This window comes from Hymenobacter mucosus (assembly GCF_900188255.1).
In the GTDB taxonomy this organism is placed as follows: Bacteria; Bacteroidota; Bacteroidia; order Cytophagales; family Hymenobacteraceae; genus Hymenobacter; species Hymenobacter mucosus.
Genome location: NZ_FZNS01000001.1, coordinates 862,522 through 918,551 on the forward strand (window position 1 = coordinate 862,522; position 56,030 = coordinate 918,551).

Genomic DNA, 56,030 nt, shown 5'->3' on the forward strand with positions numbered 1-56,030 from the left:
CGAATCAGAGAGTTGCATGGCACGAAGGTACCCCATGCGCTGAACTTGTGGGCTACTTGCTTCTAGTGCATTAGCTACCCGGCGGCCACCTATACGCCCACAGGCTTCTACAAGCAACAAGCCCCTAGCGCCGTGGGGCACTAGGGGCTTGCATAACAGCAGATTACTCTAGAAAGAGGGGCGCTTCAGCAACCCTGTAGTACCCGTGCGTAGGTGTCGTTTACAGGCTGACTACTCCCGTCTGGCGAATATCCCGCGAAGAGCTTCCTACTAGCAGCTTAAACTTGCCGGGCTCTAGTACCCACTGCTTCTTGGCCTCATCGTAGTAGCGGAAAGCATCAGCAGGCAGGCTTAGAGTTACCGACTTAGATTCACCGGGCTTCAAAAATACCTTCTCAAAAGCCTTCAACTCCTTCTCGGGGCGTTTCACGCTGGCTTGCTCATCCTGCACGTAAAGCTGCACTACCTCGGCGCCGGCCGTTTTGCCGGTGTTACGCACGCTCAGTGTCACAGTAGCGCTCTGCTTGCCGGGCTTCACAGCTAGCTTGCTGTAGTCGAAGGTGGTGTAGCTCAGGCCGTGCCCAAAGGCGAACTGGGGTGCTACCTTATAGGTGTCGAAGTAGCGGTAGCCTACAAAAATGTCTTCCTTATAGGTTTGCTTCAGCTCGTTGCCAGGGGTGCTGGGGTACTCGCCCAGCTTATGAGCCGGCGAGTCTTCTAGCTTCACAGGGAAGGTCATGGGGAGCTTGCCCGAAGGATTTACATCACCAAACAGCACGTGGGCAATGGCATTGCCTCCTTCCATCCCGGGGTACCAGGCTTCCACCACGCCCTTGGTTTGCCCAATCCACGCCGACATATCAATGGGACCGCCGCCAATCAGTACCACTACCGTGTTGGGGTTGGCTTGCAGTACCGCTTTAATCAACTCATCCTGTCCAAAGGGCATTTTCATGTCGGGCTTGTCGAAGCCCTCCGCATCGTAGGCATTGTCGCTCCACTTGCTGTAGTCGTAGCCGTGGGTTGAGCCACCCACAATGATGGCGACGTCGGCGGCCTTGGCGGCAGCTACGGCTTGCGCAATCAGCTGCGGATCGGCCTTTTGGTCGCGGGCAATGGTATAGCCCGGGGCATACGTGATTTTGGCTGAGGAGCCTAATGCTTTTTGCAGGCCCTGCAACGGGGTAATTTCGTACTTGGCTTTGATTTGGGAGCTGCCCCCGCCCATGGCGTTTTCGCGGGTAGCATTGGCCCCAATGACAGCAAAGGTCTTGGTAGTCTTCTTGAGAGGTAGAATATTCCCTTCGTTTTTGAGCAGTACAATGCCTTCCTCGGCTACTTTCAGGGCCGTAGCTTGGTGCTCGGGGGTATTGTAGGCGCCGGGCTTGCGCTTGGCCCCATCGAGCATGTTGGTGGCGTACATCACGCGTAGAATACGCCGCACTTTATCGTCGAGCAGCGGCTCTAAGGATTTGTCCTTTTTCACAGCTTCCAGAGCGGCATTACCCAGGAAAAACCGGTCGTATAGGCTGGCCGTAGAGTTGGCCCCGCTGGCGGTTTGGTCTACGCTGCCGTACATCAACGACAAGTCGGTTCCCATTTCCAAATCGGTACCGTTGCGCATGGCTTTCTGGGTATCGTGCACCGACCCCCAATCACTCATTACTAGCCCCTTAAAGCCCCATTCTCCCTTCAGAATGTCGTTCATCAGGTAGGCATTTTCGGTGGCATAGGTACCCCGAAACTTGTTATAGGAACCCATGAGCGTGTTGACGCCGGCTTCCTGCACGGCAGCCTTAAAGCCCGGCAGGTACAGCTCGCGCAGGGCCCGCTCGCTCATGTCCACGTCAATGTCGTTGCGGTGCGCTTCCTGGTTGTTGGCGGCGAAGTGCTTCACGCAGGCCGACACACCCTGGTCTTGCACGCCCTTGATGTAGCCTACTACCATTTTGGAAATGAGGAAGGGGTCTTCGCTCAGGTACTCGAAATTGCGCCCGTTTAGGGGTGTGCGGATAATGTTGATGCCTGGGCCCAGAATTATGTCTTTGCCCCGGAAGGCGGCTTCACTACCCAGCACCGAGCCGAATGCGTAACCGAGCGCGGGGTTCCAGGTAGAAGCCAGGGTATTGCCAGTGGGCAGATAAGTGCCCGCATCGTTGGCGTTCTTTACCCCCTTCCAGTCGCGGCCCTGCTCGGCGCGCACACCGTGGGGTCCATCCGACGTCATCAGCTCCGGGATGCCAAGGCGCTTGATTCCGCCCGCCGCAAAGGCTGAGTTAGCGTGAATCATGGCAATCTTTTCCTCTACCGTCAGCTTTTTCAGCAGCCCATCTATTTTAGCTTCGTTAGCGAGCAGCCGCTGCTGGCGGTTGCTGGTTGCGCTGGCCATGGTGGCAGCAGTAGTTTTAGTGCTGGTTGATTTTGTTTGGGCCTGCACCACGGGACTAGTAGCACAGAACAGGGCCGCTAATAGTACGGCCCGGGAGCAAGGTGGAAAGTAGGACATAGAACGGCGAAAAACGCGAATAAATGAAATGTGGGCCAGGAAAAGAACAGGGAACGTAGCGGAATAAGTAACTAGCTTACGCCTTCAGCAGGAGGTAGCAACTAGGTCCAGCGTAGTCAAAGGTATCGGCCTACGCGAGCAAAAGCCAGTCAAAAACCCTTAGTAGCAGCCCTGCACGGCTGGCTTTGGGCATTGCTGAACACTTACTACACACGCATTCCTAGAGCAGCAAGCTAATCGGCACCCTTTCCGCCGGAGCTGCGGCTGATAAAAAACAACGACATTTTAGCGGTAACTTCTCCCCTTCCAATGAAAACGCAAGGGAAGCAGCCGAAAAATTACCAGACCAGCCGTCAGGGCAATGGTATAAGCTGTAAAGAGAGGAAGCAGTTCTAGCGGAGGACGCTGCCCTACACGCCGGAAACATAAGGCAGCCAGTGCGCCCTGCACTACTAGGTGCAGGCCCCAAACTCCTAGCGCTACTGGAACAGAAACAACCACGGCCAGCACCGCCAGTACTACGTAAAACGACCCGTAGAGCGCCAGGCATGCCTGGAGCCATCCAGGTAACTGCTCTACTCCCCGCATCCACCGCCGCCGCTGGTGCAGGAGCCCACCCCAGGTATACATGGGCTCCGACTCCGCTAAGATTTCGGGACGGAACAGGTTGCGCGATGAGTAGCCCCTCAGAAGTACAGCCTTGAATAGCTCGAAATCTTCAGTTACGGAGAACGGCAAGGCCTCGTAGCCGCCCGTAGCTTGGTAGGCCGCGCGCGTCACCAGCATGTTGTTGCCCATGGCCGTTACGGGCCGTCCCAAGTCCGTCACTATTTGCACTAGGCCCAACGCCAGCAACCAATCGAGCCCCTGTAGCCGGTGGAACAGGCGAGGCCCGCGCACCAGCGTTAGCCCCGTGACGATACCTACCCCCGGCTGGGCGTGGGCTAGCAGCCCCTGCAGCCACGTAGCTGGCACGGCAATATCGGCATCGGTGATAAAAAAGTACGCAGTGGTAGCTGCCCGGGCAAGGTGGGCTAGTACATTGGCTTTTCCCTGGGCGCCTCCTAGCACCACCGTGATGGGTACTACCCGGAAAGAACCGCCGTAGCCGGCCATAGCTGCCTGGGCCACGGCGGCGGTATTATCGGTAGAGCCATCATCGCCAAGGAGAACTTCGACTAGCTCTGGGGGGTATTGTAAGGCCCGGATAGCACGGAGGCAGCGCGCAATGGCAGTGGCTTCGTTGCGAGCCGCAATTAGAATGCTGACCCGCGGCAAGGGCTGCGGCACGAGGGCTGGCTGGCTACCTGGCTGGCGGGCAAAAAGCCATACGGCAACAGCTAGCAGCCCAAACCATCCCAGGAAGTACACCCACAACAGGCCTACCATATTCCTTTATAATGAGGCGAAGCCGTAACCCAACTCGGCAAAATGTGCTAAGTAGCGCGGCAGCACATAGCGCAGGTTGCGGCTGGCCTTCAGGCTGTCATGAAACACTACAATGGAGCCCGGCCGCGACAATCGGATAGCGGTAGCCAAGCACTCCTCCGGGGCAAACTGCTGGTCATAGTCGCAGGTGAGCATATCCCACATGATAATTTGGTGAGTGCGGTGCAGCTCACGCGCTAAGGGCCGGGTGATGCGGCCGTAGGGCGGGCGCAATAGAGGACGGGCCTCCGGCTGCAGAGCATCTAGCAACTCCTGGCACTGGGCCACATCCTGCAGGTAATGGGCGTGCGAGGTACTCCAACCACTAAGGTGATGGAAGGTATGGTTGGCTAGGCGGTGCCCCTGCGCCACAACCAAGCCCGCCACCTCCGGATGGCGGCGCAAGTTGTCGCCCACGCAAAAGAACGTGCCTTTAGCATTGTATTGGGCCAACTGCTCCACAACAAAGGGCGTCTCTTCGGGGATGGGGCCATCATCGAAGGTGAGGTACAGGGTTGGTGGAGTGGTAGCGGGCATCTTCCAGCAGCAGTCCGGAAACAGCCGCTGAACCAGGCCTGGCATTCGGTGTAGATGCATGAGAGTACGTTGTGCCACGTGAAAGGTACCCGTTGGGCTACTGCGCCTGGTCCAGCAACCCGAGCCCATTGAGTGCTGCAAGCTACGGCTTAGCCCACACTTGCTTCAATTTCCTGCCACAGGCGCCGGGCACTGTCAGCCCACGAGAAGCGCTGCACGTTGCGCAGCCCCCGCTCCACTAGCTCGGCCCGGTAGGCATCTGAGGCATAGACCTCGCCGAGGCCAGTGGCAATAGAATCTACCGAAAAGGGGTCTACCAGCCGGGCGCCATCACCGGCTACTTCGGGCATGGAGCTGCAGTTGGATGTGATGACGGGTGACGCGCAGGCTTGGGCTTCAATAATAGGAATGCCAAAGCCCTCGAAGTACGGCACGTAGCAGGTGGCTAAAGCCGCGGCATACAGGTCTACCAGTTCGGCGTCCGTCACGCGGCCCGTCAGGTGCACGTCGTGGCGGTGGCGCATGTGCTGGTACACATCGAAGATAGGACCCGCCTTCCAAGCGGTACGGCCCACAACCAATAGTTTTGCGGTAGCGCCGGTAGCCGCTTTAAACTGGTCGAAGGCTCGCAGCAGGTTCACGAGGTTCTTGCGCGGCTGCAGGGCACCCACGAAGAGAAAGTACGGCTTGCCAGCGCTAAACCGGTCGCGCGTTTTCTGCTGCACCTCCGCAGGCTGAGGCTGGAAGTGCGTACCCACGGCATTATACACAACACTTATCTTATCGGCGGCTACTCCGTAGGTATGGATAATATCCTGTCGAGTAGCTTCCGAAACGGCCACTATTCGCCGGGAAGCAGTGGCGAAGCGGGGCGTGAAGTACTGGTAGTAGCGCAGCACTAGGCGGTCCACGTCCTGCGGAAAGTGCTCGAAGGCTAAATCGTGGAGGACCGTTACGCGGGGTACACTAGTGCGCAGCGTCGTGAACCCATCGGGACTCAGAAATACGGTGGGGCGGTGGCGGCGCAGCCACCGGGCGACGGCCCCTTCAAACCACGCGAGCCATAACAAAGGATGGCGGGCCGGCGGCGCCAGCACGTGAGGCACCACATTGGGGCCCAGCAAGTAGCGCTCATCAAAGGCTCGGTCAAAGAGGAAATGAAACGTGTGCTCCGGATGCTGCTGCACTAGGTAGCGGAGCGTTTCGTAAGTGAAACGCCCAATTCCTTCCAGCTTGTCGCCGGGCAGCAGAAAACGGACGTTGACGGCTATTTCCAAGGCGGTGTTAGGGCAATAGGGTCCGAACTAGAAGTTGGCATACCGTAGAGGCAGCCTACTGTTTTACGAAAACGAAATTGTCAGAGTCGTGGCCGTGCTGAATCAGATACGCATCCAGATCGGCACAGGGCTGAAGCGTGCCATTTTCTTGCAGCGTGTGGGCATGGTAGCCCAGTTCCCGCAGCAGGGTCACGGCTTTCTGATGCTCCGTGTTGTGGCGCTTCGGCTCCAGATACTCCATCACTACGTACGGAGCGAGGCGGCGCAAGCTAGCGGCGGCTCCCCCAATCACTTTCAACTCAGCTCCTTCCACGTCAATCTTAATTACGTGCGGGGCAAGCCCTGAGTCGGCGAGAATATCGTCAACCCGCACGGCGGGCACATCAATGCGGGTGGGCTTAAACTCTTCAAACCACTTCTCTCCCGCAAACTGAGTGACGTCCATGGAGTTGAACTCATTGTAGAGCACCGGGAACTCGTAAAACGAAATCGACTCCTGCCGGTCGGACACGGCGCTGTGCACTGCCCGAATGTTGGGTAGGCGCTTCACATTCTCGGCCAGCACCGCGTAGGTACTGCGCGAGGCCTCGTAGGCTACTACCCTACCCGAAGCGCCAACTAACTGAGAGGCCAGCAGGGAAAAGTAGCCAAAGTGCCCGCCCACGTCCAGGAAGTCGTCGCCGGGTTGCAGGGTATTGATGAGGAAGCGGGCGAGGCGGATTTCGGAGCTGTGCGACTTACCGCCGGTGAGGTAAATATCGGTACCCGCGGGGAGTACTACCTGCATGGGAATGCCGAAGAACGTGGCTACTTGCTTCACAACTCCTTTTTTATGACGGGCATACACCAGCCGCCGGAATCCAATGGCGTACAGGTACTTCGCCGGAGCGTGCCATAGCCGATGCCATTTGGAGGCCGCAGCCAGCGCCTCTACTTTATCAAGCTGCGTCAATAGAGAATTCATGCGGAAAGAAAGGGACGTAATAGCGGGCCCAGCACTGCCAGCAGCAGCCGGGCGGCTAAATATCGGCTTTTATATTTCTGTGGGGCGTTTGCGCAACTGTTTTAATTCGGCCGGGCGCACCACGCCCAAGCCCAACACTAAGCCTACAAAGAGCACCCCAGCGGCAGTAGTCTCTAGCAGCCAGGGCAGTTGCAGATAGGACTGCATGGCGTACCACGCCGTGCATAAAACACCTAGCAATGCTACCAGCCGCCCAAGCGTAACCCACGGCACCGGCACCTGCAAGCGGCGCTGCACCAGCCCTACATAGCACACCGAAACCACCGCGGCGCAAATTAGGGTGTTCCAGGAAGCGGCCACGGCCCCGAAGCGCGGAAGTAGTACTACGTTCAGCCCTATGTTGAGAGCCACACTACAAGCTACTAGTCGGCTCACGGTGCTCACTACGGCCGTGGTGTTTAGTAAGGTAGCGTAGAGCGCAAAGAAGGAATGAACCAACACATTGATGAACAGAATCTTCAAGCACCACGTCATGCGGGCTATTTCATGGGATGAGCTATGCTGAAACTGCCAAAACAGCACCTCGCCCCGAAACAGCACAAAGGCCCCAATAAACAACATGGGTACCGTGACGATGCGCTGCCCAAACCAAAGTAGTTTCTGCTGCTCCTGCGGCTGGTCTATGGCCGCCGAGAAGCGGGCGAAAAACAAGGGTAGCACCGTCCAGATATACATCATTACGGCGTCTACCCAGCGGTAGGCGCCGGCGTAGTAGCCTGCTTCCGTGGGTGAGGCCAGGCGCTCGAGCATAATCATGTCCACGCGCTCATTCACCCCGTAGAGCAGAGTAATAACAGCAAACGGAGCTGCCGCGCGCAGCATTTGCCACGCCGAGCTGCCTTGCCACTGCAACCGCACAGAACCAAAAAAGCGTCGCATCAGCCCGTACGAGAGGACCACCGCAAACACCGTAGCCAGCAACCGCACGCCCACGTAGCGCTCTAGCGAAAGGCCCAGGGGCAGTAACCCTAATACTAACCCTACCAGCAGAAACTTCTCGAACACCGATAGCACCGCATCGGTGTTGAAGTGTTGGTGAGCTTGCAGGGTGCCGCGCAGAAACTGCCCGTACTGGGTAAGTAGTAGTCCGCCACCCACGGCCGCTAGCAGCCCCAGTTCGGCACCCCGGTACCCAATAACCCAGCCCCCCACCAGCAGGAGCCCAAGGGCTAGGGCGGTCAGCAGGCTTCGCAGAGATAAGATGGCGGGAAAGTGCGTCTGAAGAAAAGTGGACTCGCCTGCTAGGCGCTTGATGCTGTAATGGGTAAGGCCCAGATCGGAAATAGTAGCCACCACTACGGCCAGGGCCGAAAGGGCCGTGAACAGCCCAAATGCTGCGTGCCCCAGGCGGTCCTGCACGATGTTTTCGAGGATAACCCAGCCCGGCTTCACCAGCAGGTTGAGCAGTACCACTAGACTAATATTTCCAAAAAAGCGTTTGATAAGACTTTGGGATTAAGCGCGAAAAACTTCTTCCATCTGCTTTTAGCACCCTTCTTATCTTCTGGCTGAGCTAATAGGAGAAGCGCGAAGCTACGCAAAAATGCCTCCCTACCCCCGCACCACTAACACGCTGTGGTGGTCATTTTCCTCTATATTTGCCCGTCTCCGAGGTCTGCTCCATTCACGTAGCGGGCCGGTGGCATTACTCGTGTATGTCCGAACGTTCGTACTCATTGCTCGGCCTGTGGCCTATTATCAACCGTTGGAAGTCTTTAGTTGGAGCAGCGTTAGCGTTAGCGTTGGTAGTAAGCTTGATAGTTGCGCTCCTGCTACCCAACATCTATACTTCAACGGCAGTATTCTTCCCTACCAACCCACAAAGCAGTGACCCCGACCGCATTGTGGAAGGCGGCAAGCTGGACTTAGGTGGTCGCACAGAAGACTTGGATCGCGTCATCACCATTGGTCAGTCGCAGCCCGTGGCGGAATTAATTATTAAGCGCTTTGATCTGCATCGGCACTACGACACCGGCCAGCCCGGCGACGACGCAGCCGATGACAAAGCACTGCGGGAGTTTAGTTCTAACTTGAGCATCGTGCACAATGAGCGCGAGGCTATTGAGCTTACTTTCCAAGACTATGATAAGCAACTGGCGGCACGTATTGCCAATGACTTAGTGCAGATCATTGACTCGGTGAACCAGCAACTGACCTTAGAGAACCGCCGCAACGTGCTGGGCCTCTACCGCACCCGCTACGAGTTTTTGAACACAGAATATGAACGCTCCCGCCGCCAGTTGGTGCAGGCCCGTCGTCGTTACGGTATCTATGGCCTGGAGCAACAGTCGCGTTACTTGGCCCGGGAAATCATCAAGGTGGAAAGTCAGCTGAATCAGGCACAAGCTGGTGGCCCTGGCAACGTGGCTGGCCTGCGCCGGGCACTGCGAGGTCTTACGCAAGCAGATGGTGGCAACGTCATCAATCTGGAAAACTATGTTCGTGGTACTGACTCGCTCGCCATGTTTACGGCTCGTCTTACCGATCTTCAGGAGCGCCTGGTGAAAGCCCGGGGCGAATACGAAACGGCCGACGTAACCCTCAAGGGTAAGCTATCATCGTTGTACGTGGTGCAGAAAGCCTACCCTGCTACCAAGAAAAGCAAGCCCGTGCGCTGGCTGATAGTAGTAGGGTCGGTAGCCCTGACGTTTGCCTTGTCCATTGTAGTAATTACGCTGCTGGAATTGCTGCGTCGCACCCGGCGGATGTCCTCAGCCTCGGGACTGTGAACGAACTACTGAGTCGCCTCCGGCCCCGGGACGCTTTCCAGCGCCTATTCATTGGTTTTGTACTGATGCTCGTGGGCGGGGGCGCCGTGGCGGCGCTGTTGGAAACGCCATTGGCTTTGGTGCCAGCGGTATTGGTAGTTGGGGCACTGATAGTGTTCATCGAGTGGCGCCTGATTTACTACCTGCTCTTTCTAACGCTAGCCTTCTCGCGGGAAATTGGCGTTGGGGGCGGCTTAAGCCTAGATGTACCTTCCGAGCCCCTCATGCTGGTGCTTACCGTGTGCGTATTGGGCACGCTGGTGCTGCAACGCGGTGTGCTACGTAGCCGCGAGATGCTGCACCCCATCATTGTGCTGCTTGCCTTGCTGCTGCTATGGTCGGTGGTGTCCTCGTTCTTTTCCGTAGATAGCACAAAGTCCATCAAATACATCTTGGCTAAGATATGGTACTTGGTGCCGTTTATCTTAGGCACCCTACTGCTGGTACGCCGGACAAGTGAGGTGTGGCGCGTGGCGGCGCTGTATGTGGTGGGCACGTGTATTACCGTGGTTATTATTGTAGCTCGGCACGCTGCTACGGGCTTCAGCTTCGATACCATTAACTCGGCCGTGCAGCCCATTTACCGCAACCACGTAACCTACGCTACGGTACTGGCTCTGCTTCTTCCCTACACGCTCTACGGTGCCCGCCGCAGCAAAGGGATGGTGCGCTTGGCTTGGCATGTTGCATCGGGCCTACTGCTATTCGGGCTGCTAACGTCCTTCACGCGGGCCTCTATCCTATCGTTGCCGGTAGCAGGCTTGTTTTACTGGATTGTGCGCCTGCGTCAAACGCGCTTGCTATTGGTAGGCGTCGCGGTAAGTGTACTGGCGGGCGCCGGGTACTTCCTGCACGAAAACAATTATATGCTCTACGCCCCCGACTTCGAGAAAACCGTGTTCAACGGCGAAGACTTCGAGAAGCACTTGGAGGCAACCTATAAGTTGCAGGACATGTCGGGCATGGAGCGAGTGTACCGCTGGGTAGCGGCCAGCCGCATGGCCGCCGATAAGCCAATAGTAGGTAGTGGCCCCAGTACATTTTATCCCGAGTACAAGCGCTACACTGTGCGCAGCTTCCGCACTTACGTGAGCGGCAACCCCGAAAAGTCAACCACGCACAACTACTTTCTGCTGCTGCTAGCCGAGCAGGGCTTCCCGGGCATGCTGCTATTTATGGTTTTGCTAGGCTCAGTTATCATTATCATTGAGAGTCTCTACCACCGCACCTCTCCCAAAACGCAGTTACGCTATGTGGTGCTGGCGGCCAGTATGAGCTTTATCATCATTGTATTTCACCTCCTGCTAAACGAATTGGTGGAAGTTGATAAGATTGGCTCCTTCTTCTTCGTGAATCTCGCGCTGCTAATTCGAATGAGCACCTGGATACGCGAAGGAGAACCGACCACCTAAGCGTACACCTGGGCCGTAAATGACTAGGTAGGTTGCGTAGCTTGGTGATGATACTCGGCGGCTGTCTTCGCTATTTGCATCAAGTGGCGCTCGGCGTGTTTGGCTAGGAAGTATACGTACTCGTACACATCCAGCTTCCCGAGTTCATTCACCGACATAGTAGTGCGGTAGAACACGCCTTCTCCATTAGGCAGCCGCGCCAATACCTGCTCACACTGTTTACGTTGCTGGTGCAGTTGAGTCTGCACCTCCGCACTAGGCTTGGTCCCGGTGGGCTCCATGTGGTTGGGTCGCATCCATGGAAAATACTGGTGCAGGCCTACCTCATCAAGCTTCGTTTGCTTGAACGAGTAGGTAGCTAGTTCCTCCTGCAAGTGTAAGCCCCCCGCATTCCTGAGTGCTTTTGCTGCTCCTTTCTCAATCAGCACGAGTAAGAAATGATTTGTCAGGGCGGTGTGCTCCAGGATTTCATCAATCGTCCAGCCGCCGCTGGCGGGCCGGAAGTGGCATACCTCGGCGGGGGCCTGAAACCACGCATCTAGCTGCGCAAACACCTGTTGCACCGCCATCTGAATGCGGCTGATATGTGTCTGGATGACGGTTGGCATGCTCGCTTATAAGAGCAAAAAAAAGCGGGACTACTGGTTGACTACCGAACAGATTGTTCGGTAGCCAACCAGTAGTCCCGCTTTTAACAACTTATTTAAACCGGCAGCTAAGGATGGTTACGTCGTCGGCGAACCGGCTGCCATTGAGGTTGTAGGCTTCAATTTCGCGGAGCAACTCTTTGTGCATGGTTGCTAGCGGAGCATAGCGGTTGTGGTTCACCACGCGCAGAACGCCCTCTTCCCCGAACTCTTCCTGGTCAGCATCAAATACCTCGGTGAGGCCGTCGGTGTAGGTAAAGAGCAAGGTGCGGGGCGGCACCTCAATTTCGCCTACCTTCAACATAGGTAGCTCATCCATCACGCCCAGCATAATGGTACCTTCCTTCAACAATACTACGGGGCCGTAGTCAGGCACCAGCAGCGGGTCGTTGTGGCCGGCATTCACGTACTGCAAGCGGCGGGTTGCGCGGTCATAAAGTCCAAAGAACACTGTAATGAACTTGTCGCCACCAGCATTGCGGAAGATGAGGTTGTTGAGTTCCTGCACTACCGTTGCTAAGTCGGCCTGCTGACGCAGCAAGGTGCGTAGGCCTGCCTGGAAGTTCGACATCAGCAGGGAAGCGGCCACCCCTTTGCCCGACACATCGGCAACGCAGAACAGGAAACGGTTATCATCGAGACTTACTACGTCGTAATAGTCGCCTCCTACGGCCGTGTGGGGTACGTAGCTGGCATGTACGGCCACGGCGGCATCGTTGGGCAGCTTGCGCGGGAAAAGCATGGTTTGCACCTCCTGCGCAATTTCAATTTCCTTGCGCATGGCCGCGGCGGCTACTCGCTGCCGCGCAAGGCGCCGGTTTTCAATGGCCCCGATGAGAATATAGGCCAGGGTTTGCAAGAACTTGGTGGCTTCCTCGTTGGCGTAGTCCTCATTCACGTTGCCAATAAACACGTAAGCTAAGACCTCTCCGTTCTGCACCACTGGAATAATCGTCTCAAGCAGTTGCCATTCCTTACTCAGATCAAAGTCGGCAATGGGCCCTGGCTGAGCCGTGCACTGCTCCAGCACCGCGTCGGGCAACGTCAGCTTTCGGAAATCGGGCAGCCCAGCGCCGAACGACACCATGCACTGCCACAGCCCCTCTTCTTTCACGTAGAGCACCAGCCGCCGGATGTTGAGCTGACCCAGCAACGTGAACTGGAAAATCTTATACAGTGCGCCTTCCGTCGGATCCTGGTTGATGGCCTGGGTGATTTCCAGCAGGGCTCCCAACTCACGTTCTTTTAGAAAAAGGCGTTTTTCGGGAGTAATAGCGCGAGGAGTAGACATATAAAGTAAGGTTGTGAAAGAGTAAGGAAAGGAAGCAGTGTAGGAAGTAGGATTGCTGTAGATGTACAGCGCGACCTGCTTGCTCCGCTACTTCGCTACTACCCCACGGGCGTTTTGGGGTCATAGGCATCACGCAGGCCGTTGCCGAGCAGGTTGAAGCTCAGCACCAACAGGCTAATAGCCAGGCCGGGCATGAGCGTAAGCCACAAGCCAGCCTCGGTGCCCAGCAGTTGGAAGCCTTCGTTTACCATCAGCCCCCACGAAGGAGCCGGTGGCTGCACACCCAGACCCAAGAAGCTCAGGCCTGCTTCCAGCAAGATAGCCGCCGCAAAATTACTTGTTGCCAATACAATCAGCGGGCCGGTCATATTGGGCAGCAAGTGGCGCCAGATTAAGCGGCTCTGGGTCAACCCTAGTACGCGGCCTGCTTCGACGAAGGTTGCCGAACGCAGGCTAAGCATTTGCCCGCGCACTACCCTGGCCACGTCTACCCACATCGTCAGGCCCACGGCCACGAAGGATGTCCAGACCCCCTTGCTGTCGAGAGCCAAGGAAATAGCAATGACCAGCATAATGCCCGGGATGCTCCAAACTACCGTCATTACCCCTAGCAATAGGCTATCAACCCAGCCACCTACGTAACCAGCCACTGCTCCAATAGCCATGCCGAGGGCCAGAGAAATCAGCACGGCAACCAAGCCAATGCCCAAGCTCACGCGCGTGCCCAGCAACAGCCGGCTCAGCTCGTCGCGGCCGGCTTTGTCGGTGCCCAGCCAATAGGTGCGCTCCGTGTAGCGCAGGCCCTGCGAAGTTGCCGGCCGGCTGCCTACCCAATCGCGCAGGACCAACCGTTGCTCGGCAAGAGGACGAGTACCCGGTGCCGACCACGGCCGAACCACCACCGAATCGACAGGCCCTGGTACTACACGAGCACTAGTTATGGGTAGTTCTTCGGGAGCATCCTGGCCTCGCCACCAGGTAGTGAAGATGTTGCCAGCTGGTTGGGCCGAATCGGCTTGGCCGCGCTGTAAGAAGCGCACGTGTAAGCCCGGAGGTTGCTTTTGCAGCTGCGCAAATCCGTGGTTGGCGCTCGGCGAGTCATCGGGCAAAACCCAGTAGCCCAGGAGTGCTACTAGGGTACAGAGCAAAATAAAGCCGAGCCCCAGCATGGCCGGCTTATTTTGAAGCAGGCGCCGGCGAACGTAGTACCCGGGCGGCCGGGCAACCGATGCGGGGGCCTCCACGGCCGGGGCGGGAGCAGCGGCTACGGCCACAGTTAGCGAGTATTATGCTGGAGGAGGCCTTCCTTGGAAGCCAGAAAAAAACAGTCGCGCACGATAGCGCCGAAGGAGCTTTCCTCGAAAGCCAGTTCCGTATCAGGGTCGGGCCAGTAGCTACGCACCAAGCCCTGCTCTAGCAAACTGCGCAGATGGCGCTCTAACTCGGGCGGGGTAAGACCCGTTTTGCGCGCTAAATCGGGGAAGGAGGTGACGAAGTACAGTTCGTCAAGAATGTCAAATTCAGGGTCAGTCACAGAAGGCAGGAAGGATGCTGTATTGAGCAAAGGTAACGTTGCCGGCTGGTTTTCGCGCGCCAGCACGGTGGGATTACTGGCAGTAAGCAACTGCTGAGACAGGGACACTACTGGCAATATACAGCCTGCAGAGATACCGTTTTGCCGGTACTAGTTGTGTTAGAGACGGGGGCATTATCATCAATGTACAGCAGGATCTGACGAATTTCTTCGTCCGTGAGTTGAAAGCTGGGCATCTGCTGCTTTTGGTACTGGTTGAAAATCCTAACGGCGTACTCGTCGCCGCTGGCTACAAGCTTGGAGGAATTCTTAACCCACGCTACCACCCATTTCTCCGGGCGGCGCCGACTAATGCCCGCAAGGGCCGGCCCAACCACTACCTCATCAGCGGCGTGGCACTGGGCGCAATTGCTTTTAAATAGAGCATCGCCCGCCGCTATTTCCGGGTTTGTAATGCCCTGGGCGCTGGCAGCAGAGTCTGCTAGTGCTACGGGAGATGGCGACGTGCTTACGGCACCCGCATCCTCCGTGAGCGGTACTTCCAACACGCCCATCATAGTTAGTAGCAGCATCCCAATAGTACACACCAGTAGGGCCAGGCTGGCCGGGAAAATTATTTCTAACCACGTCCTATTCATAGCTGTTTTTTCTACAATGCGACACCTACTTTCGGCGGATAAGTACGGCGCCAACTGCTAGAAATTCAACTACCCTAGCGGCTTTATTTTACGCTTCGTCCCTTCCACTCGTAGCCGCCGCGCAAACCCAGCAGGCCGGTAGCTACGGCATAGGGAGCGTAGGCGAGCTGAAGCACGGGCACCCAGGCCAGCCAGCCCGGCCGCCCCAAAAACCGTAGCACGGGCCGCAGTAGTAGCACATCGGCGGCTAGCTTGAGCGCCCACGCCAGCGGAGCGAGCCAACTGTATTGCGCACCCGCCAACCAGAGGGCAGCTCCTACCGGAAAGGTAAGGTTGGCGAGCAGCACCAGCACTGCCAGCCGCTGGGGGGCGGCCGCCTGGTAGTGGCGCCACTTGCTGGCCCAGCGCACCCGCTGCCACAGCAACTGACGGAGCGTAGGCTGTGCTGCCGTGCTGACGATAGCGCGCGCGTCGCGCAGAAACCGAATGCCCGTGGGGTACACCTTGTGCAGCTTGTGCAGGAGGAACTCATCGTCGCCGCTGGGTATAGCCTCGTTGCCGCGGAAGCCCTCCACGGCGTAGAAGGCAACGCGGGCATACGCCAGATTAGCCCCGTTGCACATGGTAGGTTGGCTTACACCCACCGATGCGGCCCCTACGCCTACCAAGCCCGCCAACTCCAGGCCTTGCAAGGTAGCTAGCCACCCACTGCCCGTCAGCAGCACTGGGCCGCTTATAAACTGTGTATCTGGATGCTGCTCCAACAGCTCGGCGTAGGCTCGTACCCATCCTACGGGCACGCGGCAGTCTGCATCGGTCAATAAGACCCACGGGGCGCGAGCGACCCGCACGGCAGCCTCTACGGCGGCTTTTTTGCCGGTGCGCCCCCCACCCGATTCGGCGGCCAACTGTAGCAAGCGAAGAGGGAAAGGTACCCGCCGAGTGGCTTCCCGCACAATGGCGGCAGTGGCATCCGTAGAATGGTCGTCCACCACTATCACCTCAAAGCCTCCGGCTATTGCTTGCTGTTGGCCGATGTCGTGGAGTAGCTGCGGAAGCGTAGCAGCCTCATTACGAGCGGCTACCAGAATAGAGAAGGCAAGAGCTTGCTTATCTTTTGGGAGGCTGGGCGTAGCCGCGTGGGGTATCTCCTTAGTGGCGGGCTGGTTCTCATTTGCCCCAGTTTCTACCGTCGGCTGCCCGCCGGCCACGTAGGCAGAGTGCAGCCAGGCGTGCCGTAAGCGTAACATATGGCTCAGGTACACGGCCGCTACGACCACCTGCCCGGCTAGCAAGGTATTCAGCGCCCAATTGCTCATGAGGCCAGGCGTTTAGTACGCTTGCGAAACACCCGCAGCCGCAGCACAAAGGCCAGACCAGTGGCGCTGGGTAGCGCAATATTGAGCACCCACAGGCTCAGGCTGGCGCTTAGCACGGGCAATACGGGCTCACCTAGTAACCCGAACAGGTGCGTAGCCGACAGCTCCCGCACGCCCACGTCAGCCAGTGCATTCAAAGAGGGCACCAGCGACTTAAGCAGGAAAGTACTGGCTATTGCCGCCGCACCCGGCCCCACAGACGCCCGCGACCCATAGGCCCACAGCAGCAAGCCAAACTGGGTACAGAACACTGCGTAGCGCAGGCCCGAGAGCAGCAGGACGGCGTGCAGCGCCCGCGCCGGATAGGTAGGCATGATGGTTAGAAACCGACGAAACCGGCGCAATGGGCGCACTGCCGTAACGGCGGCCACTAGAATGCGGGAGCGGTACAAAGGCAGCAGCACCCCCGCATGGATAAGCAAAGTGGCTACTACTAGCCCAAGCGCGGTGGCGGGGTAGCCGCGCAAGTAAAACCGCAGCAGAAAGTATAGCAGCCCCATCGTACCAGCTAGCACTGTCACTACCAATTGGCAGTAGCGCCCCAGAAACACGGCCCCCAGCGCATCAAGCCGGCGGCTTTTCAATTCAATAATACGGCCGGCATAGTCGCCTACCCGATTGGGCGTTACGAAGCCCAAGGTCAGGCCAACTAACACGGCCCGGAAGCTGCGCGCAAACGATACGGGTTCCAAGTGGCGGGCTAGGCGCCACCACTTCCAGGCCTCAACCCCCCAATTGACGGGCACCAGGGCCAGGGCGAGCAGTACAGGCCCGCGCCCTTCCCCACTTAGCGTACGCGCCAGCAGCCCACGCCAAGCGGCAGCCGTGTCGGCGTCTTGAAACACGGAGTGCCACAGCAGCCCCAGCGTAAGCAGCGTCACGACTAGCTTGCCTCCCACAACGAGCCAGCGCCGACGGTGGGTAGCACGTTCCGGCTTTTGGGCGTAGTTTTGTAGAAGGTGGTCGGGCAAGACGAGGATGTGCTAGGCTGGAATACAGGCGGCAAGTTACCGCCGGAAAGTCAACGGCGCACCTGCTCCCTACTCCCACCACTCCGTACGCGCATGATTCTGCCCCTGGCCTCTACCGATTTACTTCCCAAAGTCATCATGGGTGTCGACCCTGGCACCCAGATTATGGGGTACGCCGTGATTGAGGTGCAAGGCCAGAAAGTGCGCGTGCTCCGCTACGACGTCATCGATATGAAGAAGCTGGGCACCAACCATGCCCTCAAGCTTAAGCGTATTTATGAGCGTATGACGGAGCTGATTGAGGAATTTTTGCCCGACGAGCTAGCCATTGAAGCACCGTTTTTTGGGGTGAACGTGCAAAGCATGCTCAAGCTAGGCCGGGCCCAGGGGGTAGCCATTGCGGCGTGCCTTTCCCGCCAGATTCCCTACGTAGAGTACGCTCCTACCAAGGTAAAACAGGCCGTAACGGGGTCGGGCAACGCGACCAAAGAGCAGGTGGCGCACATGCTTCGGCAGACGCTGGAACTACCGCCCATTGAGGAAGCACCTAAGTTTCTGGACGCTACCGATGCCCTGGCCGTGGCAATGTGCCACCACTACCAGAAGGGCAACAACGCGAAAGCCGGCGGCAAAAGCTGGGGCAAGTTCTTAGCCGACAACCCCGGCAAGTTGGCCGCTCCAGTAGCTGGTAAGAAAGCTACGGCCGTTAAAAAGAAGCCTGCCGCCTAGCCCTACACGCCCAGCGGAACCCGGTTCCGCTGGGCGTAGTTAGCGCACGTAACAAGTGGCGCGGCCATCCATTCCCCGTATCTTTGTTTTGTCATGCCTAGTCCCGACCGTATTTCCCAGACCCTTACCAGCCACGAGCTTCGCCAGACGCCCGTGCGGCGCGCTGTACTGCAAGTGCTGTTGGATTCTTCCTACGCACTGTCCGGCCACGAAATCGAGGAGCGAATCGGTGCCGACACTGATCGGATTACGCTGTATCGGACGCTCAAAACCTTCGAGGACAGTGGCCTAATTCACCGTGTAGTTGACACCAGCGACATTGTGCGCTACGCCTCCTGCTCTATAGAGTGCAGCGCGCACGAGCACTTCGACAACCATGTGCACTTCAAATGCACCAATTGTCATCACATCTACTGCCTTAATCAGGTAGCCATTCCGGCCGTGACGCTGCCCGCTAAGTTCGAGGCTAAAACCCGCGACTATCTGCTGGCAGGAGTGTGCCGAGAATGCACGCCGTAATACCAGTATTTTCTGCTTTTCTTGAAGCCAACCTTCCACTACACCATTGGGAGGTTGGCTTTTTTATTTTACCCCAGTTGTGCAGCTAATAACTGAAAACTATATTTTATCAATTATGAAACATTGATGCATTTACAAACAGTTATTTATGCAACAATATTGCATAATCAAGAACAAGGGCTTAGCACCCGATAAAAGGACATTTACCTATTCACAATCTGTCACTTTCCGTCTGGCCAGCAATTTTTTAGCCGCTCTACCACAATTATAGATAGCATTATGCAAAGTACACCTTCACCGTTTTCATTCGTTTATATGCGCTATCTACTTCTTGTTTGCTTACTAGTAGCAGCGGCCTTGCCAGCCTGGGCGCAAGACAACGTAGTGGGACGCTGGGCGCTGGAACTCATTTCCTATGAAGCCCGACACACCCTACCCGACTCCTTGGTTGAGAAGCTGTACCACAGCCCAGCCGGCGAAACCAACAATGCCATCAGGAACGGCACCCTCACCGTTCAGGTAGAATACCGAGCCGATGGCACGTACAACTACTCTATGCAACGCCGCCTGGAGGCCCAGCCTTACTACACGGAGCACGGCCGCTACTCCGTGCAAAACGGCGTGCTGCGTAGCTATGCCACCGCGCAGGATGCCGCGGCGGCCGACGCCCAAACCATCATCCGATTGAACCGCAAACTACTAGAGGTTGAGTTTCCAATCTGGGCGCCGGAGCTACACGTGTTTGAGCAGTTACGGTACCGCCGCCTGCCCTAGTCCCTCCTTCGCAAGCCATTGCCCGGCCGCACTGCTTCCTGCATAACAACCCGTGAGCGGGTACCCAATAAAGAGACAGGTAGTGGTGCGTGGCAGCCGAAGACCTACACCTCAATTTCGCCGCGCAGGTACGTAACGGCGTGGCCGCTCATCAGCACCCGGTCGCCGCTCAATTCACACCATAAGTCGCCCCCACGGGCCGATACCTGGCGGGCATGCAAAACGGTTTTGCCGAGCCGCTCGGCCCAGTAGGGTACCAGGGTGGTATGAGCCGACCCCGTAACGGGATCTTCGGGCACGCCCACGCGGGGCCCAAAGAAGCGCGATACAAAGTCGACGCCATCGGGGCCGGGCGCAGTAGCAATAACGGCCCGGTAGTCTACTTTGGCTAAGTGGCTCATATCTGGGTGCAGGGCCCGCACTTCCGCTTCCGTGGCAAAGAGGCACACCAAATCGGGCCCAGCCAGAATGGCAAGTGGGGTAGCGCGCAGGCCATCGAGCAAGCCCTCCGGGTGGTTGTGGATAGGATGCGGAGGCCGGGCCGGGAAGTCGAGGGTGAGGCGGCCCTCCGTGCCTTGGCTTACGCGCAATGGGCCGCTTTTAGAATGAAACACAATTTCCGGCCCTTGGAAGCTGAGGTGATGGTAGAGCACGTGAGCAGACGCCAGCGTGGCGTGCCCACAAAGCTCTACTTCCACAGCGGGCGTAAACCATCTGATTTCGTACTCGGCGCCCTGAAGAGGCACAAAAAAGGCCGTTTCAGCTAGATTATTTTCGGCGGCAATGGCCTGCATGGTTTCGGCAGGTAGCCAGCTTTCAAGCGGGCACACGGCGGCAGGATTACCGGCAAATGGCCGGTTGGAGAAAGCATCGACCTGGTAAATGGGCTGGGACATGGGCAGAAGAGAAAAGCAACCAGAGTTGAAAGTGGTACAGCGAAGCTAGATATTGCTTGGGATATTTTGCGCGCAATAGGCCAGATACCCCCATTATCAATACTTATCTCATTACCTAAGCCAGCCCTATTCGCTACTTGCGGCGGGCAGAAAGCAGGGCCCTCAAGTATTTCTTAGCTCCCACGCAACGCCTACCCGGGTCCGGCGGTCATGGGGGCATAACGCTAGCGTACGACATCCTGATTATATCTATTGCAGCTGCCTATGGCTGATTCTCTCGACGCGATTCTGGATGGCTGCCGCCGGGGTCGGCCGTCGGCCCAGCGCGCGCTATACGACCACCTAGCGTACCGACTGATGGGGGTGTGCCTGCGCTACTGCCCTAGTCGGGTAGAGGCCGAAGACGCACTGCAACTCACCTTCGTGAAAATATTTACCCGCCTTGACCAATTCCGTGGTCAGGGACCTTTTGAAGCATGGGCGCGGCGCATTGCCGTGACTACCTCTCTCAACCTGTGGCACCAGCACCAGCAGCGCGGCCATCAGGTAGATACTGATGAGGCTCACGACTTACACCAAACCGATGGCACTCCCTTCGACCAGCTTTCCGCAACCGACTTGGTGCGCCTGATTAATACTCTGCCAACGGGCTACCGCACAGTGCTCAACCTCTACGCCGTCGAAGGCTATACGCACGCCGAAATCGGGAAGCTCCTGGGTATTTCGGAGGGCACCAGCAAGTCGCAGCTCTCGCGGGCACGCCGCCTTTTGGAGGAACGGCTGCACGCGCAAGCCAATATTTCTCCCTACCATGACTGAACGCGAATCGGAACAATTCTACGACGACCTGCGGCGCAAGCTGGAGGACTACGGCAGTGCGCCGCCCGAATCGGTGTGGGCCGGCATTCGGGAGCAGGTGCCTGTGCGTCGCCGCCGTTGGGGGCGGGGCGCGGTGCTTGCGGTGTTGGTTGTATTGATAGCCACCGTTGCGTACGTCGCTATTGGCCCTTCTTTCTGGCGTACGGGCTCCCTTACCCCAGTCTCGACTACTAAACCCACAAGCGTTACTTCCCGCCAGCCTGTTGCTACTGGGGCACCTACTGCGGGTACCGCCCCAAATTCAGCATCGCCCGCGACAACAATTTCTCCCAACGGTAGCAGGACTACTGCACCCGATGCAACAGTAGGTATGGGTATTGCTTCCGCCTCCCAACGCCCCCCGCTGAAACTAGCTACTACACCAGAAGTTTCCTCTTCTCATGAAGGGAAGATGGGTACCCTAGCGGGGCAGCCTGCCCCTACCCTACCCAAAGTAGACACAACCTCTACATCGGGCACGAAGGGCCGCTATGTTGCCGCAGTCGGTAAACCTGCTGGTAAGCTGACCCCGCACGAAACAGCCCGAACAACTCCGCTAGTAGCTTCCCAGGGAGCTGCCCGCCAGCGGCGCCGCACCAAGGCTTTACTAGCTGTTAGCCATCCTGAGCGTGGGGAAACTCGCCCGAGTGGTCGGCAGCATGCAGCACCGCAGCCCACCCTGCCTTCTCTTACTGCTACCATCAATTCTCACTCGGCGGCTACCTTATCTACCTCAGCAGCTCAGCCGGAAGCACGCAGTGTGCTATCTGTTACTAGGCCTAGTAGCCACTACCGGCTGGGGTTAGCGAGAGCCTCCGTAAGCGCACCGGGTAGCCAGGAGCGGCTAGCCTTGTTGCTGGTGCGGCTGCAAGTACCGCAGGTATCAGCTCCGCAGTTGGCGTATGCCGTTGCGACCGAAAGAAAGGCGCAGCAGCTTCCCAAGCAGAACTGGAGCGTGCAGTTGCTAGCTGGCCCTACCCTATCGTATCGAACCTTAGGCAGTGGCGCCCAGCAAGTGGAAGAGCTAGAGCGGCCTGCCGCGGGCTTCGGGGGCCAACTCAGCCTGACGCGGGCCATTACTCCGCGCTTTTCCGTAAGCGGCGGCCTGGGCTACGCCAGGTTTGCCTCACGCCTGCACCTGCGTATTCAGAAGCCCGCTAGCTTGACGGCAGCAGCTAGCTCCCGCACCGTAGACTTCCGCAACTACTTCCGCTTGTTTACTCTGCCCTTAGAAGCCCAGTACCAGGTAGGCAGCACCCACCGCTGGCGTTATGGGGTGCAGGCGGGGGCAGTGCCCGCGCTTCTCTTTAGTGCCCGCACTACTGAGGGTACGGCCTGCAATTGCCAACAGCAACAGTGGCAGCCCAACGACAGCACGGGCCTTGGCCGCCTCAATCTGACGTTTACGGCGGGAGCCTCGGTAAGCTACCAAGCCATGCCGGGAGTATGGCTGATGCTTCGGCCCCAAGCACAGTACTTCTTTACTTCTATTACTGACCCCGCCTACGGCCGGGCGCCGCGGCGTCCTTGGAGCGTAGGTATCCAGGGGGGCATCTCTGTTGAGCTTCCTTTTAAACGATAACCTACTTATTAACCCAACGCTTTTATGAAACGCATCCTCACTTACGCCCTATTCTTAGCTTTTCCTCTGTTCAGCAACTGCCAGAAGGAAGCTGATGCTATTGTGTGTGAAGACCCTGCTTCTCCAGTGGCCAATAGCATCAGCGCGGTATTGCAGGAGCACCGCGTGCCTACCCAGAAATTTACCGTGCAGCCCAGGGTGACTACTATCTTAACCACGGCCAAGGGCGCCACTATTTACGTTCCCAGCGGACTACAGCGCGTAGATGGCACCGCTCTTTCGAATAACAGTATTCAGGTAGAAGTGCAGGAAGTGACCACGCGGAGTGAAATGGTCTTCATGCAGCTACCCACTGTCTCCTATGGGCGGGCGCTAGAATCGGGGGGCATGTTTAATATCCGCTTTTCTCAGGATGGCCAACCCCTACAGTTAGCCGCGGGCACCAAGCTGAATCTAGTGACTGTGAAGCCGGGCGCAACCAGCTCATCGGCCAACATGGAGCTGTTTACGGCCCTCCCCGATAGTGCCGTGCGCCAGCAAGTAGGTGGATGGGCTCTGGCACCCACCACCGGTCAGCCAGATACCAGCCGGCTTGTTACCCAAACTACTCCCGCCGGCAACACCCAGTATTTTGTTTCGCTGAACAGCTACCTATACAACACCAACCGTACTAGTCTTAACTGGATTAACTGTGACCGATTTATTGGAATGGCTACCACCAACGTGGAGGTAGAAGTGCATGCAACCGATATAACCCTCGACAATACGCAGGTAATGCTAGTGCTAAACACGTTCAACGGTATGCTCTACGCCTTTCGCAGTTTCTCTAATTCCTCGACGTTTTTTTCTAACGCTATACCCTTGGGCAGCACCGTTACGGCAGTAGTCTTACGGCGAGAAAACAACCAGCTGTACTTCGGCAAGCAAACTGCCAACGTGGGTCCCAGCCATACCTTCAGGCCCACCTTACGCCCCGTGACGGAAGCCGAACTGGTAGCGGAGATTCAGGCGCTGTAGTGCCTCACACAATGGAGCGTCGTGGAGAGGCATGAGGCCTTACACGACGCCCGTTGTTTTTGTTCTCCCGTGGGGCTTCGCCTTGCTAGATGCGAACTACGTATAGGCAGTTTTCCTCCGTACTATGCTTGCGCCTACTTCTGCTCCGCTTATTCTCACTCTCAGCCTCGATGAAGCCGCGCAGGCTCACTTTGATGCCCTGCGCCAGCGCTACTTCCCGCCGGAGCGGAATTATCTGCGCGCCCACGTAACCTTATTTCATCACTTGCCTGGCTCAGAGGCGTCTGCCATTGCAGACCACCTCACGCACGTAACGACTACTACCCCGCAGTTGCCTCTTCAGGTAACGGGCCTGCGCTTTCTGGGCCGGGGCGTGGCCTACGACCTGCACAACCCCGAGCTACCTCGCTTGCACCAGCAATTGCAAGCCGCCTGGACTGGCTCGCTTACCCCCCAGGACCAGCAGAAGCTTAAGCCTCACATCACCGTACAAAACAAGGTAGACCCGGCCGAGGCCCGCGCCCTCCACCAAAAACTTACCGAAGAGTTTGCGCCCTTCCAGGCCACAGGAACGGGCCTCACGCTGTGGGCCTACAAAGGCGGGCCTTGGGAAAAGCTCCACCAGTTCCCCTTCGGGGCGTAGTCCGCCGTGAAAGTAGCGCTGCAACCACGACGCGCATATGGGCGTCGTAGTCAGCAAGCTTCATCTTGCCAGGGGCTGATGCTGAATTTTAGGTTGCCTACTACCTGCAAAAAGTGCAGTTCATTGAATCCCTAGGCGTAGCGAGGTACTTCCAGCTGGTCGCGCAGCGTGGCCCACATGCCCACCTCGGGTACTTGGCGGGCTGCTGGTTCCGTACCGGCGCCCCCGCCGCCACCAATTGAAAGAAGTAACCCACAATTTGGAAACCCGCCGCCTAGGCCGGCTTAATGTATCGGGCTCGCTCAACAGCAGTGGGGTTTGTATTGTCGATAACGCAGCGCATTTGGGTATCTAGGCACAGGGCCAGCAAGTGCCGCTCCCGGTTGCGCACGGGCGAGTGGAAGAACTGCTGCTGATAGAAAGCAGACTTGCCGGTGGCCTGAATTCGGGCGAAAACAATGAGCTGCAGATGTTCCCGGTCGCTTATTTCTTGCGCGCAGTAATGGTATGCGTTAGGGCTTTGAACTGGGTGAGAGCAGCTTCATACTCTTGGCGGGCTAAGCCCTGCATGGCTACCGCCGTATTGCCGATGATGGTGACTTGCTGGTAGAGAAGCACCCGCTGCCCCTGCATTTGGCCGAAACCTTCTGTTTCGTAGGTCAGCAAGTCGTTCACCTTGGCAGATGACATTTTGCGAGGCGTGAAGCCCGTGAAGCCGAACCGATCTAGCCCACGCAGCAGCTCGTTGCTGATGGAAGCGGCCGTAAGGGAGGGGTTGTAGGGCAAGGGTGTAACGGTGAGCAAAGGCTCCATACCGTAGTCGTCCTTGCGCTGGCCACCGGGGGCATACACGTAGAGGTTGCCGCTCGCTTTGGCAAAGGCCAGGCTCGACTTTTTCTCGTCGAAGGCAAATACGGCGCGCGCAAATGGGTCAGAAGCCAGATTTTTCTGGTAGGCGGCCGTCAGGAGTGCCTCCCGGACGGCCGTGCCCGTGGCCGCATCGGCGGCGGGGTAAATCCCTACTAGCTGCACGGCAAACGTGGAGTCGCCAAACATAAGCTGGGCCGACTCCTGCGTGGGAGTGGTTTGCACACGGGCCAGGCGGGCGGGGTAGCCCTGCACCGTCAGCTCCTGGTAGTCTAGCACCTTCGTGCCGCGAGCTTCAAACCGAGCCTTGCTAAAGGAGGCCGCGTTTTTGTAGTAGTTGCCGCCCACCAAGTCAAATACCTGAATGGCAGCATCGCCCTTGCGCACTCCCGTCAGCCCGGGGGCAGGATTAAATCCGGCGGGTGGCACCAGCACCACGTGGGTGCCCGGAATAAGACGAGGAAGAGCTTGTTGGGCCCGAACGGTGGTAGCACCCCACAGCAAAGCCCCCGGAAGCAGCAAGAAAAACGAAACGCGCATTGTACTCATAGCAAACCAGTGATGCTATCCAGCCCCAAAAGGTTGTCAGCAGGGCGCAAGGTAGGCAGGAATGCGAGGCAAATGCGCAACAACTCCCGTGGGGGACCCTACCTAGTATACCTGTTCCCTGGCATCCTTCGCAAAGGAATGCAGCAAGCTAGCCAACTCATCATCGCACCCCATGGTGCGGGTTAGCAGCTCACCCGACGTTTGGGTGTTCAAGTAGCCAGCCACCTGGGTAAGCGCTACCGGCCCAGTGGCAGCAAAACCCATGGCCCAGGAGGCAAAATACCGCCGCGGGATAGGACCATCGGCCAGCTTTTGCACATAGGCGTGGCGCGAGTCCTGCTCTATTACTTCGTACAAGGACCGTACTGTGGCTTCCTCCCCCTCAATAACTTGCAGAAATTGTCCTTCACTATACAACAGCAGCCCGGTTATACCGCAATGGCGGTTTTTAGTTCGGGCTTGCTCTAGCATTATACGCAAATCCTCCTCCGACAAATTAATACTCTCAATACTCTGATAAATAATATGATACATAAACTAAATAAGATGAACTAAGTACGTTAGCGAAGGCAAAAATGGTATTTCACGTGGCGAGTATAAATTCTTTCCGTGGGAATCCATTGTCCTATTTTGCAAACCATCGTACGTTGCAGCTGTCCGGTCTTGCGAAGCAACAACCGGGTTTGCTTACCACGTGTTTTTTATCACTCATGCCAACCCATGCGCACTCTTCTGCTAGTTGATATTCAATATGATTTTCTGCCGGGTGGCTCGCTAGCCGTAGCCGGTGGCAACGAGGTTATACCGTTGGTGAACCATTTGCAGCCGCAGTTTGAGCTGGTAGTAGCTACGCAAGACTGGCACCCGGCTGGCCATAAAAGCTTCGCGAGCCAGCACCCAGGCCATCATGCCTTCGACCAGATTGACTTGCACGGCTTGCCCCAAACCCTGTGGCCTGACCACTGCGTGCAGGGTACCCGAGGTGCCGAGTTTTCGTCTGACCTCGACCAAAACCGGATTGAGGCCATTTTTCGCAAAGGCACTACGCCCGAAATAGACTCCTACAGCGGATTCTTCGACAATGGGCACCGGAAAGCTACTGGGCTGGCGGACTACCTACGCGGGCGCGGCGTAACGCAGGTATACCTAGCTGGCTTAGCCGCCGATTTTTGCGTGTACTTTTCCGCCAAGGATGCCCTAGAGCAGCAATTTGAGGTTTTCTTTCTGGAAGACGCTACCCGCGCTATTTCGGCAGAAGGCTACCAGCAAGCGCGCGCCGACTTACGCAGTCGCGGCGGCAAAGTACTTACCAGCACAGAGCTAGGGTAGCGTAATTTGCTTCTGCAGATGGCTAGTGGCTTGTCGGCTGGGAGGCCACAAAATCTTCTAGCAATTGCAGCAGTTCAGGGCTGGTGTTGTGGGCACGAGGCAGCAGAAAGTGCCGCCGTTGTGGGTTGATGTAGCCCACTAGAGGCGCAAAATCTTGGGGGCTAACGGAGGCAAATCCCATGCTCCAGTCGGGAAAGGAGCGCCGGGCAACTGGCCCTGCCATGAGGGTTTCTACCTGAGTATGGCGGGGATCCTGCTGGATGACTTCGTAGATAGTTCGCACCGCCGTTTCTTCTCCCTCCAGCACCTGAATAATGCGCTGCTGGCTGTACAACAGGAGGCCCGAAATGCGTTGGGCTTCGTTCTTGGAGCGAGCCTGTTCGAGCAGCGCAGCCAGCTGGGCTTCACTTAGCTGCTGAGTTGCTACGCTGGTATAGGTAATCTGATACAAGCTCATCATCTAACCCGTGTTACGTGGAAATAATACGCTAGGTTGGTGTGCCAGCATCAAGCTCAACAGCCCATTTGCTCGGTTTCGTTCAACCTTTGCGTACCGTTCGGGGTACATCTGGCTGAATCCTCTACTGCCTGCGCCTGACCTTACCGCATGGACCATTTTCCTGACCTTACCGACCACCTACGCTTTCTTCTGCAAACGGCAGGCATCATTGCCGCTAGCTTATTTGGGGGCTGGCTAGTGAAAGTCATCATTTTTGCCTTACTCAATGCCTACAACCGGCGCGAACAGACCCTGCTCACCCAGTCCGTTGCGCGCCACTTGAACAGCCCGAGTGCTTGGTTTTTTCCCGTCTTGGCGCTGTCGTTCATGCTCCCGCTTACGCCCCTGGAGGACCGCCCCTTCGAGGTAGTGCGGCGCCTGGTAGAAACCGCCCTGATTGCCACCTTTGCCTGGGGCCTCGTGAAGACGGTAGACGTAGCCCAGGACCTAGTGGAAGAGCACTACCGCCTCGACCAGGATGATAATTTTCGGGTGCGGAAGCTGTTCACGCAGCTGCAATTTGTCAAGAAGCTGGCCGTTACGCTCATCATCTTTGTGGCTACTGCCTTGGTTCTGATGAGCTTTGCTACGGTTCGCAAAATTGGTACTGGCTTGCTCACTTCGGCCGGTATTGCCAGCGTAATTATTGGCTTCGCGGCTCAACGCTCCCTCAGCAACTTGCTGGCGGGCTTTCAGATTGCCTTTACTCAACCCATTCGGCTGGATGACGTGCTGGTGGTAGAGGGCGAATGGGGACGGGTTGAGGAAATTACTTTCACGTATGTAGTACTGCGCATTTGGGATGAGCGTCGACTGGTACTCCCGCTCAATTACTTCATAGAGAAGCCCTTTCAGAACTGGACGCGCTCTACATCTCAACTGCTAGGCACCGTGTTTTTGTACACCGATTATACCATCCCTGTTGATGCCGTGCGGGCGGAGCTTCAGCGCGTGGTAGCAAGCCACCCGCTTTGGGACCGGCGCGTGTGCTTGCTACAGGTTACTGATTCCAAGGAACGTACCTTGGAGCTACGCTGCCTGATGAGTGCTGCCAACTCCAGCCAAGCTTTCGATTTGCGCTGCGCCGTGCGCGAGCAGTTGATCAAGTTCATTCAGCAGCAGCACCCTACTAGCTTGCCCAAAACCCGCTCCGTAGTGGAACCCACCGACCAACCCTTCACCCTGGACCCTACCGTGGATATGGCTGGATAAGAAGCTGTAGTAGCTAGCATTTAAAAAGCGAGGGAATGGCGAAGGCGCAAGTGCCTTCGCCATTCCCTCGCTTTTTTCTACCCTGAGGAGGGTATTGCACTTACCGGTTGTTCATGGCCGCAACGCGGGCGTCAATCTGCTCCCGGGAAGCACGGCGAATTTCTTCGGAGGTGCCGTAGCCTACCTCCTGCTCGCCGGCGGCCAGGCGCGCCATTACGGAGTCGGCAAAGTCGTTTACGGGCACTCCCCACGTGTGGAGGCCAGCGCCGCCCAGGTCGGTATTCACTGCGGGGGGCACTATTTCCAGCACCTGAATGGGAGTAGCGGCCAGCTGATGACGCAGGGAAATAGTGAAGGAATGCAATGCAGCCTTCGTGGCGCTATAAATGGGAGCCAGCGCCATGGGCGCAAACGCCAAACCCGACGTGACATTGATAATTGCGGGGTTTGGTTGCTCCCGCAGATGCGGAATAAACAACGTAGCTAAATGAATGGGCGCCTCCACGTTGATGAGCAGTTCTTGGCGGCGCACTTCCCAGGCCTCGTCGTCGGCAAGCTGAATGCGGCGCTGCACCCCAGCGTTGTTTACCAGCACATTTAAGCGAGGGAAAGCCTGCTGCACCCACTCAAGTAGCGCCACGCGCTCGGCTGCCACCGCCACGTCGCACACCCGGGTGTGCAGGCCGGGTAGGTGCTGCTGGGCTTCCAGAAGTTTGTCTTCCCGACGGCCACACACGATGACGGTGCTTCCGGCCCGCTGAAACCGCTCGGCTAGCGCCAGCCCAATACCGGACGCCCCGCCCGTAATCAATACCGTGTTTTCTGCCAGATTCATAGGATGAGGGGATAGTAGATGAAGTTTCAGCACGTAGTAACTCCCCACGCGCCCATTTGGTTAGCTGTGCGGCTTGGCCGGCGCAGCTACGGCCGATAGCACCTGCTAGCAGATACTATCTTACGTCCGCCTACTTAGGGTAGCCTACTGGCAAAACTTCCTGGTACTATGGTAGCTAGCATGGAACCGAGGCAAGCCGCCCCATTGTTGGTACGTGCTGCCTGCGCGGGCCGACATCACAGGGCCGTGGTTTCTACCATAGAAATGACATAGCGCAGGCCGTATATTGCGCAAAACAAGCTGTTATAATCCTCACGTACGCATTTCTTACACGAAGTCGGCGGCTAATTTTTTTTGGGTTCCCTACCGAAACAGAAGCCACCTTTTCCAACTTTCACCGTACTTCGTTAGTCCTTTTCCTGATTACGCATGAGTACGACCGAACCTGCTGCTGGCCTTTCCGCTGATGTTGTGCTGATTGGCGCCGGCATTATGAGTGCGACACTGGGCATGATGCTCAAGGAGTTGCAACCCGACCTCACCATTGCCATTTTCGAACGTCTCGATGTGGCCGCCGCCGAAAGCTCCGATGCCTGGAATAATGCAGGCACGGGCCATTCCGCCTTCTGCGAGCTAAATTATACGCCTGAAAAGCCCGACGGCAGCATTGACACTAGCAAGGCCATCAAGATTGCCGAGCAGTTCGAGCAGTCAAAGCAGTTCTGGTCGTTTCTGGCGGAGAAATACGAAGTGAAGGAGCTTAGCCGCTTCATCAATCATATTCCGCACCTGAGCTTTGTGTGGGGCGATAAGAACGTAAACTTTCTGCGCAAGCGTCACGCTGCCCTCACCCAATCGCCCTTGTTCAAGGGCATGGAGTACACCGAAGACCGGGACCAGATGGAGCAGTGGATGCCCTTGGTAATGGATGGGCGCGACCCCAACCAACCCGTGGCCGCTACCCGCATGGATCTGGGCACCGACGTAAACTTCGGCTCCCTAACGCGCGGCATGTTTACGCTGCTGCAGGAAAAGCCCGGCGTATCGTTCTACTTCCACCACGACGTAGAGAAGATCAGCCGCAAGGAAGACAGCCGGTGGCGTCTTAAGGCAAAAGACCTGTCTACTGGTGCGGCGGTAAAAATCCGTGCGCCCTTCGTATTCATTGGCGCCGGAGGGGGTTCGTTACCTCTCCTAATTAAGTCAGGCATTCCAGAGGGCCAGGGTTTTGGCGGCTTCCCGGTGAGTGGACAGTGGCTGAAGTGTGTGAATCCCGAGGTAATTGCGCGTCACCACGCTAAGGTGTACGGCAAAGCCGCGGTGGGCTCTCCGCCCATGTCGGTGCCTCACCTCGACACGCGCGTTATCAATGGCAAGCAGGAATTGCTGTTTGGTCCGTATGCGGGCTTCAGCACCAAGTTCCTGAAGCAGGGCTCCTACCTGGATCTGCCCCTGTCGGTGAAGCTGAGCAACATGCGCCCCATGATTATTGCGGGCCTAAAGAATATTCCCCTCACGAAGTACCTTATCAACCAGGTGCGCCAGTCGCCGCAAGACCGGCTGGAGGCCTTGCGCGAGTATCTACCAGAAGCACGCGCCGAGGACTGGCAGCTGGAAATTGCAGGTCAGCGGGTGCAGGTTATCAAGAAGGATGAAAAGCAAGGCGGGGTGCTGGAATTTGGTACCGAGGTAGTAGCCGCCGCCGATGGCTCTATTGCCGCGCTGCTAGGTGCTTCGCCCGGTGCGTCCACGGCTGTGAGCATTATGGTTGGGCTGGTGCAGCGCTGCTTCCCAGCTCAGGCTGCTACGCCCGAGTGGCAAGCCAAGATGCGCGAGATGATACCTTCCTTTGGGCTAGATTTGAATGCCAATCCGCAAATGGTAGCGGAGCTTCGCAGCCGCACCAGTGCGGTGCTGGGTCTCAAAGAAGCTTCACCGGCTGCTTAGTTGGATTTCAGAACAAGGTGATAACGCAAAAGCCCCTAGTAATACTAGGGGCTTTTGCCTTGTTGATACTAACCTAGTTTGTAGTCAGCCGGGCTCTACTAGGTCCAGTACAGCAGCGGAGCGTTGGGAAAGCGCTGCTGCCACTCATGGTAAAAGAACTCTTTCAGCTGACGCATATCCGTGGGCTGGTACACGTACTTAGTTCCCCCGAACTTATTCCGCTTCACGGCGCGGGTAGCTTCCTCCAAGTCCAGGGAGGTATTGGGATACCACTGCAGCAAGACGTCCTTAGAGCCGGGCGTAAAGCGGTGGGTAATGCACTCAGCCGTCAGGTCGCAGGGGAAGTCGAGGGTAGCGTGCAGCCTGTCCAGCAACGACCGATACTCCTGCTCCCAGTTAGGAATGGGCATAATAGGCGCCAGCACCACCCCCACCGGGTAGCCGCCCCCACCCTGCTCCCGCGGCAACGCCATCTGGCGCAATGCCTGCAAACGAGCCTCCACGGACGCCGTACCACCTTCTAGCTTGCGCACGGCCGGTTCGGCATTCAGGCTGAAACGGGCACGGGTGTGCCCATTGTGCGGCACCGCCAGCAGCGAGTCAACATGGTCGTACTTGCTCACGAAGCGCAACCGGGCACCTTCGCGCTGCCCGTAGTAGCGAATACACTCCGCCAAGCTGCCCGTCAGGTGCTCAATGCCGAGTACATCGGTGTAGCAGCTTACCTCAAAACTCGTGACGCGGCCCGGCTGCTCGTACGTGGCCGTGTTCTGCAACAGCTGAGGCAGATTGGCAAACACCTTTACCACCGGCGGCCCCGCCAAGCTACCCGCCAAGTAACAGTACTGGCAGTGGGCCGGGCAGCCCTCAGCTAAGTTCATTTGCCAGTCGGCGGAGGGTGGAGTGGGCTGCAAGCGTAAGGCGCTAGGCGGAGCGCACACCACGGCCAGGGTGCTTTTGGCCCGGCGGTATGTCTCACGCGGGTCTTCACCACGCACGCCGGTTAGACGGTTGCTTTTCAGCAGTTCTACTTCCAGCCCGTGGCGGGTAACGCGCTCCAGGATTTGCTGTCCGAAAGGCTGGTTTAGGGCATCGGGCGTGAATACTACGCGCTTCGGCAGCCACACTTTGGCGCTGTGCTGACGCACTTCGGGGGTTGGGGCAAGAATATCGAGCGAGGGAAACAGCTGGGTTTGGGTCATAGCTAGTTATAACACTACAGCCCCCAGGATAGCTCCCGTAAAACCCATAAAACACGAGAATGTAGCAGTTTATTCTCTCTGATTATGAGCAACATACTAATAATTCAAAAGAATTTTTCACTACTTGACTCGGCAGTTCACAATCAGTTCTTTCGGGGCAAGAATACTTCGGCCAGCATGCAGCGCACACTCCCCCCGCCAATAGTTTCAATGGTAGGAATAGCCAGCGGAACCAGCTCGCAGTAGCGGGCCAAGATTGCACACTGCTGGGGCGTCAGCGCATCGTACGCACGCTGCGACAGCGCCAACAGCTCCGGCCCATCACCGGCGGGCTGCAGCGTAAGCATATTGCCCGCAAAGCAAGCCGCTTGGGCCAGCGTAATGGCCACTAGCTCGTGCCCAGTGCTAGCCAGAGAAGCCGTTATGGTAGCGCGCTCTTGCGCATCAGGAATGCTTTCCAGGCATATCACGGCGAAATGCGTCCCAATGCACATCATTACGTTGGTGTGGTAGATGGCCTGCCCGTGGGTATCCTCGGCGTGGAAGGTGACTGCCTGAAAACCAAGGCGAGCCGTTACTTGCAGCAGCAGCTCCGCGTCAGTGCGCACCGACAAGCACGCGTAGGCAATCCGATGTTCATGGTCGAAGATGATACTACCCGTACCCTCCAGAAAGCGGCCCTGAGTTTCGTACGCCGATACATCGTGTACCTGGCGAATATGAAACTGCGCGCCCAGTGCAGCTACAATATCCGAGCGACGCTCGGGGCGGCGGTTGGGAGCACACATGGGGTAGAGCAGCGCAGTGCCATCCGCGTGCAGGGTCAGCCAGTTGTTGGGAAACACGGCGTCGGGCTTTGGAGGCTCGGGCGTGTCCTCGAACACGAGGACCTGCACCCCCTTGCTCCGTAGCGTCAACACGACTCCGTCAAACTCGGCCGCCACCTGGCTTTGCAGGTCCTCCATGCTCAACCCGCTCACCAATTGCTGAAAAGAGTTAGAGGATGCCGTTTCGACGTTGAAGCCGAAGCGGGCGGGACGAACTACAAAAACGGTACTGGCAGATTGCATAGAGTAGGGTGGATAGAGACTGATAGGTAGGCAAGAAAACACGCCAACAGCAGAGCAGATGGAAGAAATTTTAGCGCACAATCATCCTGGCGAATGATAGCAACGGGTCCTTCCGTTTTCTCTCTTGTGCTACCCCCCTGCTGGCGCAGAACCAGCCCAGGCAACAACGGCAAATAAGGGGTCGGATACTCCAGCGGGTTGGGGGCTACGGTCGAGGAGTTGGATGGCGTGCCAGCCCCCGGCGGCTTCCAAAAAGCGTTGCACCAGCGCTAGGTGGCCGCGGCTGTCCAGGGCATGCCAGACGGCAATAGCCTTGCTCGGGAAGCACCGGTTGGAAAAGGTAATAACCAAGGGCGCCCCAGGCTTCAGCACCCGGCTTAGCTCGCGCAGTACCGCTACGGGCTGAGTCAGGTAGTCGATAGAAACGCAAATAGCGGCGCCCGCAAACTCGGCGTCGGCAAATGGCAAGGTGGGCCGCTGATTGAGGTCCTGCACTACGTAGCTCGTCAGCCGAGGATTAGCACGCAGCTCCGCGTCGTTCATGCCCAGGCCTACCACCCGATGGTAGGCCACTTCCGCCGGCAGGTGGCTAATCCAGCTGCTCATCAGGTCTAGCAGAGTGCTACCTGCCGGAAAGTACTCCCGGTATAGCTGCGTAACGGCCTCAATGGCGGCATCGTCTATGTGCGTGACGAAGCGCGGAAAGTGGTAGAAGTTTGCGTCCGGAGTTTCGTCTTGGCGGCGGAAGGCACCGGCAGGAAAGTCGGAGGTGGTGTCTTGGTTCATTGGGCGGGGCAGGGAATAGTGGCGCTTACTTCCCTATACGAGCAGTGGCGAGAGGCGGGCACGCCAGCACGCAACGCAGCTACTTGCCTGTGGGTAGCACTCCAAGAATGGTGGCTGGGCGGGCTCATCTTCCGTCTTTTAACGACGGTTGCCGGCTTCAAACCTCCGCGCGAGTTGACGCCAGCTTCCCGGTCAGCTTCTGATAAGCAAGGAGTAGTATACAGCCGTGTTCTGCTCGCGGGCGGGTATTATACAGTAGAAATTCCCGTTATCTTGGGGCCTCACGCTACTCCTAATTGTATCGCTAATTTTTGTGTCAGTTATGCGTCTTTCTGCCCTACTCCTGCCCGTACTGGTGGCTACTGCCCAACTTGCCCAAGCGCAGCAGGCCAGCCCCGAGCAGTCCGGCGCGGCCGGCCAATCCAACCTGGATGCCTTGGCTACCGGTGCTCCGGCCCCGCTGTATTTAGGCCGCAACGATGGCGTAGTGGGAAACCCTTACGTGGATGCACGCTGGCTGCCCGGGCAGCTGACTACCAAGAATAACACGCCCCTGGCAGTGGTACCGCTCAAGTATGACGTATTCAACCACCGCATTCTGATGCGCAAACACGGCACTACTGACTCGCTACAGCTCGATGACCGGTACGTGACCAGTTTTACCTTGCAGGTGCCGGCGGCGAGTGGCATGCCTGCCCGGCAGCGGACCTTTCGGCGGTTCACGGAAGCACCTCTCCCGAATCAGAGCAGCGACTTTGTGGAAGTATTACACACCGGGCGCTATGAGCTGCTAAAGCACTACGTTATGCACGTGCGCAAAGCCCCGGCCCACACGGGCTACGGCGTGGAAAGCAAGGGTGCCGAACTGGAGGACAAAAGTGAATACTTTCTGCGGCGGCCCAACGCTCAACTTGTTCCCGTTAAGCTAACCAGTAAGAGCATACTAGCAGCGGCCCCGGATTTGGCTAGCGCGCTTAAAAGTGCCTCGCCCAAAACCGAGCTAGAATGGACCAACGCCCTGCAGCTTGCCGACCCTCGCTAAATTCTCCCGGCTGATTTGCCGACCACTATGCTAGGCAGCAGAAGTGGTCATGGCGCCCCATCGGGACGGGTGTTTTAGTGGCTGCCAGCAAGGGCTTCTTTCCGGCCTGTTCCAGTTTCGCGCAACAGCAGCCCCGCCAGGAGAGCCAAGCTGGTAGTACCAACCCAGAAGAAGCCACCGGTGTGAAAGTGAGCAACTGGGTCGGTGGCGCTTCCGAGGGTTTGCCCGTACAACCGCGCAAACAGAGGGCCGAGTACGGCCGTCACGCCAAAGGTGAGAAAGTTCATAGCTCCGGTGGCACTACCTTTCACGTGGTCAGGATTGGCTTCTTTGATGATGGAATACGGAATCATGGCCGCTCCGGAAGCCACGCCAAAGAGGAAAAGACTGACGTACAGGGGCATGACATTGGGCAAGTACAGCTCCTGTAAGCCCATGAGAATCATGCCAGCGGCCCCGGCAAACAGGACTGGCTTGCGGCGGCCCAACCGGTCGGCAGCCCACCCTAGCAGCGGGCAGCCAACTACCCAACCCAGGGGCACCATGGAGCACGCCCATGCCGCTGCCTCGAAGCTCATTTTCTGATCTTGCTGCAAGGACGCTACGCCCCAGTTCATGGCGAAGATGGTAGTAGGAGCAAACAGCAGACCCGCAATCAGACCGCACAGGTAAGACTGTGAATTGCTAAATACAATCTTATAGGGCTGCAGCAGCCCCGTGCTGGGCGCTACTGGCTGGGCTTGGGTGGGCGCATCATTTGGCGTGACGAAATACAAGGCCAGCCCCGTAGCAAGGTTGGCCAGGCCCATCACTAACCAGTAGGTGCGAACATCGAAGCCTCCGTGAATTAGCGGACCCGCCAGTGACTGGCCCAGGGCGCCCCCCAGCATGCCCAAGCACTGCGTAGCGCCAATGGCCGTAGCCAAAGACCGAGCCTGAAACCCGCGCGAGGCCAAGTACACCGAGCCGGTGAAGGCAACTGCCGAGCCCGCTCCTTGTAGCAAGCGCCCACTATTGCCGGCTACCGTGCCGGGCACCGCAAACAGCAAACACCCCAGAGCCACAATTGCCACCCCCGTTGGTAAGGCGTATTTGGCTCCCGTCCGGTCTAGGGCAATGCCGGCTACCAGCCCCGCCAAGGAATACGTGTAGTAATACGTACCGAGAATAGTGCCTACCTCCACATTGCTAACCCCAAACACGCCAGCCAGCTCCGATATCATCACCGCTGGCCCCGAGCGCACAGCGTACTCCAGAAAATAGAAAATCAGGGAAAACACCCAGGCTATAATGTAGGGCTTGGTGGAGCGGTGGCTTCTAGTTACGTCCATGCAGTAAGGTTAGCTAGTATCTGGGTGCAGCACCAGGAGCACTGGCACCCACGCAGCCCGGCGAGGAGCGGCGTAAAGATTGATGTATGGATAGTTACCCGGGCGGCAACCCGATTGTTTTGCTAGTTCTGGTGTGGCACCCACTCAATCGGAACCTTGGGTGGGTATGGCCCTCACCACAGCAACGCTGTAAAACACCTCTATACAGACTGACTTTCCCTACCGATTTCTCCCCCCTCTAGCTTGACTACTAAGCTCGACGGCACAACTACCAAGGGGCTATTGCGGTATTACTAGCGGCCCGCAGGCACGCTACTCTTTCTCTAATACGGAAGCGGCCTGCTCAACCGCCAGTATCATTCGCCTGCCTTCACTGTCTTTGCATATGCCTGATCAATCTTCTTCTGCTGCGCCCGCTACCGTTGTGCTGGCCGGCGCCACCGGGGCCCTTGGCCTGCTCATTGCCCACCACCTACGCCAGCGGGGTGCCACCGTACGGGCGCTCATCCGCCCCGCATCCATCCATAAGGCCGAAGCTGAATCCTTACGCGTGCAAGGTGTGGAAGTAGTAGCCGTAGACTACAACAGCCTCCCTGACCTAACCCAAGCCTGCGCCGAAGCCGCTTGCGTTGTATCGGCCCTATCGGGGCTGCGCGATACTATTGTGGATACGCAAACGCGGCTGCTTGATGCAGCCGTAGCAGCCGGCGTACCGCGCTTCATTCCTTCCGATTATTCTGCCGACTTCACGAAGCTGCCCGAGGGCTCCAACCGCAATTTCGACCTGCGCCGAGAGTTTCAGCAGCGGCTCGATCAGGCCCCTATTCAGGCCACCTCCATTCTCAACGGCATGTTCATGGATCTGCTGAAAGGCCAAGCCCCGGTTATCCTGCCAGGCCCGCACCGGGTAGTGTATTGGGGCGACGCCGATCAGCCCCTGGATTTTACAACGATGGTGGATACGGCCAACTTCACGGCCGCCGCGGCCCTCGATCCTACCACGCCCCGCTACCTGCGCGTAGCTGGTGAGGTAGCCAGTATTCGTGAACTGCAAGCAATTGCCAGCGCCGCTCTGGGGCATCCTTTCATGCTCTTTCGGGCGGGCAGCTTGGGCACCCTTGCGACCATGATAAAGGTGACGCGCACCCTAATGCCCGCCCCCAACGAGATATTTCCGCCTTGGCAGGGCATGCAGTACTTGCACAACATGCTTAGCGGCGTGGCGAAGTTAGACCGCCTAGACAACGCTCGCTACCCCGATATTCGGTACACAAAGGTGGGCGAGATACTGGGCTAGCCCGCACGCTTTCACGCCACGAAAAGCTGTAAACTGCTGCTAGGCTATAGCAGCTCGCTAACCCTGGCTGTACCATTACAAAAGAGCCGGACCGTAGCTACGGTCCGGCTCTTTTGTGGTACTAGCTCGCGTAGCGTGCTATCCTACTTGCACGACAATCTTACCGAAGTGCGAACCGCTGCCCATGAAGGCCAGGGCTTCCTTTGCTTGGTCGAAGCCGAATGTTTTGCTGATAATGGGCTTCAGGTTGTTGCGGTCAAAGGCCGTGAACAGGTCAGATAGCATTTGGGTGCTTCCCACGTAAATGCCTTGCAACCGCTGGGTGTTAATTGGCAGCATGCCTAGGTTGGGAGCTTCATCGTTGGGGCCACCTACTGCCCCAATCTGGAAGATGGTGCCGCCGGGCTGTAAGGCTTTGATGGAGCGCGCCAATTGGCCGGCCACCTCCACTACGTAGGTTGCCCCGCGCCCCTGGGTTAGGGTACGAACTTCCTCTTCCCAATTGGGAGTAGTTTTGTAGTTGATGAGCTGATCGGCTCCCAAGGCCTGAGCCTGGGCTAACTTTTCATCAGAGCTCGACGTGATGATGGTTTGCGCGCCCATCAGTTTGGCTAGCTGCAAGCCAAAGATGGAAACGCCGCCAGTGCCTTGCAGCAGCACCGTATCGGTGGGGCGCAGTTGGGCCGCCACTATCAAGGAATGCCAGGCCGTAACGCCCGCACATGGGAAAGCGGCAGCTTCTTCAAAGGAAAAAGAGTCGGGCACTTTTACCACGGCGGCTTCCGGGAAGCTCACGTATTCTGCCAGTACCCCATCGGTGCTGCCACCCAAGGAGCGAGCCGTCTTATCAGTCGAGAAAGCCCCATCGTGCCAGTCGGGAAAGAAGTTGACGGCTACCCTGTCGCCGGGCTGAAACTTGGTAACGCTAGTGCCCACTTCCGTCACCACTCCGGCGGCGTCGCTGAAGGGAATAAAGGGCAGCTTCTCGCCCGGATAGCCAAACCAGCCGTTGGCAAGAGCCCAGTCGCGGAAGTTGAGAGAAACAGCCTTCACCTGAATTTTTACCTCGTGGTCGTACACGATGGGCTCATCGTAGTCACCGAGTTTGAAGTTTTCCAGGCTTTTGGGGGCGTGCAGCTTATATGCTTTCATAATGCAGTACAAAAAGTGCGTAAGGCCCCAACAACCTACACCCACAGCCGATTGTTCTGGCGCCCCTCCCTTGCCGCAATTGCCTTCATGGGTTCTAGGCCCTCAGAAAGCGAAGTATTTTCGACCCGCACTACTGAAAGCAAGGGCCATGCTCCCACCCAAGCACTAGGTTCGCAAGTTACTGATGGTGTGCTCACTATCTAACTTACAAAAGCTACTTATAGGAGGATGGCTTACGGGAGGTCATTATCCTACTACCCCTTACCCATAATAGAAGTAACCAGAATATTCCGGCACTTATATAGGCATACTAGCCAGCCGTGTCCATCAGCAGATTTAGTATTATAAGTCTGACAATCAATTATTTACAATGCATATTAACTCAACTATAAACACATAAGCAAGCTCAACCAGTATAAAATTAACAAGATTTTTTTATCAGAATTTGGGTTACTTCTTTCCAATTCCAGGTATACAGGGTGAATCTGACCACAACCTAAGGCAGAAACATACTTATTCTTACTCACCCACTCATCAACCTACACCATGAAAAAGGTTCTGTTTTTAGCTCTGGCTGCGGCCTCTTTATCTTTCACATCTTGCGGCGGCGGTAGCGGCAGCGAAGGCAGCGGTAGCGAAGGCACCAGCACTAGCGGCTCTGGCACCGGCTCGATGGAAGGTACCAGCGATGGTAGCATGAACGACGGCAGCATGAGCAGCGACACGAGCATGAGCGGCAGCGGTGCTGGCAGCATGAACGGTGCTGGCACTACTTCCGGCTCGGACGCTACTGGCACCACGGCTGGCACTACCACTACTGGCTCTACTACTACCGGCACTACCGATGGCAGCACGACTACCGGCAGCACGGCTGGCGGCACGAACACTACTGGGGGTACCACGGCTGGCGGCACTACCGCTGGTGGCACCACGGCTGGTGGTACCACTGCTGGCAGCACTACGGCTCAGTAATCGAGCCCATTATTGCTTGCTTATACAAAAAGCCCCTCCGCATGGAGGGGCTTTTTACGTGTAGGCCCACCGTCGTTAGCTCCTGGAATCCTCGTTTCTTCCATGAACTTCCGCGCTACGGTTGACCAAGTTCTAGTTGCGTGCGTATGCCGGGTAATAGTATGTACTCCCAATTACTAAACCGGATGAAAAAAGTAGCCTTTGGCGTCACGCAGCTGCAGATTCAACGCTTCGTAAACGTATATTTTGTAGAAACTGGAACGGCCGGCGGATGGGTGCTGGTAGATACTGGCCTCCCCGGCTCGGAGAAGGATATCATTGCCGCTGCCGACGAGATATTCTACCCTGGCACCCACCCCGAAGCCATTATTCTCACGCACGGCCACATGGACCACGCGGGCTCGGCACAGGCTTTAGCCGAGCACTGGAAAGTGCCAATTCTGGCTCACCCGCTGGAGTTACCCTTCCTGACGGCCAAAGCCGTGTACCCCCCCGCCGACCCAACGGTAGAAAACGGCGGCTCGCTGGCCTTTGTGGCCCGATTCTTCCCGCCCCAGTCGTTTCAGCTGAGCGACTACGTCCAGGCCCTGCCCACGGCTGACACTGAAGTTCCGTTCCTACCCGACTGGCGCTGGCTGCACGTACCGGGCCACGCGCCAGGTCAGGTGGCTTTGTTCCGCGAGCAAGACCGTACCCTACTCGGGGCCGATGCTTTTGCCACGTCCAACCACGAATCGGTACCTTCCCTGCTGTTGCAACTCCCCAAAATCAGCGTAGCGGGGGCTCCGTTCAACTATAACTGGCAGCAAGTGCGCGAGTCGGTGCAACAGTTGGCAGCCCTGCGCCCGGAGGCCATTGGCTGCGGACACGGCCCGGTTATTACAGGTGCCGAAGCCGCTACCGGCCTGCAAGAACTTGCGGACAACTTCCCTATGCCTACCAAAGGACGCTACGTGCAAGACCCTGCCCGCACCGACGAAAACGGTGTGGCGTACCTGCCCACCGCCGCTCCCGATCCGCTCCGGACCAAGCTCACCATTGCGGCCGTGAGCTTTGGCGCTTTGGTAGGAGTAGCACTGCTCATCAAAAAGCAGAAAGCCCACAAGCAAAACGACTACCCCAAGAAGCACCCCGATGAGCCCCGTAATCCTCGCACGGGAAAGTCGCCGGAATAAGCACCACGCTACCGCTCAAGCATAGCCGAACGACGCAGGCCCTACCAGTACCAACCGACCAAGAGCAATTTACGGCGGTGGTATTGGTAGGGGCTGCGTTGCTCGGTTTTAGCTGCTACTGGAAATGCTATTGCCCCGCCCCTTCTTGCGTGACACTAATACCGCCCGATACGGTGGCCACCCGCAACTGCGGGCCGCCCGCGCCCAGGGTGGCCGTAAGATTGTGGGCCAGCAAGCTCTTGCGCGCTCCGGCGGCCAAAGCCGCCGTGACGCGGCCGTGCACGGTGCGCGCCATGATGGTAGCAGCGTAGGTGGCCGGAATCTGCCACGTAATTCCTCCATTCACGGTGCTCACATCGAGGCCGCCGCGCGTCCAGGTAGTGCCGGTAAGGCCCAGGGTAATGCCGCCGTTGGTAGTTTTGCCGCGCACATCGCCCGCTAGGCCCTGCAGCGTGATGCTGCCGTTGGTGGTTTCAAACCGGATGGCCCCCTCCACGTTCTCAATGCGGATGTGTCCGTTTGTGGCTTTCAGCGTGAGGCTGGTTTGGGCAGGTACCAGCACTTCGTAGCCTACTTCCCAGTTATCTAGCGAATTATTGGCCCGCGCAGCTCGAATGGTGTTGCCTGTCGTGCTGATTTTCACGGCATTGGCAAGCGCTCGGGCTGCTTCCATAGTGGCCGCGCGCCCTTCAACTCGGGCACGAACCCGCACGGTTGCCCCTTCCCACCCCCGCACCGTGATGCTACCATTGGCTACGGCGTCTATTGTGAGCGGTGTGCCGGCCGGGGGAGCAGTTAGCTGCATCTCCCGCAGTTCGCACTGCTGCTGTTGTAGGGCGTGGTCGGGCTTGCGGCCTTCGCAGCTCAGCGTGAAGGCTGGAACGCTAGATTGGGCTAGCGCCGGGGCGGCGGCAGCCAGTGACAAAGCAAGTAGGAGTTTTTTCATGCAGGAAAAGGGCAGAAATACGGGCGCAAGCGCACCAGATAGACAAAGCCGGCACACGCACCAAGCAAGGAAGTAAAAGTGCAGCAAAACTTCGTGGGAGCTTACCTTGCAGCATGGTATTTCGCATTCTCGTTTTCGGCTTGCTGCTGAGCGTGCCTCCGGCGGCAATGGCACAGCGCAAAAGCACCGCTGTGCCCAAGCTGGCACCTTCTTTCTTCACAACCTACTCCTACCTTTCCTACACCATCCTGGACAAGGGCACTAGTCCTACCCCCATGCCGGCCCGGGGTGTGGGTGGCACCCTGGCCCTGCGCCCCGATGGCTCTTACCAGAAACGACTGACGCTAGCCGGCAATGGCACCACGCTCCGCTTCGACCAGGATGGGCGCTACACCTTTGCCGGCGACAAAATATCGTTTTCGTACGCTGACAAAAACGGCCAGCCCCGCACCGATCAAGGCACTTTCCGGCTGCGCAACGGGGTGCTCACCATCGAAATACAGGGCTATCCAGCCGGCAACCAAAGCACCTACACCCTCCGCCAACAGTAGCGCCGGTAGCGGTAGCCGGCTTGGGCACGGCTCAGGTAGGTATTTCCTCAGCTGGGAAGTAGGCAGCTTGCTGGGCGCGTGGTTTGGCCCTGGCAGGAGGCGTTTGCGTTGCGCCCGGCCGGGCTTTCTGCTAACTTGCGGCCCTTTCGGCCCCACCCGCGCCGATACTGAACCTCACTAACTCACCATTTCACAAACTTACTATAGATGGGACGCGCGTTTGAATTCCGCAAAGGCCGCAAAATGAAGCGCTGGGACCGGATGTCCAAGGACTTTACCCGCATCGGGAAGGAAATTGTGATGGCCGTGAAAGAATCCGGCCCTAACCCCGATACCAACTCCCGCCTGCGTACCGCCATCCAGAACGCCAAGGGTGTAAACATGCCGAAAGACCGCGTAGATGCGGCCATTAAGCGCGCTAGCTCCCGCGAGGAAAAAGACTACCAGGAAGTGGTGTATGAGGGCTACGCCCCCCACGGTGTGGCCATTGTAGTAGAAACGGCTACCGACAACCCTACCCGCACCGTGGCCAACGTGCGCATGTACTTCAACCGTGGCAATGGCGCCCTGGGTACGGCGGGCTCCTCCGATTTCACGTTCACTCGCAAAGGTGTATTTAAGCTGGCTGCCGAAGGCCTCGACCTGGAGGAACTGGAGCTAGAACTAATTGATGCTGGCGCCGAAGATGTGTACGCCGACCAGGACGAGGACGAGCACGGCAACGTGAAGGATCTGATTGTAGTAGAAACAGCCTTTGCCGACTTCGGCCAGATGCAGAAGGCGCTGGACGAGAAAGGCCTGGCCGTGTTGTCGTCGCAGTTGCAGCGCGTACCCAATGCTACCGTGCATTTGGAAGGCGACCAGCTGGAAGAAGTGATGAACCTCATTGAGAAGTTTGAGGACGACGACGACGTGCAAGCGGTGTATCACACGCTTGGCTAACACGTGCTAGCGCACCGCGCCGTACGTGCTGTTTTCTTGTAAGCCCGCGGGCCGCTCCGGTTGGGGCGGCTCGCTGTGCTTTTACCCTGCTGCCACCATGCCCATTCCGTACAAAACGCTTTTCCTGCTGGAAGCTGCTACCGACCTAGTCTTCGAAATCAAACGCCTGGATGTGCAAAGCACCAACCCGGGTGAAGTTTACTTCTGGTTTCGCTTCGATAAAGCTACGCAACAGCTTCAGTCCCTAACCTTCGTAGCCATGGATTCGCGCAGCGACGAGCAGTACCGCACCTTCGTCCAAGGCGCCTTGCAGTTTGGCCCCAGTGCTGGCACTTACACCCCTCAGCTCTTGGGTACCCCTATTCATCTGCACCTTATAGTGCCAGCCATCCTGCCCCCCGCGGCCGAAACGGCACTGTTTGGATACTTCCTCGCCGCTTAATTGGGCTAGTGATTCCGCTGGCAGTGGGCAAGCCGTATCTTTGCGGCCCATTAGCCAGTACTAGACTAGTACAGTGCCTTCGACTTTCTGCTTTTAACCTCTTCTACTTCATGGCTACCCGACTCAATAAATACATCAGTGAAAGTGGCGTGTGCTCCCGCCGGGAAGCTGACCGCTACATCGAGCAGGGCAGCGTGTTTGTGAATGGCAAGCGCGCTACCGTGGGCACCCAGGTAACGGGCAAGGACCGCGTGGTGGTGAATGGCAGCGTAATTGAGCCTCGCGGCGAAGAGGAGGTAGTGTACATTGCCTACAACAAGCCCCCAGGCATCACCACCACCACCACGGTAGGCGTGCGCGACAACATTATTCGGGCTATCAAGCACAGCGTGCGCCTCGTGCCGGTTGGCCAGCTCGATAAGGAGTCGCAGGGTTTGGTGCTGCTCACCAACAACGGCGAGCTGGTAAACAAGATCTTGCGCAGCAGCCACGTGCACGAAAACGAGTACGTGGTAATGCTCAATAAGCCTATCACCGAGCAGTTTCTGGAAGCTATTGCCACTGGTGCAGGCCAGCCCGGGGCCGAAGCCCAGCAAATCAAAATAACCAAGGACACGCCCTACATCTTCCGCATTTCCCTTCTTCACGATACCATCCGCCAGATTCGGCGCTGGTGCGAGCAGCTCGGCTACGAGGTGGTGCAGATGGAGCGTATTCGGGTGATGAACGTGAGCGTGAAAGCCCTGGGGGTGGGCGAGTGGCGTGACCTCCGCCCCGGCGAGCTGAAAGTATTGCAAGAAACGCTGGACCAAGCTGGCCCGGCTCCATCAGGTGCAGCCCGCCGCAAACGAACCAGCACGGCGGCCTTCTGGGGTGAGCGGCCTGCTCGGGGTGCATCTGCCAAAACTGGCCCGGCCCCTACCGGCGCCGACGCGCCCAAGCCCAGCCCCCGCTCCAAGCCTACCGACGAATGGCTGGAAATGCCCACCGAGCAGAAACCCAAACGGACTGCTCGCCCAGGCGGCGGACGCCCCGCGGGGTCTGCCGCAGCTCGACCGGAGGGCAAAAGCACTGGCCGCCCCACCCGTACCGCTGGCCCACGCAGCGCGGGCGGGCCAGCCAAAGGACCAGCCGCCCCACCCAAAGGGAAACCCAGCAACCGAGGCACTCGCGGTGCCAGCCGACCAGGTAAACGCTCTTAGCCGTATACGGGCCGCCTCCACCGAGGCGGCCCGTTGCTTTTAGGCCCTGCCAATAAGAATCCTACCTTTCTAAAAAGTCTGAACCTACTAACAAACGGGCTATTATTTGCCGGCACCGTTTGAGGATCACTCAACCAAAAAAGGCCTTCTGCACATGGTAAAGGGCAATACTGCTACCTGAGGATGACAGTACAAGCAGTCTCCTGGTGAGTCAGCGACGATGTATGAAAAGTCTGATAATGGCAAAAACTTGGATACAGAGTAGGCTAGATAGCCTGCTATGTTTGAGATGTTGGTAGCGGGCTGCTACTGCACAATGCATCACTCACTTTTTGCCTAGACTTATGCTGTCCACCAAACCATCTAACGCGTTTATAGCTGCCTCTTGGGTAGCCTTATTGGCTGGCTTGGCTGCCTTCATTATTGGCCTATGGAATGCCCATATGCAACTCAATGAAAAAGGCTACTACTTCGCCGTGCTCATGTACGGTCTGTTTGCGGCCATTTCCTTGCAGAAATCAGTGCGCGACCAACTAGAGGGCATTCCGGTAACCAGTATTTACTACGGTCTTAGCTGGTTTTCTACCCTCTTGGCCATTGCCCTGCTGGTAGTGGGCCTGTGGAACGCAACCCTCCTGCTTAGCGAGAAAGGTTTTTATGCTATGGTCTTTGCACTGAGTTTATTCGCGGCCATTGCCGTGCAGAAAAATACCCGCGACGCCCACGGCCGCACCCCAGAATCGGCCGCTGAACCCAGCTGAATATATTAAGTTAGCGGCGCCGGTCTCTAGTGACCTGGAATGAAGAATGACACAAACTGCGAAAGAAAAGATGTTGGCGGGCGAGCTGTACTTGGCCAACGACCCCGAACTAGTAGCCGAGCGTATTGAGGCCAAAGCCCGCTGCCACCGTTACAATCAGGAGCCCGTACACCTCAACCGGGAGATACTGGCTGAACTGCTCGGCTACGAAACCGACGCCCACTTAGAAACCCCGCTCCGCTGCGACTACGGCTATAATGTGCGGCTCGGGCGCAACGTCTTTGCCAATTACAACCTGACTATTCTGGACTGCGCCCCCGTCACCATCGGCGACAACGTGTTCATTGCCCCCAATGTACTGCTGACCACGGCGGGGCATCCGGTAGAGGTCGGGCCCCGGGTAGAAGGCTGGGAATTTGCCAAGCCCATCACCATTGGTGACAACGTGTGGTTGGGTGCGGGGGTGCTAGTGATGCCCGGCGTAACCATTGGGGCCGGTACTACCATTGGGGCCGGTAGCGTAGTCACCCGCGATATTCCGGCTGGCGTGGTGGCCGTGGGCAACCCATGTCGGGTACTGCGCAGCATTTAGGTAATGCATGCAGCCCTTGAGCAAGTCTATCGGCGCTTTGCTCGCTACCGCCTGCGTCAGCCCCTGGAAGCCTGTCCGTGCTGCATTACCCCAGCCGAAAACGCCCTTCTGTGGACGGTGCCACTCCGGCAGCTTTCCGAAGAGCAGTTGCGACGCTACGCCTTCAAAGCTATAACTACGTGGGGTAGCGCCGAGGATTTTCGCTACTTCTTGCCGCGCCTACTACACTTAGCAAGCCAGCCCGCATCGAAGATTGACAAGGAGGTTTTCTTCGGTAAAATCGGGCTGGCGGGCTGGGCAACGTGGCCGCCCCCCAACCAAGAAGCAGTGCGGACTTTTCTGCTAGCCTGGTGGCATCACCACATTCGGAAGGAAGACTTTTTTGAGCAGGAGCTATTAAGCGGCTTGGTGGCGTTGGTGGGCAATCTTGCACCCTTGCTAGCAGCCTGGCAGATTTCTTTTGCTGATCGTAGCTTTTCAAACTTGGTTAGCCTGCTAGAATATTTTGATGATTTTGTGCCTGCCCTACGCCGCAGCCTCCCGCAGGCAGACCTGGTTGCGGCGAGTAGTAAGCAGCTGAACCAGTGGCTTGTGGCGCAGCTCCCCATTTTGGAGCAAGGCTTTTTCCAATATATTTCTACCGATTCCGACTTTGCTGCGCGCATCAGTAGAGCCCACACCGTAGCTAGTCTTCTGCCAGCATAAGCATGAGAGAGGGTCTCATAATGCCAAGGCGTTTCATCTGTCAGAATCTAGTTCTCGTGTATCTTGCGGCCTGCGGCGTAGCTGTAGCTACCGGCAGGCTGCCCTTTTTGGTCACCTCTTCTACCTAAAACCAGAAACTACTTCCTCCCCACCCCATGATCCGTACCGACTGGACTCTCGACGAAGTAAAAGCTATTTATAACCAGCCCGTATTGGAACTGGTAACGCAGGCGGCCGCTATTCACGCCGAAACCCAGGCCACCGGCGAAGTACAGGTATGTACGCTGCTGAGCGTGAAAACCGGGGGCTGCCCCGAAGACTGTGCCTACTGCCCTCAGGCTGCCCGCTATCACACCGGCGTGCAAGCCCACAAGCTGCTGCCCGACGCCGAAGTACTGGCCGCAGCCCAGCGCGCCAAAGATGGCGGCAGCACCCGCTTTTGCATGGGCGCCGCCTGGCGTGAAGTGCGCGACAACCGCGACTTTGACCGGGTGCTGAATATGGTAACCGAGGTAAACAACATTGGCCTGGAAGTATGCTGCACCCTGGGCATGCTGAACGAGTACCAGGCCGAGCGCCTGAAAGAGGCCGGCCTCTACGCCTACAACCACAATCTGGATACTAGCGCCGAGCACTACTCTGAAATTATTACAACCCGCACCTACGACGACCGCCTCAACACCTTGGAGCACGTGCGCAAGGCCGGTATTTCGGTTTGCTCGGGTGGAATCATTGGCCTGGGTGAAACCGATGAGGACCGCATTGCCATGCTGCACACGCTGGCTACCCTACCCGCCCACCCCGAGTCGGTGCCGGTAAATGCGCTGGTGCCGGTGGAGGGCACGCCCCTGGCCGCTCAGCCCCGCGTGAGTGTTTGGGAAATGCTGCGCATGATTGCCACGGCCCGTATTCTGATGCCGCGCACCATGGTACGCCTTTCGGCTGGCCGCCAAGAGATGCCCGTAACGGAGCAGGCTCTCTGCTTCCTGGCGGGGGCCAACTCTATCTTCTCCGGCGAGAAGCTGCTGACTACTCCCAACCCCGATTTCGACGCCGATAAGCAGATGTTCGCGCTACTCGGCCTCAAGCCCCGCAAGTCGTTCAAGGACGTGCCCGAAGGCGCTGTAGTGCTCGGCAAAGAAACTGCCCCGGTAGTAGCGTAAGTATCGGCTACGCTCGTAAAGCGCCTGTCATCCTGAGCGGCGCGAAAGACCCCTACAGAAGGCAACTCTTTTACGGAGGGCTTGCCTGCTTGTAGAGGTCTTCGCACTGCCCAGGATGACAGTTCCTTTTTACCCGGCTCCTTTTTCTCCGGTTGATTTTATGCCTACTCCTTCCCCGCTTCACCAGCGCCTAGCAACGCACTTAGCCCAGCGAGAAGCCGAGGGCACGCGCCGACGGCTTACGCTGCCCGCAACGGGCCTCGTTGATTTCAGCTCCAACGACTACCTGGGTCTTAGCCGTCACCCGGCAGTGCAACGAGCTATGCAACAGGCGGTGGAAGCTAGCGCAGGTAGCACCGGCTCACGCTTGCTTACGGGCAACTCCGCTGCCGCTGAGGAGCTAGAAATTCAGCTCGCACGGTTTCATCAGGCGGAAGCGGCACTGCTGTTTAACTCCGGCTACGCGGCCAACATGGGGTTCTTTGCGGCCGTGCCCCGCCGCGGCGACACGATTCTGTACGATGAAGCCTCGCATGCCTCGGTGAAGGATGGTATCCGTAGCAGCTTCGCTACGGCTTGGAGCTTCCGCCACAATGATCTGGCCGACCTAGAACGGAAGCTAGTCCGTGCTACAGGAGCGGTATTCGTGGCCGTGGAGGCCCTGTACTCCATGGATGGCGACATGGCCCCGCTGCCGGAGCTAACCGCGCTGTGCCAGGCGCGGGGGCTGTACTTGGTAGTAGATGAAGCGCACACCAACGGGCTGTACGGGCCGCGGGGCGAAGGCTTGGTAGTAGAATTGGGACTTCAGGAGGAGGTATTTGCCCGCGTGCTGACGTTCGGAAAAGCCCTAGGGAGCCAGGGAGCAGCCGTAGTGGGCCCGGCCATCCTGCGCGACTACCTCCTGAACTTCAGCCGGCCCTTCATCTATACCACGGCTTTGCCCCCACTCACCATAGCTGGCCTCATAGCAGCCTATCAGGTGCTGCCCACCTTTGCGGCCGAACGGCAGCAGCTATTTGCCCTTTCTGACTACCTCAAGGCTACTCTCAATGCGGTGCCAGGCCTCCGGGTACCGGCAGAGAGTCATATCATCCACCCCGTATTTTTCACCGATTCATTTACGCCTGCGCACGTGCGGCAACTGGCCGGCACTGCCCACCAACACGGGTTTGATGTGCGCCCAATTGTGTCACCCACAGTGCCCGTGGGCACCGAGCGGCTGCGGCTCATCGTGCACGCCTACAATACCCAGGCGGAAATTGATGGGCTGGCGGAGGTATTGACCCAGGCCGTCGCAGCTAGAACTTAGGAAGCCTACCACGCCCAGCCGGGGTAGCTCCGCGCATGGTATAGCTACGGTATGCAAGGCTACACCTGCTGGGTTTGGAACCCCGGGCCCACTAAGAAACTGCCGCATTGTGACGGTAACGTATAACCCAGGCGCCAGCTGCCTACGCTAGGTGCTACTTGCTAATTTGCCCTTGGAACGACTTTTCATCACCGGCATCGGCACCGATGTCGGCAAAACCGTGGTTTCGGCCATTCTAACCGAAGCCTTACACGCTGATTATTGGAAGCCCGTGCAGGCGGGCCTTGAGCCAGCCACCGATGCAGGCACCGTGCGCCGTTTAGTTAGCAACCCAGTCAGCCACTTCTGGCCCGAGCGGTACCGGCTGCAACTACCGGCCTCGCCCCACGCTGCGGCCGCTGCCGAGGGTATCACGTTGCGGCCCAGTGATTTTCACCTACCTTCCACCACCAATCACCTACTGGTGGAAGGGGCGGGTGGTCTGCTAGTACCCCTGGCTTCCGGCTTTCTCATAGCCGACTTGATTCAGCACCTGAACCTGGAAGTGGTAGTAGTGTCGCGTAATTACCTGGGCAGTATCAACCACACCTTACTCACGCTGGAAGCCCTGCACGCCCGCGGCTTACGCGTGCGGGGACTGGTGTTCAATGGAGACCCCAATCCGGCCACTGAGGAGTTCATTGCTCAGCACACCGGCGTACCAATAATGCCCCGAATTTCGCCCGAGGCTGAGGTTTCAACTGAAATGGTGAGCCGCTACGCCGCCGAGTTTCGGGAGTGGTTTGGGCAATAAGCTGCCCTACTTATTCTGTTTAGCGCAACTGGCTTGTGGCACTTCTTCTACTTAATAATCATGTAGTTGACTGCGCAAGTCTGTTTTTCTTCAACTACTAGAGCAGGCTGTTCTAGTAGCTTTCGTCCTTGCTACTAGCCGGCGGGCTTCCCACATGCTTGCTGCTTTCTTTGGAAACCCGCGTCGGGCCTGGCGGTTGTAGCTTTGCGGCGCCGGCCACTCCGGCCCCACCCTTATGCCTACGCTTTCCTCTACCTCCCTTGCCAACCGGGACCACGCTGTGCTGTGGCACCCCTACACCCAGATGCAAACCGCGCCCCTGCCTATTCCCATCGTTCGGGGAGAGGGCAGCTGGCTGATAGCTGAAGACGGCACCCGCTACCTTGATGGCATCTCATCCTGGTGGGTAAACCTGCACGGCCACGCCCACCCCCACATTGCCGAGCGCGTGAGCGAGCAACTCCAGACCCTGGAGCACGTGCTGTTTGCCGGTTTCACTCACCCTACCGCCGTGGAGCTAGCCGAGCAGCTGCTGGCCTTACTACCCGAAAACCAAGCCCGCGTATTTTATTCCGATAATGGCTCGACGGCCGTGGAAGTAGCCCTAAAAATGGTGCTGCAATACTTCCACAACCTGGGCCAGCCGGAGCGCCGCACCTTTCTCTGCTTCCGCGACTCCTACCACGGCGACACCTTTGGGGCTATGGCGGTAAGTAGCCGCGGGGCCTTCACCCAGCCGTTCTGGCCTCTCTTGTTTGAAGTAGAGTTTATTGATGTGCCGGTACCTGGCCGGGAAGCCGAGGTATTGGCTCAGCTACACACGGCACTAACGCGGCCCAACGTGGCAGGCTTCATCTTTGAGCCACTGGTACTGGGTACCGCCGGCATGGTAATGTACTCACCGGCGGTACTCACCGAAATGATTCGTAGCTGCCACCAGCACGGCGTGCTTTGCATTTCTGATGAAGTAATGACCGGCTTTGGCCGCACTGGGCCGCTGTTTGCCAGCAGCTTGCTCACCGAGCAACCCGACATCATGTGCTTTTCCAAAGGGCTCACGGGCGGCACCCTAGCCATGGGCCTCACTACCTGCGCGGCGCCCATCTACGAGGCTTTCTTGAGCGACGACAAGATGCGGGCCCTGTTTCACGGCCACTCCTACACCGCTAACCCTGTGGCCTGTGCCGCGGCCCTGGCAAGCCTGGAGCTTACCCGAGCGGAACGCTGCACCCAGCAGCGCCAAGCTATTGAGGATGCCCACGCTGCCTTCCGTCGGGAAATCGAAATGCTGCCGGGCATTCGGCAGGTTCGCCACCGCGGCACCATCCTAGCGGTGGAGTACGACCCCGGCGAGGGCACCAGCTACTTTAGCCGCTTACGCGACGCCTTCTACCAGCTAGCCATCGACAGCCATGTGGTGTTGCGCCCCCTGGGCAATGTGGTGTATCTGCTGCCGCCTTACTGCACTACCGCCGAAGAGCTAACCTTGCTCTACGGCGTACTGCGCCAGATGCGCGAACTGGTCCTCGATTTCCTACCCGCCCCCACCCTGCCCGAATACCTGCATGACTGAGCCTATTGTTGAAGAGCTGGTTGTCATTCGGGGATGGGGCCGAATTTCAGCCCTGGGCGTAGCATCCACTCCATCAGCCACCAGCCCACCCCCTTTTACTACTCACGCGGCCAGCTTACCTGTGGCGGCGCTACCAGCTGCGGCCGAGGCAGCTCTGGCCGACCTCCGCCGCACGGTGCCAGCCTACCGTCAGCTCGACCGCACGGTACTGCTGGGGCTACTGGCAGCCCGCCAAGCCACGGCCGCCGCTGGTTGGCAAGCGAATCCTACGGCACCTACCACTCCCCTAACCGTCAGTATTGGCAGTAGTCGGGGTGCTACAGGACTACTCGAGGAGTTTCACGCGGACTATCTGGCCGAGGGCACAGTACCGGTAGCAGCTTCCCCGCTCACTACCCTAGGCAACGTGGCCAGTTGGGTAGCCTTCGACGCGGGCAGCACCAACGGCGCCGCGCTCAGCCATTCCAGCACTTGCAGCAGTGCCTTTCAGGCCCTAGGCAATGCCATGGCCTGGCTACGAGCGGGCATGGCAACCCGCTTTCTGGCAGGTGGCACCGAGGCACCCCTCACCGATTTCACCCTCGCGCAGATGCGGGCTATTGGCATCTATTCGCCTTACGCGGCAGCAGAGTGGCCCTGCCGGCCGGGTGCCGGCAAGCCTTCCACGTTTGTATTGGGCGAAGGAGCAGCCGTGTTTGCTTTGGAAAGAGTTAGTCGCTCTAGCCTACACGCGGAACCGTTGGCTAAGCCCGTTTTTGTGCTTGAAAGCGTTGGGTTTGGCTTCGAGGCCATTGGCAGTAAAACGGGCCTCTCCCCCAATGGGCAGCACTTTCAGCAAGCCATTCGCCAAGCCCTGGCGCAGGCCCAGGTAACGCCCGCCGAGGTAGATGCGGTAGTTCTGCATAGCCCCGGCACTCCAGCCGGCGACGCCGCCGAACGGGCCGCCTTACACGCCCTTTTCAGCCCCGCACTACCTGTGTTACTGTCCAACAAGTGGCTGGTTGGGCATACACTGGGCGCATCGGCAGCCCTCAGTCTCGACTTTGCCCTGCACGTGCTAGCAACCCAGCAGTGGCCCGCCGCACCCTTCACTACCGATTTGGCGGCTCGGACAGAGAAACCTATTCGGCGCATCCTTATCAATGCGGCAGGTTTTGGGGGCAATGCTGCCAGCGCTCTAGTTACTATGCTTTGAGACGAGCCCGCAGCAACGCCGCTTTCAAGATAGGGTAGCGATGCTGCTGCGGGCTTACTCTTTTCACCTCCTACTAGCGTGCTGAGGAACTAGTGGAATTAGCTGCCTAGGCGGCTGACCCTCCGGCGGTTCAGGGGTGAGCTTTCCAGGAAAAGATGCGGGGCCGCAACGCCGTGGCTGTATCTTGCGTCTCTTGCCCAATTCTAATCTGACCTTGACTTCCAACCATGCGCCGTTCTACGCTGCTTCTGCTTTCCCTGGGCCTGAGTGCCTCCGCCTTTGCCCAAACCAAGCCCACAACCACCCCCGACCCCATCATCACCAAAATGGTGGAGGATATTTCCGAGAAAAACCTGCGCGACGACATCGACAAGCTCGTGAGCTTCGGCACTCGCCACACGTTGTCGGACACCAAGAGCAAGAAGCGGGGTATTGGCGCGGCGCGCAATTGGGTAGAAGATGAATTCAAGAAGTACAGTAAGGCCAGCGGAGGCCGCCTGAAAGTGGAGCAAGACACCTTCACCATCAAGCCCGACGGACGGCGCATCAACCGCCCCGTGGTGATGGCCAACGTCATGGCTACTCTGCCCGGCACTGACCCCACCGATAAGCGCGTGTTCATCGTGAGCGGCCACATCGACTCACGGGTGACGGACGTGATGAATGCGACGGCCGACGCGCCCGGCGCCAACGATGACGGCTCTGGCACCGTGGCTGTGATGGAACTGGCCCGCGTAATGAGCAAGCAGCAGTTTCCGGCTACCATCATCTTTGTGGCGGTGCAGGGCGAGGAGCAGGGTCTCTACGGCTCTACTCACCTAGCTAAGCGGGCCAAGAAAGAAGGCTGGAACCTGGTGGCCATGCTCAACAACGACATCATGGGTAGCTCTACGGGGCACGACCCAGAAATCAAGGACGACAAGCGCCTGCGCGTATTCAGCGAAGGGGTGCCAGCCACCGAAACGCCGGATGAGGCCCGCGTGCGTCGCACGTTGTCATCGGAAAACGACTCGCCCAGCCGCCAGCTAGCCCGCTACACCCGCGTAGCCTGCCAGCAGTACGTGCCCGGCCACGAGGTAGTGCTAGAATACCGCCCCGACCGTTTTCTGCGCGGTGGCGACCATACGCCATTTAACCAACAGGGCTTTTCGGCGGTGCGCTTCTCCGAAATGAACGAGGACTTCCGCCATCAGCACCAGGACCTGCGCACGGAAAAGGGCGAGGAATACGGCGACTACGCCAAGTTTATGGACTTTCCCTACCTGCGCAAAAACACGGGCGTCAACCTAGCTACTCTGGCGGCCTTGGCCTTGGCCCCCGCCGCCCCCGAGAACGTAGGCGTACTCACGGCCAACCTTACCAACCGCACCGAGCTGAAGTGGGACGCGCCGAAAGCCGGCGAAAAGCCCGCGGGCTATTACGTGCTCATGCGTGAAACCAGCGCCCCGGAGTGGCAGCAGAAGTTCTTCGTGACCGACACCAAAGCCGACCTGCCTCACAGCAAAGACAACTACATTTTTGGGGTTGTATCCGTAGATGCGGAGGGGCACGAGAGCCTGGCCGTACTTCCGAAGCCCGTGCGCTAAGGGCACGGCAGTTGACAAACTACCTTCCTCCTGGTAAGTAAATGCAGAGAAATCTCCGCGCTACCCTACCATTAGGGAAATACTACCCTCCCGAAATGGTAAGGTAGCGCGCGGAGATTTCTCTGTTCAACTCTCGCACAAAGCCTGTTTCTAGCGTAGAAACAGGCTTTTTTATTCACTGCGTAGCGCTGGCATGGGGCATGTGTTATGGTAAAGCATATTCATCAGTACTACCTCTTTAGTATGACCATGTCTCTGCTTTTCTCGCTTCTGTTCGTTATTGTGTTCCTGTTGATGGGCCTGTGTATTGCTCAGGAGTATGAGCGCGCCATTGTATTTCGGCTGGGGCGCTACGTGGGACGGCGCGGGCCGGGCCTGTACTGGATTATCCCGCTTATTGAGCGCCGCACTACGGTAGACATCCGCACCAAAACCGTGGACCTGGAACAGCAGGAAACCATTACCAAGGACAGCGTAACCATTAAGGTAAACGCCGTGCTGTGGTTTCGAGTCATCAACCCCGAGGATGCCATCATCAAGGTAGCCAACGTCAACCAGGCCGTCTACCAGCT

General features: G+C 57.8%; 55 protein-coding genes (2 of these 55 only partly in view). 30 read left to right on the forward strand and 25 right to left on the reverse strand.

Annotated features, from left to right (window positions below; genetic code table 11):
* From CHB83_RS03565 to CHB83_RS03595, 7 genes are all read right to left on the reverse strand, one after another.
* On the reverse strand, positions 1–18 hold the 5' end (the start) of the coding sequence (locus CHB83_RS03565) for a TatD family hydrolase (RefSeq protein WP_089331759.1). Its footprint begins 762 nt before the window's first position; 18 of the gene's 780 nt are visible here — the first part of the coding sequence; its start codon is at positions 16–18; the stop codon falls past the left edge of the window.
* A gap of 202 nt (positions 19–220) precedes the next feature.
* A complete protein-coding gene (locus CHB83_RS03570; RefSeq protein ID WP_089331674.1) occupies positions 221–2,506 on the reverse strand; it encodes a glycoside hydrolase family 3 C-terminal domain-containing protein in 2,286 nt (761 codons plus the stop codon).
* A 285-nt stretch (positions 2,507–2,791) separates the two neighbouring features.
* Positions 2,792–3,895, reverse strand: a complete 1,104-nt coding sequence (locus tag CHB83_RS03575; protein ID WP_052694890.1) for a glycosyltransferase — start codon at positions 3,893–3,895, stop codon at positions 2,792–2,794.
* A gap of 6 nt (positions 3,896–3,901) precedes the next feature.
* Positions 3,902–4,471: a polysaccharide deacetylase family protein gene (locus tag CHB83_RS03580; protein WP_245855266.1), complete on the reverse strand. Its 570-nt coding sequence runs from the start codon at positions 4,469–4,471 to the stop codon at positions 3,902–3,904.
* A gap of 149 nt (positions 4,472–4,620) precedes the next feature.
* Complete coding sequence (locus CHB83_RS03585) at positions 4,621–5,748, reverse strand: glycosyltransferase family 4 protein (RefSeq protein WP_055562447.1); 1,128 nt, start codon at positions 5,746–5,748, stop codon at positions 4,621–4,623.
* Positions 5,749–5,803: 55 nt separating this feature from the next.
* Positions 5,804–6,712, reverse strand: a complete 909-nt coding sequence (locus tag CHB83_RS03590; RefSeq protein WP_089331676.1) for an FkbM family methyltransferase — start codon at positions 6,710–6,712, stop codon at positions 5,804–5,806.
* Positions 6,713–6,781: 69 nt separating this feature from the next.
* Complete coding sequence (locus CHB83_RS03595) at positions 6,782–8,185, reverse strand: oligosaccharide flippase family protein (protein WP_089331677.1); 1,404 nt, start codon at positions 8,183–8,185, stop codon at positions 6,782–6,784.
* Positions 8,186–8,427: 242 nt separating this feature from the next.
* Between CHB83_RS03595 and CHB83_RS03600 the strand changes: the two genes are divergently transcribed.
* A complete protein-coding gene (locus CHB83_RS03600; protein WP_089331678.1) occupies positions 8,428–9,501 on the forward strand; it encodes a GumC domain-containing protein in 1,074 nt (357 codons plus the stop codon).
* A complete protein-coding gene (locus CHB83_RS03605; protein WP_089331679.1) occupies positions 9,498–10,952 on the forward strand; it encodes an O-antigen ligase family protein in 1,455 nt (484 codons plus the stop codon). The genes CHB83_RS03600 and CHB83_RS03605 overlap by 4 nt, the downstream gene beginning before the upstream one ends.
* Positions 10,953–10,975: 23 nt before the next feature.
* Here CHB83_RS03605 and CHB83_RS03610 read toward each other — a convergent pair whose 3' ends face one another.
* The 7 genes from CHB83_RS03610 to CHB83_RS03640 form a co-directional block, all read right to left on the reverse strand.
* Positions 10,976–11,560 (reverse strand): DinB family protein, encoded by a 585-nt coding sequence (locus CHB83_RS03610; protein ID WP_089331680.1) that lies wholly within the window; start codon positions 11,558–11,560, stop codon positions 10,976–10,978.
* A 91-nt stretch (positions 11,561–11,651) separates the two neighbouring features.
* A complete protein-coding gene (locus CHB83_RS03615; RefSeq protein WP_089331681.1) occupies positions 11,652–12,890 on the reverse strand; it encodes a PP2C family protein-serine/threonine phosphatase in 1,239 nt (412 codons plus the stop codon).
* A 98-nt stretch (positions 12,891–12,988) separates the two neighbouring features.
* On the reverse strand, positions 12,989–14,164 hold the full coding sequence (locus CHB83_RS03620) for an ABC transporter permease (RefSeq protein WP_245855267.1): 1,176 nt from the start codon (positions 14,162–14,164) through the stop codon (positions 12,989–12,991).
* 2 nt (positions 14,165–14,166) lie between these two features.
* Positions 14,167–14,532 carry a helix-turn-helix domain-containing protein gene (locus tag CHB83_RS03625; protein WP_245855268.1) on the reverse strand — a complete coding sequence of 122 codons (366 nt, stop codon included), beginning with the start codon at positions 14,530–14,532 and terminating at the stop codon, positions 14,167–14,169.
* The gene (locus CHB83_RS03630) at positions 14,532–15,062 is read right to left on the reverse strand and encodes a c-type cytochrome (RefSeq protein ID WP_245855269.1); all 531 of its coding nucleotides are present in this window, start codon (positions 15,060–15,062) and stop codon (positions 14,532–14,534) included. The genes CHB83_RS03625 and CHB83_RS03630 overlap by 1 nt, the downstream gene beginning before the upstream one ends.
* Positions 15,063–15,145: 83 nt before the next feature.
* Positions 15,146–16,381 (reverse strand): glycosyltransferase, encoded by a 1,236-nt coding sequence (locus CHB83_RS03635; RefSeq protein ID WP_089331683.1) that lies wholly within the window; start codon positions 16,379–16,381, stop codon positions 15,146–15,148.
* On the reverse strand, positions 16,378–17,412 hold the full coding sequence (locus tag CHB83_RS03640; protein WP_089331684.1) for a lysylphosphatidylglycerol synthase domain-containing protein: 1,035 nt from the start codon (positions 17,410–17,412) through the stop codon (positions 16,378–16,380). The genes CHB83_RS03635 and CHB83_RS03640 overlap by 4 nt, the downstream gene beginning before the upstream one ends.
* A gap of 93 nt (positions 17,413–17,505) precedes the next feature.
* Here CHB83_RS03640 and ruvC point away from each other — a divergent pair, with 93 nt between their 5' ends.
* The 3 genes from ruvC (at position 17,506) to CHB83_RS03655 (ending at position 19,434) form a co-directional block, all read left to right on the forward strand.
* Positions 17,506–18,141 (forward strand): crossover junction endodeoxyribonuclease RuvC, encoded by a 636-nt coding sequence (ruvC, locus tag CHB83_RS03645; RefSeq protein ID WP_045686959.1) that lies wholly within the window; start codon positions 17,506–17,508, stop codon positions 18,139–18,141.
* Between the two features lie 93 nt (positions 18,142–18,234).
* Positions 18,235–18,660, forward strand: a complete 426-nt coding sequence (locus tag CHB83_RS03650; protein ID WP_045686958.1) for a Fur family transcriptional regulator — start codon at positions 18,235–18,237, stop codon at positions 18,658–18,660.
* Between the two features lie 315 nt (positions 18,661–18,975).
* On the forward strand, positions 18,976–19,434 hold the full coding sequence (locus CHB83_RS03655; RefSeq protein ID WP_045686957.1) for a hypothetical protein: 459 nt from the start codon (positions 18,976–18,978) through the stop codon (positions 19,432–19,434).
* 104 nt (positions 19,435–19,538) lie between these two features.
* Here the strand turns inward: CHB83_RS03655 and CHB83_RS03660 are convergent, their stop codons facing one another.
* A complete protein-coding gene (locus CHB83_RS03660) occupies positions 19,539–20,330 on the reverse strand; it encodes a PhzF family phenazine biosynthesis protein (protein WP_089331685.1) in 792 nt (263 codons plus the stop codon).
* Between the two features lie 264 nt (positions 20,331–20,594).
* On the opposite strand from CHB83_RS03660, the gene CHB83_RS03665 reads away from it, so the two are divergent.
* The 4 genes from CHB83_RS03665 to CHB83_RS03680 all read left to right on the forward strand — a co-directional run bounded on the left by CHB83_RS03665 (position 20,595) and on the right by CHB83_RS03680 (position 24,430).
* Positions 20,595–21,149 carry an RNA polymerase sigma factor gene (locus tag CHB83_RS03665; protein ID WP_089331686.1) on the forward strand — a complete coding sequence of 185 codons (555 nt, stop codon included), beginning with the start codon at positions 20,595–20,597 and terminating at the stop codon, positions 21,147–21,149.
* Positions 21,142–22,770, forward strand: coding sequence for an outer membrane beta-barrel protein (locus CHB83_RS03670; protein ID WP_089331687.1), 1,629 nt, complete (start codon positions 21,142–21,144; stop codon positions 22,768–22,770). The genes CHB83_RS03665 and CHB83_RS03670 overlap by 8 nt, the downstream gene beginning before the upstream one ends.
* Positions 22,771–22,794: 24 nt before the next feature.
* Positions 22,795–23,787, forward strand: coding sequence for a hypothetical protein (locus CHB83_RS03675; RefSeq protein WP_089331688.1), 993 nt, complete (start codon positions 22,795–22,797; stop codon positions 23,785–23,787).
* A gap of 124 nt (positions 23,788–23,911) precedes the next feature.
* Complete coding sequence (locus tag CHB83_RS03680) at positions 23,912–24,430, forward strand: 2'-5' RNA ligase family protein (RefSeq protein ID WP_089331689.1); 519 nt, start codon at positions 23,912–23,914, stop codon at positions 24,428–24,430.
* Between the two features lie 483 nt (positions 24,431–24,913).
* On the opposite strand, the gene CHB83_RS03685 is transcribed toward CHB83_RS03680, so the two are convergent.
* Both CHB83_RS03685 and CHB83_RS03690 read right to left on the reverse strand, forming a co-directional pair.
* Entirely contained in the window at positions 24,914–25,837 is a 924-nt protein-coding gene (locus tag CHB83_RS03685) for a hypothetical protein (RefSeq protein ID WP_089331690.1), read from the reverse strand.
* A 111-nt stretch (positions 25,838–25,948) separates the two neighbouring features.
* The gene (locus CHB83_RS03690; RefSeq protein ID WP_089331691.1) at positions 25,949–26,380 is read right to left on the reverse strand and encodes a BLUF domain-containing protein; all 432 of its coding nucleotides are present in this window, start codon (positions 26,378–26,380) and stop codon (positions 25,949–25,951) included.
* Positions 26,381–26,566: 186 nt separating this feature from the next.
* Between CHB83_RS03690 and pncA the strand changes: the two genes are divergently transcribed.
* Positions 26,567–27,175, forward strand: a complete 609-nt coding sequence (gene pncA, locus CHB83_RS03695) for a bifunctional nicotinamidase/pyrazinamidase (RefSeq protein WP_089331692.1) — start codon at positions 26,567–26,569, stop codon at positions 27,173–27,175.
* A gap of 22 nt (positions 27,176–27,197) precedes the next feature.
* Here the strand turns inward: pncA and CHB83_RS03700 are convergent, their stop codons facing one another.
* The gene (locus CHB83_RS03700) at positions 27,198–27,635 is read right to left on the reverse strand and encodes a BLUF domain-containing protein (RefSeq protein WP_052694885.1); all 438 of its coding nucleotides are present in this window, start codon (positions 27,633–27,635) and stop codon (positions 27,198–27,200) included.
* 147 nt (positions 27,636–27,782) lie between these two features.
* On the opposite strand from CHB83_RS03700, the gene CHB83_RS03705 reads away from it, so the two are divergent.
* Entirely contained in the window at positions 27,783–28,886 is a 1,104-nt protein-coding gene (locus CHB83_RS03705; RefSeq protein ID WP_245855270.1) for a mechanosensitive ion channel family protein, read from the forward strand.
* Between the two features lie 100 nt (positions 28,887–28,986).
* On the opposite strand, the gene CHB83_RS03710 is transcribed toward CHB83_RS03705, so the two are convergent.
* On the reverse strand, positions 28,987–29,721 hold the full coding sequence (locus CHB83_RS03710) for an SDR family oxidoreductase (RefSeq protein WP_089331693.1): 735 nt from the start codon (positions 29,719–29,721) through the stop codon (positions 28,987–28,989).
* 429 nt (positions 29,722–30,150) lie between these two features.
* Here CHB83_RS03710 and CHB83_RS03715 point away from each other — a divergent pair, with 429 nt between their 5' ends.
* Positions 30,151–31,668: a malate:quinone oxidoreductase gene (locus CHB83_RS03715; RefSeq protein WP_089331694.1), complete on the forward strand. Its 1,518-nt coding sequence runs from the start codon at positions 30,151–30,153 to the stop codon at positions 31,666–31,668.
* A 98-nt stretch (positions 31,669–31,766) separates the two neighbouring features.
* Here CHB83_RS03715 and CHB83_RS03720 read toward each other — a convergent pair whose 3' ends face one another.
* The 3 genes from CHB83_RS03720 to CHB83_RS03730 form a co-directional block, all read right to left on the reverse strand.
* Positions 31,767–32,870, reverse strand: a complete 1,104-nt coding sequence (locus CHB83_RS03720) for a spore photoproduct lyase family protein (protein ID WP_082455464.1) — start codon at positions 32,868–32,870, stop codon at positions 31,767–31,769.
* 143 nt (positions 32,871–33,013) lie between these two features.
* The gene (ctlX, locus tag CHB83_RS03725) at positions 33,014–33,940 is read right to left on the reverse strand and encodes a citrulline utilization hydrolase CtlX (protein ID WP_089331695.1); all 927 of its coding nucleotides are present in this window, start codon (positions 33,938–33,940) and stop codon (positions 33,014–33,016) included.
* Positions 33,941–34,069: 129 nt separating this feature from the next.
* Positions 34,070–34,726 carry a class I SAM-dependent methyltransferase gene (locus CHB83_RS03730; RefSeq protein ID WP_089331696.1) on the reverse strand — a complete coding sequence of 219 codons (657 nt, stop codon included), beginning with the start codon at positions 34,724–34,726 and terminating at the stop codon, positions 34,070–34,072.
* Positions 34,727–35,048: 322 nt separating this feature from the next.
* Here CHB83_RS03730 and CHB83_RS03735 point away from each other — a divergent pair, with 322 nt between their 5' ends.
* The gene (locus tag CHB83_RS03735; RefSeq protein ID WP_089331697.1) at positions 35,049–35,768 is read left to right on the forward strand and encodes a hypothetical protein; all 720 of its coding nucleotides are present in this window, start codon (positions 35,049–35,051) and stop codon (positions 35,766–35,768) included.
* Positions 35,769–35,842: 74 nt separating this feature from the next.
* On the opposite strand, the gene CHB83_RS03740 is transcribed toward CHB83_RS03735, so the two are convergent.
* Positions 35,843–37,099 carry an MFS transporter gene (locus tag CHB83_RS03740; protein WP_089331698.1) on the reverse strand — a complete coding sequence of 419 codons (1,257 nt, stop codon included), beginning with the start codon at positions 37,097–37,099 and terminating at the stop codon, positions 35,843–35,845.
* Positions 37,100–37,484: 385 nt separating this feature from the next.
* On the opposite strand from CHB83_RS03740, the gene CHB83_RS03745 reads away from it, so the two are divergent.
* Positions 37,485–38,396: an NmrA family NAD(P)-binding protein gene (locus CHB83_RS03745; protein WP_089331699.1), complete on the forward strand. Its 912-nt coding sequence runs from the start codon at positions 37,485–37,487 to the stop codon at positions 38,394–38,396.
* A gap of 138 nt (positions 38,397–38,534) precedes the next feature.
* Here CHB83_RS03745 and CHB83_RS03750 read toward each other — a convergent pair whose 3' ends face one another.
* Positions 38,535–39,548, reverse strand: a complete 1,014-nt coding sequence (locus CHB83_RS03750) for a zinc-dependent alcohol dehydrogenase family protein (RefSeq protein ID WP_045689820.1) — start codon at positions 39,546–39,548, stop codon at positions 38,535–38,537.
* 546 nt (positions 39,549–40,094) lie between these two features.
* On the opposite strand from CHB83_RS03750, the gene CHB83_RS03755 reads away from it, so the two are divergent.
* Complete coding sequence (locus CHB83_RS03755; RefSeq protein ID WP_045689819.1) at positions 40,095–40,520, forward strand: hypothetical protein; 426 nt, start codon at positions 40,095–40,097, stop codon at positions 40,518–40,520.
* Positions 40,521–40,705: 185 nt separating this feature from the next.
* Entirely contained in the window at positions 40,706–41,695 is a 990-nt protein-coding gene (locus CHB83_RS03760) for an MBL fold metallo-hydrolase (RefSeq protein WP_179225442.1), read from the forward strand.
* 127 nt (positions 41,696–41,822) lie between these two features.
* Here CHB83_RS03760 and CHB83_RS03765 read toward each other — a convergent pair whose 3' ends face one another.
* Complete coding sequence (locus CHB83_RS03765) at positions 41,823–42,641, reverse strand: DUF4097 family beta strand repeat-containing protein (protein WP_089331701.1); 819 nt, start codon at positions 42,639–42,641, stop codon at positions 41,823–41,825.
* Between the two features lie 113 nt (positions 42,642–42,754).
* Between CHB83_RS03765 and CHB83_RS03770 the strand changes: the two genes are divergently transcribed.
* From CHB83_RS03770 to CHB83_RS03835, 14 genes are all read left to right on the forward strand, one after another.
* Positions 42,755–43,192 carry a hypothetical protein gene (locus tag CHB83_RS03770; protein ID WP_045689817.1) on the forward strand — a complete coding sequence of 146 codons (438 nt, stop codon included), beginning with the start codon at positions 42,755–42,757 and terminating at the stop codon, positions 43,190–43,192.
* Positions 43,193–43,399: 207 nt separating this feature from the next.
* Entirely contained in the window at positions 43,400–44,134 is a 735-nt protein-coding gene (locus tag CHB83_RS03775) for a YebC/PmpR family DNA-binding transcriptional regulator (RefSeq protein WP_045689816.1), read from the forward strand.
* Positions 44,135–44,231: 97 nt separating this feature from the next.
* Complete coding sequence (locus CHB83_RS03780; protein ID WP_089331702.1) at positions 44,232–44,576, forward strand: hypothetical protein; 345 nt, start codon at positions 44,232–44,234, stop codon at positions 44,574–44,576.
* Positions 44,577–44,686: 110 nt separating this feature from the next.
* On the forward strand, positions 44,687–45,778 hold the full coding sequence (gene rluF / locus CHB83_RS03785; protein WP_089331703.1) for a 23S rRNA pseudouridine(2604) synthase RluF: 1,092 nt from the start codon (positions 44,687–44,689) through the stop codon (positions 45,776–45,778).
* A gap of 344 nt (positions 45,779–46,122) precedes the next feature.
* Positions 46,123–46,539: an inner membrane protein YiaA gene (yiaA, locus tag CHB83_RS03790; protein WP_179225443.1), complete on the forward strand. Its 417-nt coding sequence runs from the start codon at positions 46,123–46,125 to the stop codon at positions 46,537–46,539.
* Positions 46,540–46,585: 46 nt separating this feature from the next.
* A complete protein-coding gene (locus CHB83_RS03795) occupies positions 46,586–47,131 on the forward strand; it encodes a sugar O-acetyltransferase (RefSeq protein ID WP_089331704.1) in 546 nt (181 codons plus the stop codon).
* Between the two features lie 3 nt (positions 47,132–47,134).
* Entirely contained in the window at positions 47,135–47,836 is a 702-nt protein-coding gene (locus tag CHB83_RS03800; RefSeq protein WP_089331705.1) for a hypothetical protein, read from the forward strand.
* Positions 47,837–47,991: 155 nt separating this feature from the next.
* Complete coding sequence (bioB, locus tag CHB83_RS03805) at positions 47,992–48,999, forward strand: biotin synthase BioB (RefSeq protein ID WP_045689812.1); 1,008 nt, start codon at positions 47,992–47,994, stop codon at positions 48,997–48,999.
* Between the two features lie 160 nt (positions 49,000–49,159).
* Positions 49,160–50,311: an aminotransferase class I/II-fold pyridoxal phosphate-dependent enzyme gene (locus CHB83_RS03810; protein WP_089331706.1), complete on the forward strand. Its 1,152-nt coding sequence runs from the start codon at positions 49,160–49,162 to the stop codon at positions 50,309–50,311.
* A 172-nt stretch (positions 50,312–50,483) separates the two neighbouring features.
* The gene (gene bioD / locus CHB83_RS03815) at positions 50,484–51,104 is read left to right on the forward strand and encodes a dethiobiotin synthase (protein WP_089331707.1); all 621 of its coding nucleotides are present in this window, start codon (positions 50,484–50,486) and stop codon (positions 51,102–51,104) included.
* A 235-nt stretch (positions 51,105–51,339) separates the two neighbouring features.
* Complete coding sequence (bioA, locus tag CHB83_RS03820; RefSeq protein WP_089331708.1) at positions 51,340–52,677, forward strand: adenosylmethionine--8-amino-7-oxononanoate transaminase; 1,338 nt, start codon at positions 51,340–51,342, stop codon at positions 52,675–52,677.
* Complete coding sequence (locus CHB83_RS03825) at positions 52,670–53,872, forward strand: beta-ketoacyl synthase N-terminal-like domain-containing protein (protein ID WP_089331709.1); 1,203 nt, start codon at positions 52,670–52,672, stop codon at positions 53,870–53,872. Before bioA ends, CHB83_RS03825 begins: the two co-directional genes overlap by 8 nt.
* Positions 53,873–54,099: 227 nt before the next feature.
* Positions 54,100–55,458: a M20/M25/M40 family metallo-hydrolase gene (locus CHB83_RS03830; protein WP_045689808.1), complete on the forward strand. Its 1,359-nt coding sequence runs from the start codon at positions 54,100–54,102 to the stop codon at positions 55,456–55,458.
* A 243-nt stretch (positions 55,459–55,701) separates the two neighbouring features.
* A protein-coding gene (locus tag CHB83_RS03835) for a slipin family protein (protein WP_218823159.1) crosses the window boundary here: on the forward strand, positions 55,702–56,030 show its 5' portion. It continues 439 nt past the right edge of the window; the window shows 329 of its 768 coding nt (coding positions 1–329); it begins with the start codon at positions 55,702–55,704; the stop codon falls past the right edge of the window.

Excerpts from the sequence above, each read along its gene's own strand:
- CHB83_RS03600 (WP_089331678.1), top strand. The coding sequence starts at position 8,428 with ATGTCCGAACGTTCGTACTCATTGCTCGGCCTGTGGCCTATTATCAAC.
- CHB83_RS03795 (WP_089331704.1), top strand. The coding sequence starts at position 46,586 with ATGACACAAACTGCGAAAGAAAAGATGTTGGCGGGCGAGCTGTACTTG.
- CHB83_RS03610 (WP_089331680.1), bottom strand. The coding sequence starts at position 11,560 with ATGCCAACCGTCATCCAGACACATATCAGCCGCATTCAGATGGCGGTG.
- pncA (WP_089331692.1), top strand. The coding sequence starts at position 26,567 with ATGCGCACTCTTCTGCTAGTTGATATTCAATATGATTTTCTGCCGGGT.
- CHB83_RS03650 (WP_045686958.1), top strand. The coding sequence starts at position 18,235 with ATGCCTAGTCCCGACCGTATTTCCCAGACCCTTACCAGCCACGAGCTT.
- CHB83_RS03830 (WP_045689808.1), top strand. The coding sequence starts at position 54,100 with ATGCGCCGTTCTACGCTGCTTCTGCTTTCCCTGGGCCTGAGTGCCTCC.
- CHB83_RS03780 (WP_089331702.1), top strand. The coding sequence starts at position 44,232 with ATGCCCATTCCGTACAAAACGCTTTTCCTGCTGGAAGCTGCTACCGAC.
- CHB83_RS03735 (WP_089331697.1), top strand. The coding sequence starts at position 35,049 with ATGCGTCTTTCTGCCCTACTCCTGCCCGTACTGGTGGCTACTGCCCAA.
- bioB (WP_045689812.1), top strand. The coding sequence starts at position 47,992 with ATGATCCGTACCGACTGGACTCTCGACGAAGTAAAAGCTATTTATAAC.
- CHB83_RS03680 (WP_089331689.1), top strand. The coding sequence starts at position 23,912 with ATGCTTGCGCCTACTTCTGCTCCGCTTATTCTCACTCTCAGCCTCGAT.
- CHB83_RS03660 (WP_089331685.1), bottom strand. The coding sequence starts at position 20,330 with ATGTCCCAGCCCATTTACCAGGTCGATGCTTTCTCCAACCGGCCATTT.
- CHB83_RS03800 (WP_089331705.1), top strand. The coding sequence starts at position 47,135 with ATGCATGCAGCCCTTGAGCAAGTCTATCGGCGCTTTGCTCGCTACCGC.
- CHB83_RS03810 (WP_089331706.1), top strand. The coding sequence starts at position 49,160 with ATGCCTACTCCTTCCCCGCTTCACCAGCGCCTAGCAACGCACTTAGCC.
- CHB83_RS03730 (WP_089331696.1), bottom strand. The coding sequence starts at position 34,726 with ATGAACCAAGACACCACCTCCGACTTTCCTGCCGGTGCCTTCCGCCGC.
- yiaA (WP_179225443.1), top strand. The coding sequence starts at position 46,123 with ATGCTGTCCACCAAACCATCTAACGCGTTTATAGCTGCCTCTTGGGTA.
- CHB83_RS03740 (WP_089331698.1), bottom strand. The coding sequence starts at position 37,099 with ATGGACGTAACTAGAAGCCACCGCTCCACCAAGCCCTACATTATAGCC.
- CHB83_RS03665 (WP_089331686.1), top strand. The coding sequence starts at position 20,595 with ATGGCTGATTCTCTCGACGCGATTCTGGATGGCTGCCGCCGGGGTCGG.
- CHB83_RS03590 (WP_089331676.1), bottom strand. The coding sequence starts at position 6,712 with ATGAATTCTCTATTGACGCAGCTTGATAAAGTAGAGGCGCTGGCTGCG.
- CHB83_RS03655 (WP_045686957.1), top strand. The coding sequence starts at position 18,976 with ATGCGCTATCTACTTCTTGTTTGCTTACTAGTAGCAGCGGCCTTGCCA.
- CHB83_RS03635 (WP_089331683.1), bottom strand. The coding sequence starts at position 16,381 with ATGAGCAATTGGGCGCTGAATACCTTGCTAGCCGGGCAGGTGGTCGTA.
- CHB83_RS03675 (WP_089331688.1), top strand. The coding sequence starts at position 22,795 with ATGAAACGCATCCTCACTTACGCCCTATTCTTAGCTTTTCCTCTGTTC.
- CHB83_RS03750 (WP_045689820.1), bottom strand. The coding sequence starts at position 39,548 with ATGAAAGCATATAAGCTGCACGCCCCCAAAAGCCTGGAAAACTTCAAA.
- CHB83_RS03710 (WP_089331693.1), bottom strand. The coding sequence starts at position 29,721 with ATGAATCTGGCAGAAAACACGGTATTGATTACGGGCGGGGCGTCCGGT.
- CHB83_RS03615 (WP_089331681.1), bottom strand. The coding sequence starts at position 12,890 with ATGTCTACTCCTCGCGCTATTACTCCCGAAAAACGCCTTTTTCTAAAA.
- CHB83_RS03755 (WP_045689819.1), top strand. The coding sequence starts at position 40,095 with ATGAAAAAGGTTCTGTTTTTAGCTCTGGCTGCGGCCTCTTTATCTTTC.
- CHB83_RS03700 (WP_052694885.1), bottom strand. The coding sequence starts at position 27,635 with ATGATGAGCTTGTATCAGATTACCTATACCAGCGTAGCAACTCAGCAG.
- rluF (WP_089331703.1), top strand. The coding sequence starts at position 44,687 with ATGGCTACCCGACTCAATAAATACATCAGTGAAAGTGGCGTGTGCTCC.
- ruvC (WP_045686959.1), top strand. The coding sequence starts at position 17,506 with ATGATTCTGCCCCTGGCCTCTACCGATTTACTTCCCAAAGTCATCATG.
- CHB83_RS03720 (WP_082455464.1), bottom strand. The coding sequence starts at position 32,870 with ATGACCCAAACCCAGCTGTTTCCCTCGCTCGATATTCTTGCCCCAACC.
- bioA (WP_089331708.1), top strand. The coding sequence starts at position 51,340 with ATGCCTACGCTTTCCTCTACCTCCCTTGCCAACCGGGACCACGCTGTG.
- CHB83_RS03690 (WP_089331691.1), bottom strand. The coding sequence starts at position 26,380 with ATGTATCATATTATTTATCAGAGTATTGAGAGTATTAATTTGTCGGAG.
- CHB83_RS03765 (WP_089331701.1), bottom strand. The coding sequence starts at position 42,641 with ATGAAAAAACTCCTACTTGCTTTGTCACTGGCTGCCGCCGCCCCGGCG.
- CHB83_RS03630 (WP_245855269.1), bottom strand. The coding sequence starts at position 15,062 with ATGAATAGGACGTGGTTAGAAATAATTTTCCCGGCCAGCCTGGCCCTA.
- CHB83_RS03770 (WP_045689817.1), top strand. The coding sequence starts at position 42,755 with ATGGTATTTCGCATTCTCGTTTTCGGCTTGCTGCTGAGCGTGCCTCCG.
- CHB83_RS03715 (WP_089331694.1), top strand. The coding sequence starts at position 30,151 with ATGAGTACGACCGAACCTGCTGCTGGCCTTTCCGCTGATGTTGTGCTG.
- ctlX (WP_089331695.1), bottom strand. The coding sequence starts at position 33,940 with ATGCAATCTGCCAGTACCGTTTTTGTAGTTCGTCCCGCCCGCTTCGGC.
- CHB83_RS03670 (WP_089331687.1), top strand. The coding sequence starts at position 21,142 with ATGACTGAACGCGAATCGGAACAATTCTACGACGACCTGCGGCGCAAG.
- CHB83_RS03570 (WP_089331674.1), bottom strand. The coding sequence starts at position 2,506 with ATGTCCTACTTTCCACCTTGCTCCCGGGCCGTACTATTAGCGGCCCTG.
- CHB83_RS03685 (WP_089331690.1), bottom strand. The coding sequence starts at position 25,837 with ATGCGCGTTTCGTTTTTCTTGCTGCTTCCGGGGGCTTTGCTGTGGGGT.
- CHB83_RS03575 (WP_052694890.1), bottom strand. The coding sequence starts at position 3,895 with ATGGTAGGCCTGTTGTGGGTGTACTTCCTGGGATGGTTTGGGCTGCTA.
- CHB83_RS03580 (WP_245855266.1), bottom strand. The coding sequence starts at position 4,471 with ATGCCCGCTACCACTCCACCAACCCTGTACCTCACCTTCGATGATGGC.
- CHB83_RS03760 (WP_179225442.1), top strand. The coding sequence starts at position 40,706 with ATGAAAAAAGTAGCCTTTGGCGTCACGCAGCTGCAGATTCAACGCTTC.
- CHB83_RS03705 (WP_245855270.1), top strand. The coding sequence starts at position 27,783 with ATGGACCATTTTCCTGACCTTACCGACCACCTACGCTTTCTTCTGCAA.
- CHB83_RS03825 (WP_089331709.1), top strand. The coding sequence starts at position 52,670 with ATGACTGAGCCTATTGTTGAAGAGCTGGTTGTCATTCGGGGATGGGGC.
- CHB83_RS03775 (WP_045689816.1), top strand. The coding sequence starts at position 43,400 with ATGGGACGCGCGTTTGAATTCCGCAAAGGCCGCAAAATGAAGCGCTGG.
- CHB83_RS03745 (WP_089331699.1), top strand. The coding sequence starts at position 37,485 with ATGCCTGATCAATCTTCTTCTGCTGCGCCCGCTACCGTTGTGCTGGCC.